Origin of the sequence: Pseudoalteromonas sp. S327 (assembly GCF_005886415.1) — a bacterium.
Taxonomy (GTDB): Bacteria; Pseudomonadota; Gammaproteobacteria; order Enterobacterales; family Alteromonadaceae; genus Pseudoalteromonas; species Pseudoalteromonas atlantica.
This window is the reverse complement of sequence record NZ_PNDP01000005.1, coordinates 1-57,671: the sequence shown is the minus strand read 5'-3', so window position 1 is coordinate 57,671 and position 57,671 is coordinate 1. Positions and strand designations below refer to the sequence as shown.

The window sequence follows — 57,671 nt, the reverse complement described above, 5'->3', positions numbered from 1 at the left end:
ACGTTTCTAATTCAACTAAAATAGAGGTCGCCCGTGCAACTGACAACTCCCAGTTAGAGCGAAACATTTCATTGCGAATACTTTCGTTATCTGTGTAACCTCTTACCCTTATGTAGTTATCTACTGGGGCAATAATATCTTTTACAATTTTTACGACTTGCTTAGCTCGCGCGTGGGCCACAGAGCTACCACTTGAGAACAGCATTCCTGAACTTAGCTCAATAATAAGCCAATCTTGGTTAAGCTCTAAACTGGCTTCTCCATCACGAATTTCATCAATAAGTGCTGAATGTAATTTAGTTAACAAACTATCGAGTGGTTTACCTAAATGTTTTTGTTTTATATTGCTGGTATCACTATGTCCATCTAGCAGCTCTGGGCCAGACTCCTGTTTTTGAATGCTCTCACCGTACAATAACTCTTGCTCAGGGGTAACACGGTCAGTAAGTAGCCCTTCGCCTGTCACGCCCTCACCTTGTTGCGATTGCTGCCTTGCTGACTTGTCAAAAACCTGTTCTAGGGAGTCTGAGAGGATTTGAAAGCTTTCTTCTTTATTTATGGCAATGGCATACATAACCACAAAAAAGGCAAACATAATGGTCATGTAATCAGCATAAGAGACTAACCAACGTTCTGTATGTTGATTTTTTTCAGCTGATTGACGTAAGCGCCGGCGTAACATAAAAGTTACTCTACCACGACATTAGGGCGCTCTGTGCGATAAGCTTCAAGCTTTAATTCTATGTTAATAGGACTTTCGCCAAGGCTTATAGCAATCACCCCTTCGGCCATCATTTCATGGTAAAGCATTTTTTGCTCTACTCGCTGCTTAAGCTTATTGGCCATAGGTAAAAATAATAAGTTAGCTAAACCCACCCCATATATTGTTGCAATAAATGCGGTGGCGACCCCTGCACCTAGCTTTTGAGGGTCGGTAATAAATGACATTGCTTGAATAAGACCAAGTACAGCCCCTAAAATACCTATAGTTGGGCTATATCCGCCCATGGCTTCGTACACTTTACTTGCTTCAAGTAAGCGGTCTCGTTCAAGCATTAAATCTATTTCTAAGGTGTCGCGTAGCTTTTGCTCCGAACACCCATCCACTAGTAAACTAAGCCCTTTTGCTGCATAAGGATCTGGGTGACTAAGTGCCTCTTTTTCAAGCGCTAAGTACCCTTCCTGGCGAGCTTTATGCGACCACGTTTTAATTTGCTCTATGGCTTGCTCAATATTGTACTGGGGTGAAAAAAACACCCAATGGCTCATGCTTAGCGTTTTTTTAAAGGTGCTTGTCGCCGTTTGCAACATAACAGCCCCTAAGGTGCCGCCAAGTACAATAATAAGTGCAGGGCCATTAAATAACGCCGTGACAACGCCACCCTCTAAAGAGTAACCAATCGCTATAGCGCCCAGCGCAATGATTAACCCTAAAACTGAGAGCTTATCCACAACCAGTCTCTCTTTTTAATCTTGCTGCTACGTCGTTTAACGCTAAATGCTCAGAGGCAAGCCCAGCGTTGGCAATGGCTTGAGGCATACCGTATACCACACAGCTTTTTTCATCTTGCGCCCAAATTGTTGCGCCAGATTGCTTAAGCATTCGCGCGCCATCACGTCCATCAGCGCCCATGCCGGTTAAAACAATAGCAAGTACATCTCCTTGGTAGCTTTTGGCAACACTTGCAAAAGTCACATCAACGCTTGGTTTGTAGCTTATACGTTCACTATTATCTTCAAATACACGCAGCGTTTTGTTACCACTTCGCCCCTCTACCATCATTTGCTGTCCACCAGGGGCTAAGTAGGCTGTGCCGGCTTCTAGCCTGTCACCTTGTTGCGCTTCTTTAACGCGTATTTTGCAAAGGCTATTTAAACGTGCCGCAAACGCAGGCGTAAATGCTGCTGGCATGTGCTGAATTAACAAAATAGGGTGTGCAAAGTTAGCAGGTAATTGGGTTAATATGGTTTGTAAAGCAACTGGCCCGCCAGTTGAAGTGCCAATAGCCACTATTTGATAGTGTTTACCGCTGGCACGCGTGGGCATACTGGGTGTAGTTGTTGTCTGCACTGGGGCGGCACGTTGAAAGCTTCTATCAGGTTGTTTAAGCGATGAGCTTGTTGTGGCAAGTTTGCTTGCATGTGCAGCAGTTGTCTTACTTGATGTTAATGGCCTAACAGGGCGTGGAGCACGCCTGCGACCAATTTCCTTCACTTTGGCTTGCAATAACTTGATTGCATCTTCGTTATTTCGTGCAATGTCTTCAAACTTTTTCGGTAAAAAGTCCATAGCTCCGGCATCAAGTGCATCTAAAGTTGCGGTTGCACCGTCGCGAGTTAATGAAGAAAACATAAGTATTGGCGTTGGGTTACTCGCCATAATTTCTTTTACTGCGCTAATACCATCAAGCACAGGCATTTCTACATCCATGGTGATCATATCTGGACGTAACTGCGCTGTTTTTTCTACGGCTTCTCTACCGTTAACAGCAAAACCTATTACTTCAATACCGCTGTCTTGTTCAAGAATTTCGCTTACTCGACGGCGAAAAAAACTGGAATCGTCAACAACTAAAACTTTTACGGCCATTGCGCTCTCTTATTAAATTTATGTGTAGGCATACACAGGTATGCCTACATTTTATCCTGCGTAATGCTTAAGCATATTAGGTACATCCAGAATCAGCGCAATACCACCGTCAGATGTAATTGTTGCACCAGCCATTCCAGGCGTACCTTGTAATAACGCATCAAGAGGCTTAATAACAACTTCTTCTTGGCCAATTAATGAATCAACCACAAAGCCAACTTGCTGAGTACCTATTTGTACAATTACCACATGACCTTGCGCTTTTCGCTGAGAACAATCAGCACCTTTAACTAGCCAATGCTCTAAGTAAAATAGCGGTATCGCTTTTTTACGAACAATAATTGTAAGCTGGCCATCTACCACATTGGTTTTGGTTAAATCTAAGTGGAATATTTCACTCACACCAGCAAGTGGTAACGCAAACGTTTGCTCACCAACAATAACCATCAGCGTAGGTAAAATAGCCAGTGTTAATGGTACTTTTATCTCTAAAATAGTCCCTACGCCCAACTCTGACTGTATACTCACAGAGCCATTAAGCTGCGTAATTTTAGTTTTTACTACATCCATGCCTACGCCACGGCCAGAAATATCAGATATCTCTTCTTTGGTCGAAAAGCCTGGTGCAAATATTAAGTTATACGCTTCTGTATCTGATAAGCGACTTGCCTGATCATGGTCAATAACGCCTTTACTGATCGCTATTTTTTTCAGTTTTTCCGCATCCATACCTGCACCATCATCTTTAATGGTTAACAAAATATGGTCGCCTTCTTGCGAAGCCGATAATGTAACGTTACCGGTTCTAGGCTTACCCGCAGCTTCACGCGCTGCTGGCATTTCAATTCCGTGGTCAACTGAGTTTCGTACTAAATGCACCAACGGATCGGCCAGTGCCTCAACTAAGTTTTTATCTAAATCGGTTTCTTCACCTACAAGCTGTAAATCAATTTCTTTATTTAAGCTACGGGCTAAGTCACGTACTACGCGAGGGAATCGGCCAAACACTTTTTTGATAGGCTGCATTCGCGTTTGCATTACTGCACCTTGAATATCAGCAGTGACCACATCAAGATTTGATATCGCCTTACCCATCGCTTCACTGTCTGTATTGGTCGCTAAACTAACCAACCTATTTCGTACTAATACCAACTCGCCAACCATATTCATTATTTGGTCTAAACGCTTTGTATCAACACGTACTGTGGTTTCAGCAGGTGGAGGCGTAGCTTTTTTAGGTGCAGCGCTACTCGCTGGTTTTTCAGCCACTTTAGGTGTAGGCGCAGCGGCTTTAGCCGCCGGAGCTTGTTTTGCTGCAGGTGCTGGCGTAGGCTTTTCTGGCGTAGGTTTTGCTGGCGTTTGTGCTACAGGTGCAGCCTTAGGTGGCTGCGGTGCAGGTGTGTCAGCTTCTTTTGATTCTGGTGCGGCGCCTTTACCATGCAGTTCATCAAGCAGTGCTTCAAATTCATCATCGCTGATTTCATCATCACCGCTATCATTTGCAACAGCCGCTGGTGGTGCTGTGTGTTTTACTTCTGGCTCACCGCTTGAAGTATCTCCTGCAACCGGACCAAAACTACCTACACCGTGTAATTCATCTAATAAACTGTCAAATTCATCATCGGTAATATCTGAACTTGAATCTGGCTCTGCACTTGCACTTGGTTGCGACACCGGGCTTTGGCCTTTGCCGTGTAACTCATCGAGTAAGCTTTCAAATTCATCTTCTGTAATTTCGTCAATTTGCGTGCTATCTGCTGAAGGGCTTGAACCTGCCACATCAAATAGTTCATCAAATGCAAATGGGTCTTCATCATCTGTTGCGCTAACGGGAGCTGCGGGTTCTTGTTCAACAACTTCGGGGGTTGTTTCAGTAAGCTCGTCATCCGTAGGCGGTTGACTAAGTTTATGAAGAGTTTCTAATAATTGAGGGTCTGCTGGGTCTGGCTGTTCGCGATTTTGAATAGTGGCAAACATTTCATTAATGGTATCTAGTGCTTGTAAAATCACATCCATTAATTCTGAATTAACAGTTCTAACCCCTTGGCGTAAGAGATCAAATACGTTTTCAGCACCATGACAGGCATCAACAAGCTCAGTCATAGCTAAAAAGCCTGCCCCTCCTTTTACGGTATGAAAGCCCCTAAAAATAGCATTTAGTAACTCAGTATCTTCTGGGTTATTTTCTAGCTCAACTAACTGTTCAGATAAAAGCTCTAGGATTTCTCCAGCCTCTACAAGAAAGTCTTGTAAAATATCTTCATCGACTTCAAAGCTCATGCAGTTACTCTCCTCTTAGAAGCCCAAACTTGATAATAGGTCATCGACCTCGTCTTGGTCAGATACAACATCATTTCGCGACTCTTTATCAATAATAGGGCCTTCAGGACCTGCTAATGTTTGTGCGGCAACCAGTTCTTCTGTTTCTTGTTGTTCTTTACTTTCAGCTATGCTGTCATCTTGTGCAGCAAATGCTGTTAAAAGGTGGATTAAACTTTCTTCTACTTCTCTGACTAATTCAATTACACGGCGGATAACCTGGCCGGTTAAATCTTGAAAATCCTGCGCCATTAGTACATTGGTCATTAAAGTTTGCAACTCATCGGTTTTATGATGAGAGCTGTTCATAAACTTGTCGATGCTGTGGCATAAGGTTTTAAACTCGCCCAGCTCTATTTCGCGGTTCATAAGCCTATCCCAAGTAGGCTTAATATGTGCAATTTCATCTGCTAGCTGCTGCGCAATAGGCAGGCTTGCTTCGACCGCATCCATTGTCTTATTAGCTGCATTTTCTGTCATTTCCATGACATAGTTTAAGCGCTTTTTCGCATCCGGAATTGCATCAGTGGTTAAATCGGTTAAACGCGTATCAAGTTCAAAGCTTTTAAGGGCTTCGTGTAATTGGCGTGTTAACTTACCTACTTCAGCAAAAAGCTGCGATTGCTCTTGAGAGGCAGTATCTAAAATTAATTGATCTGCTTTATCTTGCTCACCGTTTTCTAAAAAAACGACGAGCTGACGAGCTTGTTCTAAAGTAATTTGAGGCGCAGCTGGTGCTGACATAAGCCTCTCCTCTCATTAACCTAAGCGTTCAAACACTTTTTCTAATTTAGTTTTCAAAGTACCAGCAGTAAATGGCTTAACAATATAGCCATTAACACCTGCTTGCGCTGCCGCTATTATTTGTTCTTTTTTAGCTTCTGCCGTCACCATTAAAACCGGAATATGTTTTAATTTTTCGTCAGCTCTAATGGCTCTTAGCAAGTCAATACCCTGCATGCCTGGCATGTTCCAATCGGTTACAACAAAGTCAAAAACCTGATTTTGCAACATAGGTAATGCTGTAGAACCATCGTCAGCTTCTTGAACATTCGTGAACCCTAGGTCACGCAACAGATTTTTTATAATACGTCTCATTGTAGAGAAATCATCAACAACAAGAATTTTCATGTTTTTATCCAAAACATCCTCCGGTGAGGTCTTAACCTATAATTTACTTACTACTAGTTTATCCAGTCATTGATTTTTGCTTTGAGCTTAATCATCGCCTGACCATGTATCTGACTTACACGCGATTCACTTACATCGAGTATATGCCCAATTTCTTTTAAATTCATTTCATCGTTGTAATACAAAGAAAGCACCATTGCATCTCGCTCTGGTAAAGACTTTATTGCCTCTAACAATGAATTATTAAACCGTTCATTTTTAACATTATTAAATGGTTTGTCTAGCGCTAAATCTTGACCTGCTGGGCTAATAACATCTTCATCTACCCCTAGGTCTTCTATACCAAGCACTTTACTGGAATTAACATCATTTAAAATATGATGGTATTCTTCTAGCGAAATATCAAGTTTTTCAGCTACTTCAGTATCTTTTGGTTCTCTATTTAAGCTATTTTCTAATTCTGTGATAGTTTCGGCTACTAATCGGCTTTTACGGTGCACCGAACGTGGTGCCCAATCCCCTCTGCGCATTTCATCAAGCATAGCGCCGCGGATACGAATACCAGCAAACGTTTCAAAGCTTGCCCCTTTACTGGCGTCAAAGTTTTTTGAGGCCTCGATAAGGCCAATCATTCCCGATTGGATTAAGTCATCAAGCTGAACGCTAGGAGGAAGACGAGCTATTAAATGGCACGCCACTTTTTTGACAAGCGACGCGTGTTTTTCAACAATCACATTTAGATTTTGTGTTGATTGATATCCCATAGCTCTTTTCACCGATGTTGTCATAATCAGCCGTTTACTAGCTTCTCAATGAAAAACTCTAAATGTCCTGAAGGTTGATTAGGTATAGGCCATTTTACTGCTTTTGTCGCTAATGTTTTAAACGCAACTGCTGCTGGTGAATTAGGGAAAAGATCGACAATTACTTTTTGTTTACGCGTAGATTTACGCATATTTTCATCATATGGAATAGTCGCAACAAGCTCCATAGACACATCTAAAAAGCGGTCTGTTACTTTAGAGAGCTTTGCAAAAAGCTCTTGACCCTCGCGCATACTGCGCACCATGTTTGCAACAATTTTAAATTTATAAACGCCATGCTCGCGGCTAAGTACTTTAATAAGCGCGTAGGCATCAGTAATAGAGGTCGGCTCGTCGCACACCACCACCATGACATCTTGCGCTGCACGAGAAAAACTCAGCACCATGTCAGAAATACCAGCGGCGGTATCTACAATTAAAATATCAAATTCGGTATTAAGCTCACTAAAGGCACGAATTAACCCAGCATGCTCAGATGGGGTTAGCTCCACCATATTTTGCGAGCCTGATGTAGCAGGCACGATTTTAATACCGCCTGGGCCTTCAACTAAAATCTCGTCAAGTTCGCACTCACCTGAAAGGACGTGAGATAAGTTTTTTTCAACACGTAGTCCTAGCATTACATCACAATTAGCTAGGCCTAAATCGGCATCTAATACTAATACACGATTACCCTGCTGCCCTAAAGCAATAGCAGTATTTAAAGAGACGTTGGTTTTACCCACCCCTCCTTTACCGCCAGTGACAGCGATAACTTTTACGCCGTTGTTATTGTTTTGACTCATTTTGCGCAGGCCGCTTGCTTGATCTAATACTGTGTTAATCATACATCCCTACTGTGCTTGGCGCCACCGCTTGGTGCCTTGAATGTTGTGCTTTTGCTCTTTTTAAATACAATTGCTCAGCTTTTTTTACTAGTTTTTCAGCATTTGCAACGCGAATATCTTCTGGTACACGCTGACCATTAGTAAGATACCCTATCGGAAGACGATTTTGAATCGCTATACTAATAATCTCACCTAAACTTAATGATTCATCTAACTTAGTGAAAATACAACCGCTTAGCTGAACCTTTTTAAAATGTCTCACCGTTTCTTGTAGAACATTTATTTGTGCAGTAGCACTTAATACTAAATAACTACGTATATCTACTCTTTGGTTACGCATTAAGGTGTTTAGCTGTTCAGTTAAGCGTAAATCACGTTGACTCATACCCGCTGTATCAATTAATACTAGACGCTTATTACGTAAATGATATAAAACTTCAGCTAATTCATTGGCATCTTTTACTTGTTTAACACCACAACCAATAATACGGCCATACGTAGCAAGCTGCTCATAAGCACCTATTCTGTAGGTATCAGTCGTTATTAGGGCGACTTTATCGGCGCCATATTTTTGTGCCCCTAATGCTGCAAGTTTAGCAACTGTGGTTGTTTTACCTACACCAGTAGGCCCTACAAGTGCGTACACACCACCTTGACGAAGAATTTCATTATTGGTGGTCTGCATTTGATCTTCAACCATTTGTAATAATGCCTTCCAACCTTGCTGGCGCGATACGTCATCAGGAATAAAACACGCCATTTGCTCTGCAACGTCTTTATCTATCCCCATGCCAACTAACCGATCAATCATGCATGCACGTGTTGGGTCGCGACGCGCCATATCTTGCTGCATTAAACCCGATACTTGGTGCTCTAGTAACTGGCGAATTGCGTTCATTTCATCACGCATTGCGCTCATTTGAGCGCTTTCGTTATTATTAGCTTGGCTACGCGGTGCAACCGCCGTATCTAGCTCGTCAAAATCTTGATCTAGGTCATCAAAGCCTAAGCTGTCAGCTTGGGTTTGCATGCGTTTTGGCGCTCCATTTTCGCGTGCAAACATATTTGTAGTACGTGGCTGTGCTGGCTCTTGATAATGCTCAGATGTATCAATACCTGATTGCGAAAACATAGAAGCAAGCTCAGGAGAGCGAGGACGCGGCGACTGACGCTCTAATAACGCTTGTAAGCTATCGGCGACTGCTGCTTGTGGCTCAGGTTGCGCACGCTGCGGCTCTGGCTTTACAAAGTTATGAGCGTTTTGTTGAACATCTCTTTGAGGAGCTGGCGCTGCCTGTGGTTGCGCTGCGGCTTTAGGGGCTGCTTTGTCGTAATCTACTGCGGCAACAATTTCTACACCATTAGCGAGTTTTTTGTTCGACATAATAACGGCATCAACACCTAACTCATCTTTAACTTCTTTCAGTGCGGTGCGCATATCTTTAGCAAAAAAACGTTTAATCTTCATGGTTCAACCCCTGTTAAAATCTTTATTGTTGGCCTACTGAGCTGACAATCTTGATCTGTCTTTCATCTGGTACCTCTTGATAAGACATCACCCTTAAACCCGGTATGGTGTACTTAACAAAACGAGATAACACAGTGCGTAACATTCCTGACGTTAGCAATATTGAAGGTTCTCCGGCCATTTCTTGATTCTGATGCGCTTCGTTTAATGATGTTTGAAGTCGCTCAGCAAGGCTTGGTTCTATTCCGGCACCTTCGTCGCCTGCATTTTGTAATGACTGATGCAACATCTGTTCCAACTCAGGCGCCAAGGTTATGACAGGGATTTCTGATGACATGCCCACAGCGTCTTGTACGATTAAACGGCGCAGCGAAATACGCACTGCAGCTGTTAAAACATCGGCATCTTGGCTACGTGGGCCGTACTCTACAAGGGTTTGAACAATAGAGCGCATATCACGAATAGCCACACCTTCGTTTAATAAATTTTGCAGTACTTTTACAACGGTTGTCAGTGGTAGTACTTCTGGCACTAACCCTTCTACTAAACGTGGATGGCTTTTTGCTAACATATCAAGCAGGTTTTGAACCTCCTCATGCCCTAGCAATAATGCGGCACTGTTAGTTAATAACTGGCTAATGTGGGTGGCGACCACAGTGGCTGAATCAACCACGGTGTAACCTAGTGACTGTGCTTCGTCTTTTTGATCAGGCTTTATCCACACCGCATCTAAGCCAAATGCAGGGTCTTTGGTTTCAACCCCTTTAATAGGGCCAAATACTTGCCCTGGGTTGATGGCCAGTTCATCGCCATGTTTGAGCTCGCCTTCACCACTTGAAACACCCATCATGGTAATACGGTACGCATTAGGGTCTAACTCTAAGTTATCGCGAATATGTACAGGCGGTACTAAAAAGCCAAGCTCCTGAGATAACTTTTTACGCACCCCTTTAATTCGGTTGAGCAGCTCACCACCTTGAGATTGGTCAACAAGCGGAATAAGCCTGTAGCCAACTTCTAAGCCAATAACGTCAATTTGTTGTACATCGTCCCATCCAAGCTCTTTTTGCTCTTGCTTGTTTGCAACGCCAGTACCGGCAACGGCACCACTTTCAGCCTCTTGGGCTGCTAGAGCAGCGGCTTTTAATTTTTGCTGCTGAGTAAAATAAGCTAAGTAGCCAAGTAGTGCGCCTAAACTTAAAAAAGCAATATGAGGCATACCCGGAACCAACCCCATAATGATTAAAATACCTGAGGCGATAAATAATGATTTTTCGTTACCTAATTGGGCTTTAAATTGCTCACCCATGTTATGTGATTCGTTTTGGCGAGTAACAACAATAGCAGTACCAATAGAGAGTAATAATGAAGGAAGCTGCGCCACAAGGCCGTCACCAATGGTAAGTAAAGTATATACTTCCATTGCGCGGCTAAAGCTCAAGTCGTGTTGGATCATGCCCACAAATAAGCCGCCAACAATATTAATAATTAATATCACGATACCGGCAATGGCATCGCCTTTTACAAACTTACTCGCCCCATCCATAGAGCCGTAAAAGTCAGCTTCGCGGGTTACTTCACTGCGGCGCTCACGTGCTTGCTCTGCACTAATAAAGCCAGCGTTTAAGTCGGCATCTATCGCCATTTGTTTACCCGGCATAGCGTCTAGCGTGAAACGAGCCGATACTTCAGAAATACGCCCTGCACCTTTGGTTATTACTACAAAGTTTATAATGATCAAAATTAAAAACACCACTAAACCTACCGCGTAGTTTCCGCCAATAACCACTGAGCCAAACGCTTCAATTACCTTACCAGCCGCATCGCCCCCGTTGTGACCCTCAAGGAGCACCACGCGTGTGCTGGCAACATTTAGGGCTAAACGCATAATTGTAGCGATTAACAGTACCGCCGGAAACATGCCAAATTCGAGAGGTTTCATGGTGTAAACAGTCACCAGTAAAACAACCAAGGCAAGAGCAATATTAAATGAAAATAATATATCAAGAAGAAATGGTGGCAGCGGTAAAATAACCATACCCAGCGCTGCAAGTACTAATAGCGGTGTGCCAACACCTTTGGCATACTCTTTTTTATCTTTGTTAAGTTGTTGTAATACCGCTTTAAAATCCATAACTCTACAATTCAATAAATTGACACTAGCCTGAAATAGCAATAACTATTCCAAGTATAGAGTCAGCAATAGATTCATTGAGTATTGATGCAAAATTTAAAGCAAGTGAGAGACAAGAGCGTATGGGCTTTATGGTTTGAATTTTCAGCCCCGTGTTGATATTTAGGCAAGGCGCCCCTGTAAAGTGTGGTTAGCTCAGCTTACCCTAATCGTATTTAAAATCATCCGGAATAGGCAGTTTAGACTTAAGAGGGATGGGGCGCTTTCCGCGACCTTTTTTAAAGCGTTTAAGCTGAAATACATAGGCTAAAACTTGCGCTACAGCGGTAAATAGCTGATCTGGGATCTGTTGGCCTATTTCAGCAGTATGATAAAGCGCCCGCGTAAGCATAGGGGATTCTACAATCGGTACTTCGTTACCTTTGGCTATTTTACGAATTTGCATAGCCATTTCATCTATCCCTTTGGCAAGTACAATCGGTGCACCTGCTCGCTCAGTATCGTATTTTAGCGCCACAGAATAGTGAGTAGGATTGGTTACAATTACGTCGGCATCGGGGACATCTTGCATCATCCTTCGCTGCGACATTTGCCTTTGTGTTTGCCTAATGCGCGCTTTAATTTGCGGATCACCCTCTGAGTTTTTGTACTCGTCTTTGATCTCCTGCATGGTCATTTTAAGTTGTTTGTTGTGGTTATAACTTTGATAAGGCGCATCTATTGCGGCAATAATCACCAAAGTGCACGACAACCCTAAAAACATCCACGAGAGCATTTCAAGGGCATGAATTATATTACTAGGTGCGCTTTCAATACTTAAATGCAAAATTTCATCAAAAAAAGTTTGAATCAAAAACACCGCAAAAATAGCCACCAGCGCAAACTTTAATATAGACTTTACAAGCTCTATCGCTGCTTGTGGGCCAAACATGCGTTTAAAACCCTTTATTGGCGACATTTTACTGGGCTTAGGTGCTGCAGCTTCCCAACTAAAATTAAAGCCGCCGAGTAAGGTATTTCCTATAAATGCTGCAATAACAATAATTAAAACAAACATCGCCACTGGAAACAGCAGCGCACTGGCCACCTCACTCCACACCGCAAACATTTTAGTGGTGTCGTAGGTTTCACTGCGATTTAAAGACAGCATCCTACCCATAATATTGTATAAGCCTTTGCCTATTTCGGGCCCATATAACAGCAACGAAATTGCAGAAAAAATAAGTACAAACATAGTCCCTAGCTCTTTTGAGCGTGCTATTTGACCTTTCTTTTTAGCATCTTCGAGCTTTTTGGAGGTGGGTTCTTCTGTTTTTTCTTGTCCTGAATCTTCAGCCATTGCCCCTCCTACACCGTACAGCCAACAAGGCTACACATTAGCTCAATCATTTTTAACCACTGAAATTCAAATTGGGTTACAAAATTACCTAAGGTAGCCCAAATAATAATTAAACCGGCAACTAATGTAAACGGAAAACCTATTGAGAAAATGTTTAATTGCGGTGCTGCGCGGGTCATAATACCAAATGAAATATTAATAATGAGCATGGCCGTAAGGGGGGCTAAAGCCAATACCAGTGCAGTGGTAAACATCCAGCTGCCCCACGTTACTATGTCCCAGTAATGATCAACAGCCCACCACTGGCCGTTTATAGGCAACACCGAAAAACTATGCACCACCATTTGAATCATCATTAAATGGCCATTAAAAACAAAAAATAACAAGGTCGCTAAAATTAAGTAAAACTGGCCAACTGCAGGCACACTCGCACCATTTGAAGGGTCTATAACAGAGGCAAAGCCCAAACCGGTTTGCATTGCCAGTATTTGCCCAGCAAGCACAAAGGTATTTAGCATTAGCGTAGAGGCAAACCCTATCGCAACACCTATCAACATTTGCTGAATAACCACCAGCACCATTTCAAAAGAAAATAAATTAGTAAATGTTGCAGGAGGCAGCGCTGGCACCACTAAAAACGTTACCACTACCGCCAATCCCATTTTAATGCGGGTAGGTACGTTTTGTGCGCCTAAGCCCGCCATAATCATGATCATAGAGCTTATGCGAACTAAAGGCAGTAAAAAATCACTTAACCATTGAATAACAAAAGAAAAAGGAAATTCCACAATTAGCCTGCAATTTCAGGAATGAGTAACACTAGGCGGGTAAAAAAGTCCATTAGCTCTTGAGTAAGCCAATGCCCACCTACAATAAGTGCTCCAATGGTAATTAATAAGCGCGGTAAAAAACTTAGGGTTTGTTCATTAATTGAGGTTGCCGCTTGGAACACCGCCACCACTAAACCAACAAGTAAACCAGGTACCACAATAGCTGATACCAGCTTAATAACTAAAAACAGTGCATCGCTAAGAATATCAACAAAAATTTCTGGTTCCATGTTGTACTCCTAATGTTTAAAAGTGCGAATGTAAAACATGGTTTATGTACCTAGTCCAAAGCTTTTAGCTAACGTGCCCATTACTAGGCTCCAGCCATCGACCAGTACAAATAACATTATTTTAAAAGGCAAGGACACTATCATGGGCGAGAGCATCATCATACCCATGGCCATTAATACCGAGGCAACCACTAAATCCACAATTAAAAACGGTATAAAAAACATAAAACCAATAATAAAGGCGGTTTGTAGTTCACTGGTCACAAATGCAGGTATTAACACAATAAGCGGTGTGGCCTCTGGCGAATCAAGCTGCTCATAACCTGCTATTTTGGCAAACGTTTCTAAGTCTTTTAATCGTACCTGCGAGAGCATAAAGGCCTTCATGGGCTCCTTTGCAAGCTCTAATGCTTGTACCGAAGTAACTTGTTCATTTAAATAAGGTTCTATCGCACGCTCGTTAACTTGCTGATAAATAGGCGCCATAATAAAAATACTTAAAAAAAGCGACATCCCTAATAAAACTTGGTTTGAAGGTGTTGATTGTAAACCAATGGCTTGGCGCAAAATAGCCAGTACAACAATAATACGGGTAAACGAAGTCATCATAATTATGGCGGCAGGAATAAAGCTCAGCGCCGTCATAATTGCCAGTACTTGCAAGGTTACAGAGTAATCTTGCGTCCCGTCGGCATTGGTTGTAATGGTTAGAGCGTCTATGCCCTCTGCACTGCTTGCAACAGGTACAAATAACACAGCTAAAATAATCAGCAGCCACTTTATCATAGGGTTAATTCTTTTTATTTTGATTCGTTTGCGGGTTTAGTAGTTTGCTAAATCGCTTAGCAAGTTCTGGCAGTTCTTTTTCACTTAACGGCGTGTCTAATTTATGTAAGTAGTTAATACTGTGCGGGGTGACCCCTAATAAATGCTGTGCATTATCTATTTCAACCACCATTAAGCGCTCTCGTGAGCCAAGCGGTAAGCTTCGTACCACTTTAAATTCTTCGCTATTAGCTAAATTTGGATTAAGTTTTTTAACAAAAAATGCCAGCACTACAATCAGTACTAGCACCGCAACCAACGACAACACCATAGACAAAATGTCGGCCGTAGGTGTTAACGTTTCTGCCTTTGTAAATACTGAGTTTGTTAAAACAGCAAGGGAGCTCATCGTAATTTTTTGATCCGCTCTACCTGGCTAATAACATCCGTTAAACGAATACCAAATTTATCATTCACTACAACCACTTCGCCATGGGCAATGAGCGTACCATTTACTAATACATCCAGTGGTTCTCCGGCTACGCGGTCTAGTTCAACAACAGAGCCTTGGTTTAGCTGCAGTAAGTTACGAATATTTATTTTAGAGCGCCCTACTTCCATAGAAATAGTCACAGGAATATCTAAAATTGTATCGAGTTTACGCTTTTCGTCACCGCTAAGCTCATGTTTAGCATCACTTAGTTCATCAAGCTCTGCTACATGCGCTTCGGCGCTCTCATCACCGCCTTCGGCTTCAGCTAGGGCTGCTGCCCATTCGTCCATTGTGTCTTGATCATCGCTCATACTTTTAACCTTTTAATCAATTACCAGTCTAAGTCTACACCGTCAGAAAGGTGTAAATCATCTTCTAGTTCTGCTAATTCTGCATCTGAATCAATTTTCTTGCCGCCTTTGGTAAATACATGCAGCTCAGATTTAACTGAATCAGGGCGTTTAATTTTTTCACTAATTTGTAGCGCAACGTTATCGCGAGAACGACCCATTTTAGCTCTAAATGTAGGTAACTCCTCAACAAATACCGTAATATGCTCTGGCATTTCTACCGGTATAATATCGCCCGCTTTAAGTTCCATTATTTGTTTAAGAGACAAATCCACCTCAAGAAGTTGAGTCGACATATCCACCTCAACGTCCATAATTTCATCGCGTAAAGCTTTGCTCCAGCGCAAATCGGTGTCTTCTGTATCCGATTGTACACCCGCATCTAATAGCTCTCTAATGGGTTCAAGCATTGAATACGGCAAAGCGATGTGAAAATCGCCACCACCGCCATCTAATTCAATATGAAAAGAGCTAATAACCACAACCTCAGTAGGGCTCACAATGTTAGCCATTGCTGGGTTTACTTCTGAATCGAGGTATTCAAACGACACGTCCATAACCGGTGCCCATGCTTCTTTGTAATCTTCAAAGATAATTTTTAGTAGCATTTGCACGATTCGACGTTCGGTAGGGGTAAATTCGCGGCCTTCAATTTTGGCATGGTAACGCCCGTCACCACCAAAAAAGTTATCTACCAAAATAAACACTAAACGTGCTTCCATGGTGATAAGGCCAGTGCCTTTTAGCGGTCTAAAACGCACCATATTTAAACTTGTTGGTACAAATAAGGTATGAATGTATTCGCCAAATTTAATCATTTGTACGCCATTAATCGACACCTCTGCGGTGCGGCGCATCATGTTAAATAAGCTTATTCGCATATGACGAGCAAACCGCTCGTTAACAATTTCCAGGGTCGGCATGCGACCACGCACGATCCGATCTTGCGAAGAAAAGTCGTACTGTAATGTACTGCCTTCGCCGTCTTCACCTTCGTGTATATCTTCCTCTTCGACTTCATCAACGCCGTGTAAGAGTGCATCAATTTCGTCTTGGGATAATAAATCGCTCACGCTAGCCCCTTATTGCATCACAAAGCCGGTAAACAATACCCGCTCAATTACTTTTGTGCCTTCAACATCATTCAGCGCAGCTTGCACTTTTTCAAGCGCAGTAAAGCGTAATGTTTCTTTGCCTGCACTGGTGCTGAGTTCATCAGCTGTGGTGGTTGAAAACACGCTTAATAAGGTGCCTTCAATCAGTGGGATGTGCTTTTTAGCGGTTTCTTCATTTACATCGCCACGCACAAGTAATTGCACTTTTATTTGTACAATTCTATCTCTGCTTGACCCAGGTACATTAAACACAAAGGGTCTTGGCATAGCAACATACAAGGCACTGCCCATTTCGGCTGAAGAGCCTGAAGGTGTAGCCGAGTCGCTTTGCGCTGCGGTTGTTGTTTCTTCATCTAATGTTTCAACGGGTGCATCATCGCCCGCCATAAAAAAATAGCCTGCACCACCGCCAACAACAAGCAGTACTGCCACTATGATTATGATCAGCTTTTTTTTGCTTTTACCGGTTTCTTCTATTTCTAAACTTGTTTCTTCGGCCATTGTGATTCCTTTTTTAGCAAAGGTACTTGCTTGTTTTAGTTATTATAATAGCAGTACTTAGGCATAGTAATCTATTGATGATGAAGTTTGTTGTCGAGAACTTTGTGGGTTAGCTCCATCTTGCTCATCATTTTTATCCTGCTGTGTATTTTTATTAGCCGTTTGACCTTGTGATTGCCCTTCGCCTTCATCGCTTTGCTCATTACCAGATTGCCCGTAAGAAATCGTACTTTCACCTAAATCAATTCCCTGCTCGGCTAACATTTCACGTAAGCGCGGCATTGATTGTTCAAGTGCTTCTTTAGCTTGCTGGTTTTGCACTACAAAATTTATTTGTGCTTGTTCAGCATCACTTCTGATACGAATTTGCATACTGCCCATTTCTGGCGGATCTAAGCGAATTTCAGCTTCTTTATTGCTAATGCTTAGCATTGAAGATACACGCTCTTGAAGCATTTTAGCTGCATCACTTTTAACAATATTAATAGCCTGCATCATACTTGCATCTATATTTACCTGCTTAACCTGCGCGGTGCTGCTTTGTAATTGCTGGGACTGTATAGCTTGGCTCTCTAAAATAGACTGCTCATAACGAGCGTTGTCGTACTGAGTATTTATTTGTGCCTGCGTGTTATTAATGCCATCGGTTATCAACGTAAACACCTGAGCTACACGCGATAAACCAGTATTTGTTTTAGGCTCTTTAAGTAAGCTTTCCTGCTCGGCCTCTAGGGCGTTTAACTCTTCTGGATTTACACCGTCTTGCTCAATACTAGAGGGTGCTTCAGCATTAATCATGGCTTTATTTTGCGGTGTATTCGCATTCATTGCAGCATTACTGGCTTGCTGCGCATTTAAAGCCGTATTTGCAGAGCTCGACACACTTTGCGCTTTGCTCTCACTAAGCTGCGTATCAAGCATAGTTTGTAAGTTGCTTATTGTTTCATTTACTTTTTTGAGTGTATCACCTGTTGGTTGCTCGTTACTCACATAGCTTTTTAATTGACTAAGTAGCGCCTGCTTTTCATCGCTATTTAAGTTTTTTAACTGAGATTGAACTAGCTCACCGCGCGTGCTTGTCTCTTTTTCGTTTTGTACGACAAACTCTGTCAGTAATTGTTTAACGGAGCTTGCACGATCATCACCTTCACTTGGCGTGGTTTCAGTAAATGAGCTTTTAACGTGCTCGTTTAATTGTGCACGTTGCGCTTCGCTTAATGAGTTGAGTACTTTAGATGTAGTTGATAGCTCTGATTGCGTAGATGAACGAGTCAGGTCTTTGGCTAATTGCTCTATGTCTGCATCGCTTATAGGCAGCGCACTTTCAGCATTTAATACAGTGCCTGGCGCTTTTGAATTCTCAGCACCTTTACCTTCATTATTTACAGAGGCTGCACTGCTATTAGCTTTATTAATTTGTGTTTGCACCGCTTCTGCTATTGGGTTTTTAGCTGCACTACTTGCTAGGCTCTCATTTTTTAAAGAAGGGGCTAAATTTTCTCCAGCGCTTTGCTTAGCTGCTTTAGTTTCAAGCTCGGCGTTTGTAAACGCGCTTTTTTTGCCATTGCTATTATCGTCAGCTAAAAGAGTATCATCGGCTTTAGTCGTTATGGCATCGGCCTCACCAGTTTCACCTAATTGCGAAGCTAAAAAGCTGACACTTTTATCACTCTTTTTTGCACTTAAATCGCTAAAATCATTATCGCTACTGCCGTGTTTTTTTACACTTACGTCAATCACTTGCGAGGAGTTTATTTGTGCTAAAACGCTATCGCCAGATAATAACGTATCTTGCGTGTCATCACTTGATGAAGCTGTCGGTTTTTTGCTATTGGCTAGCTGCTTATCATCTGTTGGCAATAAAGAGCCTGCTTGGCTAGGAGCCTCAGAATTAGCAGGCAATACAAAGGGGTTGTCTGCATCTTGTAGCTGGCTTAAAAAAGCATCACCAGATTCGTTACCTGCAGGTAAGTTATTGTCTTTAAATGCTAAAAAAGAGTCTTTTTCAGCTGTTGCCAACATTGAAATATCGTTTATTGCCATAATTCACCTACACAGCACTGCGGCAAGTTGCCACCGCACTTTGCCAAAATTAATTACCACCTACCAATAAAGCAATAAACGCGCCAGAGTTATAAACTTTTACGGCGCTGAAAAAATTGATTAGCAGAAAACTCGTCCAGCATTTTTTGCTCACTCTTTGCCATTAGCGCCGCCGCTTTTAGGTTTTGTTTTTCAATTAATTTTGCCACAGCTTTTGCTTTTACCTGCTGCTTTAACCACAAAGCTTTACGCTGTGTTACAACTTGCTTTGCGGTATTGACCGTACTGGCTTGCTGGCGAATCGCTTCTTCAATTTTTGCTATAAAGGCATGGTACTGACCAAAGCCCGCGCTTGATAATCCGGACTTTCCTTTCACATGTAATTGCTGAGAGTATTCTAATCTAAAGTTATTTAACCCTTGCAGCTTTTGTTGGTTAGCTTGTAAATTTTGATTGGCTTGTAAGTAGCTCATGCGCAGATTTTCTTCTTTGTCGTTTTCGAGCTTAAGCAGTAAATCGAGCTTATTTTTTGCCATTATGCTTGTCCTAGTAATTGAGCTAGGCCGTGTAAACCATCGTCGTAACTTATTACATCGCGCATACCTTGCTGTAAAAACGCATTTACGCGCGGCATCATATTTATAGCTTGATCAAGCATTTGGTCAGCCCCTTTTTGATACGCACCTAAGGTGATCATATCTTTATTTTGCTGATACATTGAATACACTTGTTTTAATACGCGGGCCTGCTGCATATGAGGCTCAGATACCACTTGCGGCATAACACGAGAAATTGATTTTTCGATATCTATCGCGGGGTAATGACCGCTATCGGCTAAGTCACGCGAAAGTACAATATGCCCATCTAAAATAGCACGTGCAGCATCGGCTATTGGGTCTTGCATATCATCGCCCTCACTAAGCACTGTAAAAAACGCAGTGATAGACCCTTGCCCTTCGCCGCCATTACCCGCTCGCTCCACCAGCGCCGGTAATTTAGCAAATACAGAAGGCGGATACCCTTTTGTTGCAGGAGGTTCCCCAACCGCTAGCGCTATTTCGCGTTGCGCCATGGCGTAACGGGTTACTGAATCAAGCAATAACAATACGTTTAAACCTTGATCACGAAAGTACTCAGCAATGGTCACCGCACTTTCACAGCCTTTTAAGCGCATAAGGGGCGATGCATCAGCAGGAGCAGCTACCACAACAGAGCGTTTGCGCCCTTCTACACCGAGTATCTCTTCAATAAATTCTTTTACCTCACGGCCACGCTCACCCACTAGGCCAACCACAATAACATCGGCTTCACTGCCGCGGGTCATCATACCTAAGAGTACTGACTTACCAACACCAGAGCCTGCAAACAAACCCATACGCTGGCCTTGCCCTACAGTAATAACTGAGTTTATAGCCCGTACACCTACGTCCATAGGTTGGCTAATTGGTCTTCTAGCGAGGGGGTTTATGGGGTTTTGTGCAAACTTTAAATAGTGTTCGGCGTTAATTTTTCCCAGGCCGTCAAGCGGGCGGCCTAAGCCATCCACAACGCGGCCCAGTAGGCTCATACCAACGGGCAAGCCGGTATCATTTACTTGTGGAATAACACGCGCACCGGGTAACACACCGGAAATGTGGTCATTAGGCATTAAGTAAAGGGTTTGCTCACTAAAGCCCACTACCTCAGCATCTACAAACCCTGACATAGTTTCTATTTTGCATTGGCTGCCTACAGGCGCACGTAGCCCTTTCGCCTCAAGGGTTAAACCGACTACTCGGGTTAAAATACCTGCTACAGCAGGTTTAAACGCTGCAATATGTTGTTGGTATTGATTTAAGCGTTCGCTTAGAGGTGCACGTTGAGCTGCCATAACACGCCACAAAAAAGATTAGATACCGCTATTATGCAAAAAGCTATCCAACGTTTCTTTGACACGGGTTTTTAGGGTCATATCTAAAGACGATTGTGGCGTTTTAACTTCGCAACCGCCGCGCTCGAGTGTGGGTTCTGCAATTAGCTGCCAATTATTATCTGCAATAGTTTGCTCACCATAGCTTTGCTTTACCAGTTCTAGATCATCTGGGTTTAAATGCACACGAACTTTTTCTTGCTCAGTATTTAATGCATCTATGCTTTTTTTAAGCGTATGTAAAATAACATCGGGCGATGTTTTAATTTCTTGATAGGTTATAGCTTCTGCCAGCATAACCGCTAATTGCACTAAGTGCTTTTCTGCCAGTTCGTCCACTTTATCAAGCGGAGCGCTGAGGTTGTCAATTATGCTACGCAAGCTGGTTAACTGCTCTTCTATTAACGGCTTAACGTCTTCTTGGCCTTGTGTTTTACCAAGCTCTACGCCTTCTTTATAGCCTGCTTCTTTGCCCTCACCAACCCCTTTTTCAAAGCCATCTATGTAGCCTTGTTCGTGCCCTTGCTTTAAGCCTTCCTCATAAGCATCTTGCCTAATGCGCTCAAGCTCAGCCATAGTTAACGAAGGCAGTTCAGGCTCTTGCGGCTGAGTGTCTTCTACTGCTTCTTCTTCAACTTCTTTTTTATACAAATCAGAAAGTGGTGTGCCAAAAGCCGTTGAACGATTGCCAAAACTGCGCTCATCAGGAGCAACATCAGGTATTGGCCAGTTTTTTAAAAGCTCATCAGCTTCATCTGCATGTAAAGGGCGACCTTTTAATTTAGACATAGCTTATAGGAACTCCTCTCCACCGCCGCCGCCTAACTGAATTTCACCCGAGTCAGATAGACGCCTTGCTGTTGAAAGCACTTCTTTTTGGGCAGCTTCTACTTCACTTATTCTAACCGGTGCCATTGCTTCTAAGTCATCGGCAAGCATTTCGGCAGCACGTTTAGACATATTACCCAAAATTTTATCTTTAAGCGCTTCGTCAGTCCCTTTAATTGCTTTCATTAGTACGTCTTGCTGTACTTCACGCAATATGGCTTGAATGCCGCGGTCATCCACATCCATAAGGTTTTCAAACACAAACATAAGATCTTGAATTTGCTGAGACATTTCTTCATCGTGTTCACGAATAGAGTCCATCAACTGCCCTTCTACATTTGTATCTAGGTAGTTCATTATATCTGCCGCGGCTTTTAAGCCACCCATTTTAGCGGCTTGTGCGCCTGCTTGGCCGGCAAATTGTTTTTCCATAATCTCGTTAAGTTCTTGCAATGCTGCAGGTTGCACTTCTTCAAGGTTCGCAATACGCATAGTTAAATCTAGGCGCACTTTTTCAGGAAATTGCGCTAGGATTTCTGCAGATTGCTCAGGCTCTAAATACGATAAAACAATAGTTTGAATTTGCGGGTGCTCATTACGAATAATATTGGCAACTTGCTTTGAGTCCATCCATTTAAGTGAATCTAAGCCTTTAGCGCCCGAGCCCATTACAATTTGGTCTATTAAACTTGCTGCTTTATCTTCACCTAATGCGGCGGTTAGCGCCTTTTTAATAAAGTCTTCTGACTGGAAGCCAATTGTACTAAAGCTTTGTATTTGTTCTATAAATAAATTGTGAACTGCGCTTATTTTAGATTGTGACAAGTCATCTAGCGCAGCCATTGCCATACCCACTTTTTGCACTTGCTTAGGCTCTAAGTGTTTAAGTATTTGCGCTGCATCTTCTTCAGATAAGCTCAATAAAAGAATTGCGGCTTTATCTACGCCATCTAACTTGTCAACATCAAACGCTGGCGGGAGTTGTTTTTGTTCTTGATCAGTCATCTTCTGTTAACCACGCTTTCACTACTTGTGATGAGAGTTCAGGTTCGTTCGCTACAAGTGCTCTTACCGCTTTAAGCAAATCTTCGTCGCCATGTAAATCTGGCAGCTGTAGTGTACCATCGCTTGAGAAGCCTACAGAAGCAGAATCAAAGTCTTTATTTAGCATATCTAGCGTGCTATCGCCAATATCCACCCCAGAGCTTAATGCATCTTCATCGTACTCTTCGAGCGTATCATCTGGGTATATTAAGCGTTTAAGCATAGGCTTAACAACTGCCATAATAAGCACAATAATAACCAGCGCACCCAGTACTAAGCGGACGATTTTCATAAACCAGTCCTGCTCCCACAGCGGTACTTCTAAGTCTAAATCAACTGCTTCGCGTACAAATGGCACGGTTACCACCTCTAATGCATCGCCGCGTTGCATATCAAAACCTACCCCACCTTGTAATAGGCGACGTATATTTGACAAAGCCTCTACCGAGCGCGGCGCCATGGTTGTTTCGCCGTTTTCACCTACTTTTGGCACATAATCAACGGCAACCGAGACGCTAATTCTGCGAATAACCCCTGTTTGTTGGCGCTTATGCGAAATGGTGGTGTCTAGCTCAAAGTTACGTGTAGCCTCTTTATGCACTCGGCTTGGGTTCGTTGCCGTACCAGCATTGCCTTGACCTGCCACTTCTGGAATAGTTGAATTCATAGGTGGCTGATTAGTCAGTGCCCCAGGAATTCCTACCGCTAAGCCACCAATGTTGTTCTCTTCAAATGTGGTTTCGCTTCTTACTGCTGGTAAGTCTGGGTTGTAGCGCTTTTGTGTTTCTTCTACTGAGCTAAAGTCCATGTTTAAATCAACTTGCGCCGTGTAGTTACCCAAGCCGACTACAGGAATAAGAATACTGTCTATTTTTTCTAAATACTCTTGCTCACGCTTTCTTTCAATGTCGTACTCTTTACGAGAGCGTGCTGCTAATGAGTCTTGTGAGCCTGAATTAAGTAAGCGGCCATTTTGATCTGTTACCGTAACACGTGAAGGCTCAAGCCCTTGTACTGCAGAGGCAATCATATCAACCACTGAGTCAATCTCTTCGCCATCAAGCATTCTGCCGCGCTTAAGAGTCAATACCACTGTGGCTGATGGCTTTTTCTCTCTGCGTGCAAATACGTTTTCTTTTGGAATGGCTAATAAAACTTTAGCGCGTGTTACGTTGTTTAATTCTTCTATGGTGCGGGCAAGTTGTTGTTCGCGGCCGTGTTTTAAGCGTTCACGCTCTAATCGTTGGCTAACACCAAAGCCCATATCTTGCATTATGATGTCGGTGCCTGAAGTAGGACCTTGCTCTAGGCCTTCACGGGCCATCAGCAATTTAATGTTTTGATACTCGCTTTCATCAACCGAAATTACGTTGCCGTCTAGTTCGTAGTCAATTTTTTGTGCATCTAAAAAATCAAGGGTTTGGATCAGCTCTTCTGTTGGCATTTTACCCAGCGGACGCATGTCTGGCTGACGTGCCCAAATAATCACAAATATGGCAATAGCTAAACAAATAGCCAGCGCAATAATAAGGGTAACTTGGCGAAGCACATCAACACCATTTAAGGCGCTTAAGTAGCCCGACTTTTGTTCTTGTTGCTCGTTATCTTCGCTTTGGTCAATACCGCCGCCAGCAAGAGCAAGATCTGTTGATTGATTAGATTGCGCCACAATAATTCTCCACTACCTACTTAAACAGGCATGTTCATAATTTCTTGGTATGACTCAACAAGTTTATTTCTTACTTGTACTGTAGCCTCAAATGCCACTGACGATTTTTGTGAGGCAATCATTGCCTCAGCAAGCGATACACTTCTATCACCCATTTCAACAGCCACTACTTTTTGTTTGGCATCTTGTTGTAAGCCATTAACCGTGTTTAATGCATCACTTAGTAAGTCACCAAATTGAGCAGACGATGTTGGCTGAGCTTGAGTAGGTAGCTTATTGATTTGATTTGTATGGCCTGCTTCTAAAGCCATTGATTGCATTTCTTGAAATAGCGCGCTGTTTTGAATTTTCATAATTTTCTCTGGCAAATGCAGTTAACGTTCATAAAGGGAATAAAGCACAAAGTGTGCCATAAAAATAAACCTTTAATTACATGAGGTTAACTATTATTTTTGAGAGTCAGAGATTTGACAACCCTAAACTAAGCGTGGTTAGTTTAGGGTTATATAGAAGAAAGGGATAAAGTTATGCGGGCAGCGAAATACCTAAATCGCGCATTTGCGCTAGTTTATAACGTAAAGTACGCGGACTGATCCCAAGTGTTTGGGCAACATCTTTACGTTTGCCTTGGCAGCGCGCTAGGGTCTCTAATATTATTTTATGCTCTTTATCTTTTAGCTCATCTTTATAGCTGCCAGTATCAACACTAGGCAGAGAGCTACTCGCCTCTGCAGGCGTTATTTTGTCATCATAATACGCGCCACTGGGAGTGTTCGCTTGTTCAGGCGCTATCTCCTGTTTAGGCGTACTGTTAATTGGCGCTTGCATTAAGTTTTCAATAAAAATAGCCTGTTCGCCAATTACATTGCCCGTTCGCAAAATAAGCGCACGTTGAATTACGTTATCAAGCTCGCGTACATTACCTGGCCATGCATGGCTTAGTAATTTTTGCTCAGCGGCACTATCAAGTGTTGCTAGCGGCTCTTTACTTTTAACTAAATGGCGCTCTATTAAATGCTTAGCCAATACTATTATATCCCCTGGGCGCTCACAGAGCGGTCGCCACATTAGGGGGAATACATTTAAGCGATAATATAAGTCTTCTCTAAATTGGTTATCTGCAACGGCTTCTTTTAGGTCGCGGTTACTGGTTGCGAGTACTCTTACGTCGAGTGAAATTGTTTTTCGGGCACCTAAACGCTCAACTTCACGCTCTTGCAATACCCGTAATAGCTTAGCTTGCAGCCCCAAGTCCATTTCGGTTATTTCATCAAGTAATATGGTGCCGCCTTGGGCTTGTTCAAACTTACCTGGGCATGCTTGTATTGCACCGGTAAACGCGCCTTTTTCGTAGCCAAATAAAGTGGCTTCAAGCATGTTTTCGGGAATAGCCGCACAGTTTATTGCCACAAAAGGCGCATCGCATCGGTTTGATTTATCGTGAATGTATCGCGCTAACACTTCTTTACCAGAGCCACTAGGGCCTAGCACCATAACACTTGCATCTGAGCGCGCCACTTTGCTCGCCAGTTCTAAAAGCGCAATACTGCTAGGGTCAGCAACAATTGGGCCGTCAGTGTCTTTTGGCTTTTCGGGTAAATACCGACTAACCATATTTAAAAGCACCTCAGGGGCAAATGGTTTAGCCATATAATCAATTGCGCCTAAGCGCATTGCCTCTACTGCATCATCAATCGTTGCATAGGCAGTCATCATTAATACGGGGAGATCTGGGTAGTTAAGCTTAATGCTTCTAAGTAAATCTAGGCCGCTCATTGCGCCCATTTGCACGTCGCTGACCACTAATGAAAACTCAGATTTTTTTAATTGGATCATGGCTTGCTCAGCACTATCGGCTGCAACACAGGCAATACCCGACATTTCTAACGTGTCTATGAGTGCTTCTCTTAAACCTGCATCATCTTCAACCACTAGTATTGTATTACTCATGCTGTTTTCTCCTGCGTTGAGGCCGTGCATATGGGCAGCAATAAACTAAAACATGCACCACCATTGGCATTATTAACCACTTCAACACGTCCTTGATGCGCATTAGCCACAGAGCTTACAACAGCAAGCCCAAGCCCTGTACCTTGGCTTTTTGTGGTATAAAACGGTTCAAAAATTTTCTCTATTTGGCTCAACTCTACACCAGGGCCGTTATCGCATACGCTAATACGCACGGTATCGGGTTCGCTGCTATCGCGCTGCGCTTTTAATGTCACCTGGGCTTGGCTGCCAATAATTTGAATACTATTGTGAATAAGGTTTTGAATAGCACTGGCCAGCGCGGTTTTATTACCGGTAATTTCTATGTCTGGCTCTGGTAGCTCAACAACAAGTGAGCTGTTATTTAAGGCCACCATTGCATCGGCACCTAGTTTTACCTCGTTTAAAAGCTGCTGCATAGAAACCTGTTCAACCACTTGTTGCTCGCCGCTTTTAGCAAAAAGCAGCATATCGTTAACTTGGGTTTCTAAATCTTTTAAACGTGACATTAACTTAGTTTGAAAGTTTTCCCGTGATGACTCTGGTAGCTTTTTAGAGCCCAAATTGGCCGCGTATAACATAGCCGCCGAAAGCGGTGTACGCACTTGGTGCGCAAGCGATGCCACCATTTTACCAAGCGCACTCAAACGCTGCATATGGGCTACGCGCTTTTGCAAACGGCGCGTTTCTGTTAAATCTGTCATTAATATTAATTGTCCAGGCTCTGGCGCTAGCGCAGTAATATCAAGCTTTATAAGTCGCCCATCTTTGAGCGACACTTCATGTCCATCATCTTGGTGGGGACGAAAAGAGCGCTGAATAATGTTAAACCACTTCTCTCCTTCGAGCGGCTCGCCCAACATATCAATCGCGATTTGATTGGCTTTTGCAATAAGCCCTTTGCCATCAAGCACAACAACACCCGCAGGCATAGTATCAACTAAGTGCGACAGCCAACTTGCTTGCTGTCTTAAATCACTTAATTCACCAATGTACTCTTCTTGAAGTAAACATGGGTTATACTGTTTTGCAGTAATAAACTGTGGTTTAAGTACACTCGCAAGGGCCATAATCAAATCTCTTAATGATGTAGATATATGGCTAAATGCACAATTTATACCAATATTATTTTATATATTTTTCATTTAGTTACCTTACAATATCGCGTAACAAAAAAATGACGCACACTAAAAGGAATAATAATGAGTGAGCAAAATAAATGCCGTTGTGCTTGGCTCGACGCCACAAAGCCTGATTATGTGAAATACCATGATGAAGAATGGGGAGTCCCCCTTTATGACGACACGAAATTATTTGAATTTATTACCCTCGAGTCGGCGCAAGCGGGCTTAAGTTGGTACACCATTTTAAAAAAGCGCGCAGGCTATAAAAAAGCATTTGCTAATTTTAATGTGCAAAAAGTGGCTAACTTTACAGCCGATGATATAGAACGGCTAATGCAAGATGAGAGCATAGTGCGGAACCGCTTAAAAATTGCTGCCACCGTTAATAATGCTCAACGGTTAATTGAGATTCAAAAAGAATTTGGCAGCTTTAGTAATTACCAATGGGGATTTGTTGGCAATAAACCAATTATTAGTGATTTAAATAGTGTTGAAGACACCCCTGCAATTACCGAGGAATCAAAAGCGTTTGCAAAGGATCTAAAAAAACGAGGTTTTAAATTTTTGGGCCCTACAACGGTATACGCACATATGCAGGCCTGTGGCATGGTTAACGATCATAGTAATGATTGTTTTAGAAGAGCCGAGATTATTAAAAATTATTAGCTGTAAGCTGTAAGCTGTAAGCAAGAAATTAAAAGAGCCAAACTCGGTAATTTGTAGTGGTTCGGCACTTGCTAAGTTTGGCTAATCTCGCGATAGATTGTACTTTTTCATTTTTTCGACAAGCGTTGTACGCCTTACACCTAATATTTCTGCGGCGCGCGCAACAACGTAATCAAAACGCTCTAACGCTTGGGTAATTAAGCTTATTTCAAGCTCTGCTAAATAATCTTTAAGCTCTATACCCTCTTCGGGTAATACGCCAGATCCCGGTTGGCTAAATTCAGGCTCTGGTTCATTATCATAATCGCTAAAACCTGAGCTAAAAATATCGTTAAAGGCATCTTTTTCAAGTAGCTCTTCAGGGTACTCTGGCTCGTATGCGTCTACCTCGATGTAGCGATATTTATTGGGTAAATCGGGTACATCCACTACTTTTTCAGGGAACATAATCACCATGCGCTCCACTAAATTAGCAAGCTCCCGAATATTACCAGGCCAAGCATGCTCTTTTAGGCTCTCTACCGCGCGCTCTGTAAATTTAGCCGACGTACCACTTTGCTCATTAACACGGCGCATTAACTCTTTAAGTAATAAAGGTATGTCGTCAGCACGTTCATTAAGTGACGGGTTTTCAATAGGAAACACGTTTAAACGGTAATATAAATCTTCCCTAAAGCTGCCCTTTTCAATCATTTCCTCAAGGTTGCGATGAGTAGCGGCAATCACCCGTACATCTGCTTGAATAGCTTTTGTGCCACCTACACGCTCGTAGCTGCGCTCTTGTAATACACGCAATAACTTTACTTGCATTTGCAGCGGCATATCGCCAATTTCATCTAAAAATAGCGTACCGCCTTGAGCCAACTCAAAGCGCCCTTTACGTGCAGAAATAGCGCCGGTAAACGCCCCTTTTTCGTGACCGAATAACTCGCTTTCGAGCAACTCTCCAGGAATGGCGCCACAGTTTACTGGTACAAACGGCCCAGTATTGCGTTTAGATAATAAATGGACGTTACGCGCAACCACCTCTTTACCTGTACCCGACTCGCCTAAAATAAGCACGTTTGCATCGGTTTTAGCCACTTGCTCAATTAAAAAGCGTACGTTTTTAACCGCATCGGTTTCGCCAACTAAACCATCAAATGTTTTGTGTGTTTTATGCTGCTTGTGACTACCAGGCAACATACGTTGGTACTGTTGGCAGTCGTGTAATAACTGTGTGGTTACTTCGTGATTAAACGGCTCACAAATTAAGCCCACCACATTAGCAATACTTAATAAGGGCTTGAGTGTTTCACCAATCAGTAAAAAAGGCAGGGTTGGAAAACGCTTAATTAAGCTTTCATGATCTAAGCCTTGCAATGCACCTAAAATAACAATGCATTCTTGTTGTTGATACTTACTAGATACTTGCTCAAAATCACTTTCGTCAAGTAACTGCACAGCTTCCCCAATAAAGGTAAGTGATGCATGTAATCCTATTGCACGGTTATTATTATTATCTAAAATCAAGATCATAGTTAGCGAGCCATAATTTCACTAATTCATTTTATTAGCTAAATTGTAAGCGAGATCTGTATGGATGCAAGTAATAGCGGCGGTTTTTTGACATAAACGCCAAAAAATAGACATCGTTATAAAACAATAATACTTAATAATTAAAACTTAAGTACTGTTTTGTTGTTTAATACTTAAAGCTAATGCTATGTCTTGTTTTTTACTTAGTGTATAAATCTACGTAGGTCAAAAATATAAACTATAATTAACTTAAGTTGAAAGCAACAATGCCGATAACTAAATAAATGCAATATGCTTGGCATTAATATTGCTTTTGTTACGTACAGACGATTTCACATATTTATTTAGGATTTCCCCATGGCTCATGTTTCATTAAAAAAATATTCTCAAGTGCGTGCCAGCAACATCGCTGAAATGGCGCCCTATGAGCAAATTAACCTTATTTTTAGTAACATAATTGGCCGTTTGGCCGCTACTAAAGGTTTTATTGAGCGCAAAGAAATAGAAAAAAAAGGCGAAAACCTTTCAGCATGTATTTTACTACTAGGTGCACTTCAAGATGCGCTTAACTTAGAAGTAGAGCAAGATCCTAGCATTTCTGATAATTTATTGGCGCTATACGCATACTGCCAGCGCAGGTTAACTCAAGCTAATATAAATAATGATATTGAAGCAGTTGTTGAAGTTTCAAGCATCATTAAAGAAATAAAAGAAGGCTGGGATAGTATTCCTGTCGATCAGCGTATTCCTGCGGTATAAACTAATGGCTTTAGAGCAAATAGGCAAAGCTGAGTACATTGACCAATTACTCAGCCAAATTGAAGTATTAGTGCAAAGCAATAACGCTGATGAAGCTCCCCCTATTATGGATACTTTAAATAGTGAGCTTAAGCGCTGGTGCGAAAGTGAGAACCCGCCTACCGCTGAGCAACTTGTGGCTGTGCAGACCAATATCAACAACATTACCAAACAGGCAAATGCTGTAAAAAATGAATCTTCTAAAGCCATAATTAAGCAAAAAAAAACAGGTAAAGCAATTTCGGCTTATAAATCGGTATAGCTACTTCTAGCAGTTTTAAAACTTACTAAGCATCTTAAAGGCAATATTTAGACATAAAAAAACCGTTTTAAACGGTTTTTTTTGCTCATAATTAATATGAAAAATTAAGAATTATTACTCACCACACCAGGCATATTTTCAAGCTGCGCTTGCACGTAACTACTTGTCGAATTGAGGCTCGCTACCAATAAATCCATGGCGTTGTATTGAGCGTATAGCCTGTCAGATAACGATTCCATTTTATTTGTTAGGCTTTCACGTTGGCTATCAATATCATCTAGTTGATTCGTTTTACTGTCGATACGGTTTTGGATAATGCCGTCAGCGTCAGTATAAAAACTCATTAACTCATCAAACGATTGGGCAAAGCCGCCCTCGTCATCGTCACTGCCTACAAAAAACTGCTGCACTAAGTCGACATCTTCATCAATTTTTTCATTTAAAGTCTCGGTATTGAGCGTCAATACCCCATAACGATCGGCTTCAACACCTAATTGCGAAAGTGATAATGAGTTGCCATTGCCTAAATCTACAGAGTCGGTAATCTGCTCTCGCAATTTAGACATTACACCGCGTAGTAACGAGTCACCGGCCATTACACCCGCGCCATCTTCGCTTGAAGCGCCTAAGTTGTTACTCAGCTCCAAAAGTTCATTGTAGCTTTCAATAAAACTAGCTAAACCAGCTTCAATGTTACTATTATTCTCTGTAATTGTAATATTGCTTACATCATCATCTTCAGCGTGTGCTTTTTTTGCCGTTATCGTGATGCCATCTATTACATCGGTAAAGGTATTTGAAGAACTACTAACTGTGAGCGAGCCATCGATAGTAATTGATGCATCGGTTGCAGCAATAATTTCAGAGGCGTTTTGAACACCAGCAGAATCAAAGGCTAAACGAGATAATCCATTAGTGTCGGTGTTATTACCATCAATATCGGTTACCTCGACTTTAATCTCGTTCTCAAGTCCGCTATTTTTAGCTGCTAGCACTAAATGCTGACCGGTATCATCTGTTATTATTGTTGCGTTTATGCTGTCGTTATCGCTGCTGTCGTTAATTGCATCTCTTATTTCACTTAAAGTAGCGGAATCTGATACTTCAATATCAAAACTATTCTCGCCTGAGCTGAATGTCATAGTACCTTCACCCACAGCGGCATCAGCGTCAAATGCTTCTGATAGTATTTTATGCTCTGTAGCAAGGTTATTAACCTCTACAGAGTAACCACCTGGCTGGGCGTCTTCATCAGCACTTAACTGCACGAAAGTATCACTTCCTGATGTACTACGTTTTTGATAGTTATCAGCGTCACCTAGCGCTTCCATTGCTGTTTGCACTTGCTGTAGCGCAGACTTTAAAGCACCTACAGCTGAAATATCAGTAGTTAGTGTACTTTCTTGAGTGTTTAAACGAGCCTCAGCTGGAGCCTGCTCAGCATTAACTAACGCATCAACTATATCTGATACCGCTAAACCAGAGCCTAAACCATTAAACGAAATAGACATACTTCACCTCTTTAAACCCAAAAAACTTAACTAATAATATATCAACAGCACGGCGGCTACACCGTTTGGTCGATTAAAATACCTGCAGACTCAGAAAGCTTTGACACTAAGCTTAATACTTCTTCCGAAGGGTATTGCTTAATTACATCACCACTTGTTTTATCAAGTATCTTAATTACATCACGCCCAGAGTCTTCATCAACTTGAAATTGCAGAGTACGGTTCATCTCCCCCATAAACGCCTGCAATTGCTGCGCCACTTTTTCAAGCTGCTCACGTTCAAGCTGTTGGTTTTTCGGACTATTGTTCTCCGAGCTTTGTTGTGTATATTGATTATTTAGCTGGTTTTGTGAGCCTTGTTCATCCGTTTTATTTACGTCATCAACAGCGCGCTGAGTCAATGTTGATCCACTCTGCCCTACTTGTTTATCTTCACCAGTTAAAGATGTTGATGCTATCGTAACTTCTGCGTTTGAAGTAATGGTGTTCATAACGCCTCCTAGAGCTGCCGAACTTGTATAATTATTAGACTAACAATAGCTTAATTTATACCCTTAAACCACAAAAGGAGGTAGCTAAAGCCACCTCCTTGTTTTAAAACTAATACCGACTTTATGTACTAGCTAGCTATTCATTAAGCTATAACGTTTACCTTATTAACCTAATAAGCTAAGTGCTGTTTGTGGTAACTGATTCGCTTGAGATAAGATTGACGTACCTGCTTGTTGCAAGATTTGGTTTTTAGTCATCTCTGCTGTTTCAGTTGCAAAGTCTGTATCTTGAATACGGCTACGTGATGCCGATACGTTTTCTTCTATGTTAGCAAGATTACTTATAGTGTGGTCAAAACGGTTTTGAACCGCACCTAAACTAGCTCTTTGTGAGTCAATATTTGCAATTGCATTATCGATAATTGCTATTGCGTCTTGTGACCCCTGTTGATCAGTAATATCTATAGAATCTACACTTTTGAGAGAGCTTACCGCTGTAGTATTGACTGGCGCAATTGTAGTATCAGTCGTTTGAGCTGTAAAAACCTCAGACGAGTTTAACTGTAATGAACCTGAAACATGAACATCATCACCTGCTGCAATAGCCACAGGTGTAGTTGCATCTACTCCGTCATAAGACTTACCTGTAACCGTCATCCCAACAGTGCTAGTGGTTCCATCACTTTCTGCTAATGCAGAAAGAACAATATCTTCACCCGTGTCGTTGCCAATTGTTAGTTCTCCGTTTTCAATTTTTGCAGTTACACCGTGTTCATCAGTTTTCGCGTTGATAGCTTCAGCCATAGCTTGCTTATCACCAGCAACTGTGCCTGTTGATACAAATGAAACTTTTATTTCATCCCCTGAAGCTAAGTCTTTACCGTTTAGTTCAAAACTTATAATCTCATCTGCATCGCCAGCTGTTGTAATATCAACCTTTGCTTCTGAACGAGCCTGAGCAGTAACCCCGGTAGAGCTTGTGTAGCTATTTACAGCACTTGCTGCATCCGCCGCACTAGCACCTGGCGCAATCGCAACCGTGGCAGATTCTCGGCCATCAATAACTAAATTACCACCTGCAACTTGGCTCGCTGTACCTGCAAATGCTTCTGCAAAACCTGCTGTATCACCTTGTAAGTTAATTTGGTTAGTGCCTATCTTATTCGCTGCAACACTCGATAATGAAACATTAATATTCTCGTTAGCGTTAGCACCAATTTGAAAAGACTTAGAACCAAAGCTGCCATCTAGTAATTGCTGACCACCGAATGATGTTGTTTCTGCAATACGTGTAAGCTCTGTTTGGAGCGCACTTACTTCTTTTTGTAGTGACTCACGGTCTTCTGTTGAGTTTGAGCCGTTAGCAGATTGTAGCGCTAGCTCACGCATACGTTGTAAAATGCTTGTAGACTCGCTCATTGCACCTTCAGCGGTTTGTGCCATTGAGATACCGTCGTTAGCGTTACGTTGTGCTACTGCTAAACCATTTACTTGTGATGTTAAACGGTTTGAAATTTGTAGGCCTGCCGCATCATCTTTTGCGCTGTTGATACGCATACCTGATGACAAGCGCTCCATTGATGTTGCAAGGTCAGAACCCGATTGAGATAGGTTACGTTGAGCGTTTAGTGAAGATACATTTGTATTTACTGAAATCATAATAAAACTCCTGATTACTTTCGTAATGTGACTGTTTAGATTTAACCAAGAGCTGTCACAATTGTATGTTCAAGCTCTGTACTGGTTAAGTTAACGGCAGGAGAAAATTTATCTTTAGCGTTATTTTGATTTATTTTTAAAGTTATTAATAAAATAAATATAAGCAACTAATTTTAAAGGAAATAATAAATTCACTTGCCCCTAAAAAAGTTTTTAATTCACGTACAGCGTGCTATTTATGGACAAAAAACAAAAAAGCACACCTATCAAGATGTGCTTTTTTATAAGTTTTATTAATAGCGTTTATTACTAACCACCTAATAAGCTAATCGCAGCCTGTGGTACTTGGTTTGCCTGTGAAAGGATTGATGTACCTGCCTGCTGTAGTATTTGGTTTTTAGTCATCTCTGCTGTTTCCGTAGCAAAATCGGTGTCTTGAATACGGCTACGCGATGCGGTTACATTTTCTTCAATGTTTGCAAGGTTGTTAATTGTAAAGCTAAAGCGGTTTTGCACAGCACCTAATCCCGCACGCTGCTCATCAATATTGGCTATTGCATTATCAATGATTGAAAGCGCATCTTGGGAGCCTTTTTGAGTAGTCACATCAATATCAGCTGCATTTTCTAATGTGCTCGTGACCTTAGTATTTACTTCATCAACAAAAACCGTACCAGTTGTAGCAAAAGTTTCTGATGAATTTAACTGGATCGAGCCAGCAATCCTAGCAGAGTCCGGGCCTCCTGTAACTAGTGTTTGGGCGTCACCGGCCGCACCTTCGTTATAGCCTTGCGGTGTAATAGTAATATCTGAACCTGTGTCACCCACAAACCCTACAATCTCTATACTCTTACCATTATTGTTTGAGAATGAAAGCTCTCCATTCTCTATTGTAGCGGTAACTCCATGTTCATCAGTTGCCTTATTAACAGCCTCAGCCATTGCTTGTTCATCACCAGCAACAGTACCCGTTGCAACAAATGACACTTTTTCACCATTTAATTCAAAACTTACTGAACTACCTTCTGCACTTAATGTTGCACCCATTTCGATAACAGCTTCGGTTCTAGCCTGTGCTGTTACACCTGTAGCACCACTTACCTGATTTATAGTTGCAGCAGCTTCTTCTGCTGTTGAGCCATCGACTATATTGACCGTCGAATCTACCCTACCTGAAATTGTAAAACTACCGTAAACAGTCGCACTATCAGCAAGAGCACCAGTTCCAATTTCAGAAACCTGACCAAAGCCATCACTACCGGAAGCTGCTTGTAAATTCACTTGGTTTGAGCCAATTTTTTCAGCAGCAACGCTTGAGAGTGATACATTAATTGTTTCGTTAGCATTAGCGCCTACTTGGAAAGCTTTACTACCATAGCTGCCATCTAATAACTGTTGACCACCAAATGAGGTGGTTTCTGCAATACGGGTTAGCTCAACCTGAAGTGCTGATACTTCTTTTTGCAGTGCTTCTCTATCTTCTGCTGAGTTTGAACCATTAGCCGCTTGCAGCGCAAGTTCACGCATTCGCTGAAGTATGTTGGTCGACTCACTCATTGCGCCTTCAGCGGTTTGCGCCATTGAAATGCCATCGTTGGCGTTACGTTGAGCAACTGATAAACCATTTATTTGAGAGGTTAAGCGGTTTGAAATTTGTAAGCCCGCCGCATCATCTTTTGCGCTATTAATACGCATACCTGATGATAAACGCTCCATTGACGTTGCTAGGCCTTCGCCAGATTTAGTTAAGTTACGTTGTGCGTTCAGTGACGACACATTAGTATTTACTGTTAATGCCATTTTACCATCTCCTAGGTTTAAACAGAGTGTGGTTCAACACGTTTTAACAGGAACCACTATTCGATAATTTCTAATCATTAGAAAAGCATTTACTGTGCCAACTTTTAAATAAATATAACCACATGTTTTAAAAGTATTTTCTATTAAAATATTAAACGTTAATAATAAGTTATCTGGTTAGCAGGAGTGACGACAATTTATTGCCGCTATTTTGAGGGAGGTTTTTGCCGCTTTGTATTAACTAAAGCGGCAAGGTATTTCTGCTTATAATCTGTTTATAAGTAATCAAATAAAGAAAGGTTTGTTAAACGGCCAAACGTGGCTTGTGACGCTTGCAGTGCGGTTTCTTGTTTAGTGAGTTCACTAATGGCTTCTGCCATGTCTACCTCTACTAAATCAGAAAGGTTACTTTTGTTTTGAATGTCTTGCGCAAGATTTGAGTCACTCACGCTATCAACCGCATTCATCCGCCCGCCTAAGCTCGCTTGCGTATACACAACTTGCTCACTTGCATTTTGAAGCTGTACTACACCATCGGCTAATACTTGCTGAAAATCATCGTTTTCAAGTGTGCCATCATTTAACCCCGTAATGAGCGATTGTAATGTATTGAGCACGTTTTCTTTGTGCGGCTTTTCGAGGGTAAAATCAAGCTGGCCTGGTGCTGCGCCTTCAAATTCGATTTTCATGCCTGCAAAATCGATTGGCTCATCCGTTACCTCACCTACTTGTGCGGGGCTCAGCGACACACCGTCGCGCAAAATTTCATAAGTATCAGGGTCGTTGGCGGTAGCTCCTGGTGTTATTACCACATTATACGTGTTCGCTGTTGCCGCTGCGGTTGGATCAGCATTGTAGTTATCTTGGTGGAAACGGTCGAACTCTGTTTGGCCATCTACATAAACCGTCCCTGCAGTAATATTATTTGCAGGCGTAGTTACCGGGATCGCAGCTTGATTATCAGTAACATCTAACCTTGCATCACTTTTTTCAAACGTATCAAAACCGTTATCGCTTGATTTAATACTTACCCCTTCAGCAATGGTTATAACATGCTGGCCTTGATCCCCATTATAGGTGTACTCACCTGTTGTAGAGTCAAACTGGTATGGTTGCGTGCTGTCTTGGTAGCCTGAAAAAATAAACTTACCGTCTTCTGAGCGGGTATTCATTAAATTGACGAGTGTTTTTTGTATTTCACTCAGCTCAGCCGCGATAGACTCTAAATCATCTTGAGTATAAGCACCATTGCCCGCTTGAATAGCTAGCTCTTGGGCTTGCTGAATATTAGTATTTATACTTTGTAAGATGGTTTCTTCAGTTTCTAGGCGGCCAGTTAATTGGTCAATATTTTTAGCATGCTGCTCATTTGTTTGTATTTTATTTGAGTAAAGCATCCCTTGCGAAATAGCAGCAGGTGCTTCTGAGGTAGTTAAATACTTCTGCCCTGTCGTTACTTGCTCTTGTGCATTAGCAACACTTTGTTGGCTATCGAGTATTTTATTAATGTTGTTTTGGTACATTAAGTTATTTGATAAACGCATAATTACCTCGCTGCACTTAATAAGGTGTCAAAAATTTCTTGAGCTGCAGCCAACACTTGAGCTGATGCTGAATATGATTGCTGAAAACGCAGTAAATTGGCAGCCTCTTCATCTAGGTTTACACCTGAGAGCGACTCATACCACGCTTCTGATTGCTCTGCTAACGCATCAAATGCGCTGGCACTGGTAATGGCTTGGCCGGTTACTACGCCAATATCACTCACTAACCCTGAATAGGCTTGATTAAACGTTTCGTGATTGTCGGCAGTGGCTGTTGTCACTACATTTTTACGCACTAATTCGCCATTTTGTAAATCAGCGAGCTTTAAACCATTACGGTTATCATCAAAACCGCCTTCGTTAAATTCAAGGGTAAAGGTGTCTCCAGTGGCTGGCGTGCCTTCTATGTCAAAATCAAAGCCATAGTTGCTATAAGGTACGCCAGCCTGAGCCAGCACACCTTCTGCTGGAGGCGTTATAGTAAAGGTTGTGGTGCCATTTGCATCTGTAATTTGATATTCGTTTGCAGTGCCTGTTTTAACTAACGTGATATCGCCATTGGCTAAACCAGGGGTAGTGTTAAAGCCACCCGAGGTAACACTTGTTACTTCTCCGGCTGAAATAGTCGCTGTACCTACATTATCTATACTGTTAGCTGTACGAATAGGCGATGCCAGTGCTAAGTCTTCACCGCGGCTTGTCGCAAGGGAAATACTGGTTGCCGCCTCTGAGTTAAGTTTGATTTGAAACTGATCACCTGTATTACCAGTACCGGCTACATCAATTTGTAAACCAAACGACTCCCCACTCGTAATATCATCTGAGTCGATAACACCTGATGGCGGTATAATCGCTAAAGAGGCGCTGCCTATCGGCTCCCCTTTATTATCTATAGGCTGAATGCTCACTTCATTTGCATTAGCGGTATAAGTAACAATAAAGTCGCTGGCAGGCAGTTCACTGCCTTTACCAGCCTCAAGCGTGGCAGTTAAGCTGGCGCCGCCGGTATTAGCTTGGTATGCATAAGCACCCACGGTAGGTATATTAAATATATCACCGCCTAGCTCGCCGTTAGCATCCATACCCAATTTATTTTGCTCGTTGAACGCATCTGCAATGGCCAATCCCATTTGGCCAATTTGGTTTTGTGCAGGCACGAGTATGTCGTCTCTAAAAGCCAACAAGCCGCCAATTTTGCCTTTTAATTTAGTTGCATCTATTTCTAGCGGCACAGCTTTGCCGCCATTAACGTCAAGCGTCAATTCTTTAAAATTAGGATCGGGGTCGCCCGACAGTGAAAACAAGTTAAATGTACCGTTTTCCATAACTAAAGATTCACCGCTGCCCATAAAGACGAGTTTTTCGCCATTAGGGCCATCAAGTGTTTCTATATCAACAAGCTCTGATAATTCACGAATCGCTAAGTCGCGCTGGTTATAAATAGAGCTTGCGCTTGATGCGTTATTTGTGCCATTTACGACTGCAATTTCTTGGTTTAACGTATTTATATTTTGGATGAGTGAGTTGGCTTCTTCAGAAAAAATCTCAAGCTGCTCATTCACTATACCTTGTTGCTCAAGCACGATACCCGAAAGCCTATCCATTTGATCAACTAAGCTTTGCGCATCGGTCATTACTAATGAGCGAGCAACCGACGAAGAGGGCTGGTTTAGCGCCTCTTGCACGTTATTAAATAATGAATTTATGCCCGTTGATAAGTTATTAGACTCTTCTGAAAAAATAGTATCAACACGGTTGGCTTCTGTTACAAATTGATCAAAAAACGATTTATTTGACGTGTCGCGGTTTAACTGCGACTGGGCAAACTCGTTCAATAACCTGTATGTTTCGCCGCGACCTACTTGGTTATCAACCATCGTGGTAAATTCAGTGCGCTCACGTACGTAGCCTTCTGTATTTACATTGGTGATGTTTTTACTGGTCGTTTGCAACAGCTCAGAGCTTGAACGCACCCCAGCACTGGCAATATTTAATAAACTAAACGACATATTACTTCACTCCTTGGGTAAACGCGCTTGTTGCAATATTTTTAAGCTCACTGCTATTTAGCACTTTTTTTATTTTACTCGCGTAATTAGGATCGGTTGCATAGCCTGCTTTTTGTAGCGAATCTAAAAATTCGGTTGGCTGCGCTGTTTTTTGTAATGCTTCTTCGTAGCGTGGGTTTTGCGTTAAAAAATCGACAAAGTCGTTCACGCTTTCTTTTATAGAATCGTAAGCTCTAAAACTTGCTTGCTTTTTAACAGGGGTACCTTGCTCAAATTCAAGCGTTACTTTACTTGCTTTATCGCCTTCCCAGCTTTTATCTGATTTAATATTGAACAGGTTATTTGAGCTATTCCCGTCGCTTTTATTAATAATATGCTTACCCCAACCCGTCTCAAGTGCCGCTTGGGCCACCATTACTGCAGGGTTTAAACCAATTTTTTCTGCCGCTGTTTTAGCATGCTCCCACACTGCACTAACAAACTCTTCAGCATTATTAAACGACGACTGCTGTGTAGGCTGTGTTGTGGTTTTAGTTTGTGTTGCCGCACTGCTGACTACTAAGTCATCTTTATTTGCTTGCTTTACACTGTGCCCCTTTTCGTGCGGCAGTTCAGAGCCTGCGCGTTTATCACTCATAAAGTCGTTAGTAGTTCTTAATACTGAGCCAGGCATAAAGTTCTCAGCATCTGGTGAGAGCTGCTGAACAATTAAATCAGCCAAACCTAAAGACCCATTTGATGAAAGCTCAGAAGAGAGCTGCTGATCGTGCATTTCTTCAAAAAACTTTACGCCGCTAGAGTTAAACGGACTGTCTTCATCTTCAAATGCTTCGTTGGCTTTACGCATCCCTTTTAGAAGCATTTGGGTAAAAATAGCTTCAAATTGTGCCGCTGCTTTTTTTAGCGCCGCTTTAGAGGCATCAGTAGATGCATCACCGCTGTTTAAAGCGTCTTGACGTAAAGTATTAAGATTACTTAAATCAAAAAAGTTTTGCTTATCGAGGTGATTTGTTTCCATCAGCTTTTTGACACAAAAATGAATAATGCTTTAAGAAATGCAAAAATTGAGCCAAAGAAAGGTAAACAGTAAAAAGCTTAAGTACCTTTTGAGTACTTAAGCTTTATTTGGAAGGGTAAACATTCTTAAAAATAATTAAATAACAACAAGCTGCCCGTTAATTGCACCCGCTTCTTTAAGCGCTTCTAAAATAGCCATTAGGTCTCCAGGTGCTGCGCCTACTTCATTTATAGCACGCACTAAGTCATCTAAGCTAACGCCGGGGTTAAATACAAACGCACGAGAATCATCTTGATTAACGTCAATAATACTTTGCTGTGTAACAACGGTTTCGCCTTCTGCTAATGGATTAGGCTGCGTTACATTTTGCTGTTCAGCAATTGTGACTGTTAGGCCGCCATGGGTTATTGCCGCAGGCTGTAGCTTCACATTTTTGCCAATGACAATCGTTCCCGTACGTGAATTAACAATAATTTTGGCTGAAGTGTCAGCAGGCTTAAACTCTAGGTTTTCAAGCGTTGATAAATAAGACACTCGTTGCGATGCATCACGTGGCGCAATAACGCGTACTGAGGCAGCGTCAATAGCTTGTGCACTATTAGGGCCTACCAAGTTGTTAATTGTTGCTTCTAAACGTTTTGCCGTTGTAAAGTCTGGGCGGTTTAAGTTAAAAGTAATGTAGTCGCCTTGCATAAAAGGGCTTTTAACTTCGCGTTCAACAGTGGCTCCGTTAGGTACGCGGCCAACTGTCGGGGTGTTAATGACCACTTTACTGCCATCAAGCCCTTGTGCTCCTAAACCACCCACAATTAGGCTACCTTGTGCTATGGCGTATACGTTTCCATCCACCCCTTTTAAAAAAGTTTGGAGCAAGGTGCCGCCACGTAAACTGCCTGCACTGCCAATAGAAGATACCGTAATATCAATTGTTTGACCCGGCTTTCTAAACGGCGGAAGCTCAGCATGGACTGCCACTGCTGCTACGTTTTTAATTTTAGGGCTTTGTGTTGAAGGCAGCGTAATACCAAAACTGTTTAGCATGCCTCTAAAACTTTGTTGCGTGTAAGAGTTTTGCTCTCCAGTACCAGGTAGCCCCACCACTAAACCATAGCCAACCAATTGGTTAGCACGTACGCCTTCAACCATAGAGACATCTTTTATACGCTCGGCGCTGGCAGAAAATTGCCAGCCTAGCAGTATGATCAAAATAAACGCTTTAATGCTATTCATACTACTATCCTCTAAAACGGAAATAACGAGCTACTAAAGAAACGTGTTAACCACCCTGGGCTTTGCGCTTCTTGTGTTTGTCCTTTACCTGAATATTGAATTCGGGCATTAGCTATTCTATTCGACTCAACCGTGTTATCGGCGCTTACATCTTGCGGACGTACAAGCCCTTCGAGCCTAATAAACTCTTCGCCGGTGTTAAGTGTTAGCCATTTTTCACCACGAATAACTAAGTTACCATTGGGTAAAACACGCATAACATTCACCGAGATGTCGCCCACTAAACTGTTTGACTGATTTGATTTAGAGTCACCGGTAAATGATGAATCACTACCAATGCCAAACTGAATACTGTCGCCACCTATATTTACTGGTAAACCACCTAACCCAATAACGGGGTCTAGGCTGGCTTCGGTTTCTTTATCGGTTTCGGTTTTAGCGGCTTTTGTAGCTTGTGTTGACTCTTCAAGCTTAACGGTAATTATATCGCCGGTTCTAAGTGCTTTTTTGTCTGAATACAAATCATTAAATGTATTGGTGTTAAACAACGAACCCGTTGCAACAACAGGCTCTGCTACAGGCTCTGGGTACATGGGTGCGTAGTAGGGGTCATCTTGAACCACTTCACTATTTTGCGTAGAAACACAGCCACTTAAAAATAAGGTGCCTGCTGCAAATAAAATAACATTACGCATAACTATCCCCTTGTGCACGGTTATAACTGTTGATTGATGTAGCTCATCATTTCGTCAACGGCCGAGATTACTTTTGAGTTCATTTCGTAAACACGTTGAGTTTCGATAAGGTTAACCAATTCTTCCGTTACATTAACGTTTGATGTCTCAAGCGAGCCTTGAATAATAGTACCTAAGCCTTCTACACCTGGATTACCTTGAACAGGCGCACCACTAACAGCGGTTTCGGTGTAAAGGTTTTGACCAATTGGCTCAAGACCCGATGGATTAATAAAGTCACTAATTGTTAGCTGGCCAATTACCACGTTATCGGCTTGCCCTGCAACGCGTACAGATACTTCACCATCTTGAGAAACTGTAATTGATTGCGCATCATCGGGTACATTCATTTCGGGCTGAACAACAAAACCTGCACCTGAGGTAACAATGCGGCCGTCTTCATCGGTAGTAAATTGCCCATTACGCGAATACGCAATATTGCCATCGGGTTGCAGCACTTCAAAAAAGCCTTCGCCTGAAATCATCCAATCGAGTGAGTTTTCGGTGGTGAGCATATTACCTTGCGTAAACTCTTTTTGGTTAGCAACCACTTTTGCACCAGCGCCTAGCATTAGGCCAGATGGCAGCTCGGTATCTTGTGATGAGCGCCCGCCAGGTTGGTTGATGTTTTGATACAATAAATCTTCAAAAATAGCGCGGCTTTTTTTGTAACCTACGGTACTGGCATTCGCCAAGTTATTTGAAATAACTGATATATCAGTTTGTTGAGCGTCTAGCCCTGTTTTACTTATCCACAATGCAGGATTCATAAGTATGCCCTCATTTTAAAGTTAAACTATGCGCATCAACTGATCTTGACGTTCGTCAATCTCTTCAGCTGTTTTCATTAGTTTTACTTGTAACTCAAATTGACGTTGGTGGTTGATCATATCGACCATTTCGTGAACTGGATTAACGTTAGACATTTCCAGTGCACCACTTAACACTTTTACATTTTCAGAGGTATCGACGGTTTGCCCTGGTACAGGTCTAAATAAACCATCGTTGCCTTTTTCAAGCTCTCTGCTGTTTCCTTCAACAACGCGCAGCGTGTCTACTTCTTCTAAAAAATTTGCAGGCGCCCCTTGAGGGCGAACCTGTATGGCGCCATCTTCACTAAAACTTATTTTTTCAATAGGAACCGGTAAAATTACGGGGCCACCTTCGCCAATAACTTGACGGCCATGACTTGTTACCAACATACCTTGTGCAGTAATGTTTAGCGTGCCTACTTTTGTATAGGCTTCGTTTCCTGAGTCATCTTGAACCGCAAGCCAGGCGTTATCGCTCATGGCAATATCTAAATCTCGCCCTGTTTCGATTATGCCGCCAGAGGTCATGTTAGAACCTGGTCGCTCTTGCATTGAAAACACTCGGGTAGGCAAGCCCTCGCCAAATGCTTGCATAGAGCGCGCTTGCGCAAAGTCAGCTTTAAAACCCGTGGTGTTTGCGTTTGCCAAATTATTGGCTTTAAGTGCAAGCCCTTGTAGGCTTTGCTTAGCGCCAGAGGCTGCAATGTAGACCATTTTGTCCATAACATCGACTCACATAAAAAATCTCTGAGTTGATAAATGCAAAATAGATGCCAGGTTAAATTTGACGCAATATAAGGAAGGTATTGAACGGTTCAGCTAGACTAGTTTTAGCGACATAGCTACAAAAAAGGCTGCAAAAATGCAGCCTTAAAATCTTAACCAAAAATAAGGTTAACTTATCGAATCTGCAAAATACTTTGCTGAATTGTTGAGTTAACTTCAAGCGCTCTTGAGTTCGCTTGGTAGTTACGTTGAGCGGTAATCAAATCAACTAATTCGTTTGTTAAGTTGGTATTAGATTGCTCAAGCGCGGATGAATTAATACTACCAAAAGTACCCGAGCCTGCTTCACCGGCCACTGGCTCACCAGAGTCTATACTTTGCTTCCAGCTGGTATCGCCTACTTGCGAAAGGCCTTGAGAGTTTGGAAAGCGAACCATAGCAACTTGGCCTAAATAGGTTGAGTCGCCATTGCTGTATGAGGCAACAATTTTACCGTCTGTGCCAATATCAATACCCGCTAAACGACCCACTGTAGAACCATCTTGGTCAAGTGCTTTTACTTCAAAGCCACTTGAGTACTGAGTTGGAATACGGCCAGCTGTGTTGTTTTCATCACGCCAGTTTAGCTCAATCCCTGTACTTGGGAATGTTGCGCCGTTATCAAGCATTGACGATAAACCAGTACCTGCACCTGCCGGTAAATTAATTTCATCAAACGTGGTGGTGTTAGTATTTGCTACACCATCTGTTGTGGCGGGTAAACCGCTAGAATCAAAACCAAGTGTGGTAATAGGTGTATATGGTGTAGTTGTTTGCTCTGCACCAGATGTACCGTTTACCACTTTACCATCAAGCGTAGCGTATACTTCCCAGCTATTGTCTGTACCACCTGCAGCTGCATCTTCTTCTTTTACAAAAAAGTATTGCAGAATATGTGGTTCACCTAATGAGTCGTAAACAGTAGTAGACGTCGACGAATTATAGGTACCGTTCGATGTCGGATCAAAATCGAGGCCTGTTGCATCAGCTGTTGCATCTAAGTTGAACGATAAAAATACGTTTTCGGTTGCGCGAGGCGAACCTGATGAGTCAGGAATTTGAATTGGGTTAGTTGTACTTAGACTTACCGATGTGGTGTCCCCACTTGATGCATCAACCGGAAAAGCTTGTAAGTAATTACCTTTGGCGTCAACCATAAAGTTATCTTGGTTAAGCTTAAATGCACCTGCACGAGTATAGGTTAAATCTTGCGACGAAATATCGTCGGTCATTGCAAAATACCCTTCGCCGGTAATCGCTAAGTCTAACGAGTTGTTAGTAAATTGCAGTGACCCTTGGTGGAATTGCTGTGCAACCATGGTTGTTTGCACACCATCACCGTTTTTAGTTTTACCTGCACTAAAAACAGATGCAGCGTATACATCGGCAAATTCAGCACGCGATTCTTTAAAACCGGTGGTGTTTACGTTAGCAATATTATTTGCTGTTACGTCTAAGTCTTTTTGAGCGGCAGCTAGGCCTGTAAGTGCGATATTAAAGCTCATAATTCACCTCTAACTTTTAATCTAATAGCCTGCTAGCAGGCGAAATACTTTTTAATTGGTTATGCGATCTCTGCGACATCAGTCAACCTAACCGCACCCTCTTTAGTGTTAATAATAATGCCACTAGAGCCATTGATATTAACGCTTTCAATGTTTTTGAATGTTGCCACCGGTAAGCTTGAAAACTCGCCGTTGGTACTGCCCTCTGCAGTAATGGTGTATTCACCCTCTGGTAGGCGCTCACCGGATTCATTATTACCATCCCAGCTAAAGCGCACTGCACCCGCTGCTTGCGAACCCATATCGATAGTTCTAACCAGTTGCCCAGAAGCATCTGTGACTTTAATTGTTAAATTATCAACGGCTTCTTCAGCAACCGCAGACCCTTTTGCCTCTCCGCTTTCGCCAAGCTCAAGCGTATTAGATTCTAAAAGCGCTTGCTTACCAACCAGCGTTGATGCTTGTAAGGCAGAGTTTGAGGTCATTGACGAGGCAAGTGACTCAAAATTTGTGTTTAAATCTGCGATGCCTTGCGCCATGGTAAAATTAGTCATTTGCGCAATCATCTGATCGTTATCAGCCGGATTACTCGGATCTTGATACGATAGCTGCTGAGTTAGCAACGAGAAAAAATCTTCCTGCGTTAATGCATCGCTCTCTTCAGTGGTCGTCGCTACTTGGGTCTCTTGCCAAGTTATAGAGTCCAAAAAAGATGAACTAGTACTAATATCGTTACTCATAACCTACCCTCGGTTATCGCTGCCCAAGTAACAGCGTTTTGCTTAACATTTGCTTAGCTGCATCGGCAACTTGCACGTTTGTTTGATAAGAGCGAGAAGCAGAGATCATATTTGCCATCTCCTCAACAACATTAACGTTGGGTTTATAGATATAGCCATTTTCATCCGCACTTGGGTGATTAGGGTTATATTCAATTTGTAGTGGTTTGTTACTCTCAACAATTCCCAGCACTTTAACACCAACAGCGGAGCCCTGAGGGTTGCTGGCTGAGGCAGACGCTTTTGTCAGCTCGGCAGCAAATACAGGTTGGCGTGCTCGGTAAGTTTTGTCTTGGGATGAACTAATTGTATTAGCATTCGAAATATTACTCGCGGTGGTATTTAAGCGAACATTTTGCGCACTCATACCACTGCCTGAAATATCAAAAACGTTATATAAACTCATAATTATTATCCTTGACTACCGAGCGCTTTATTCAGGCCCTTAAATTTACTACTTAAAAATTGCAGGCTTGCCTGATACTCCATCGCATTCTGTGTATACAAGTTTCGTTCCACCTGTATATCAACTGAGTTACCATCGCCTGTATCTCCTTGATTTGGATTGCGAAATAATTCAGAACCACCTGCACTTCGAGTACCGCCAGCAATGTGTTTTTCATTGGTAGTAACCATGCTATTGCCGCTTTGCTGAGTTGACCTTGCCGCTTTTAATGCTGAGGCAAAGTCGATATCTTTTGCTTTATAGCCAGGCGTATCAGCATTCGCTATATTTGTGGCAAGTACTTCTGCCCGCTGTGAGCGGATCAACATTGCATGCGGATGCACACCTAATGCTTTATCAAAACTGATAGCCATAACGTTCTCCAAAAAATTGACTTGCTTAAGTTAAAGCAATTTATAAGCCAGTAGTTTTTAGTTACGTTATTTTTTTATAGAGGGTTGTTATTAAATAAAAAAACGACGCTAAGAACGTCGTTTTTTAATAACAAAGTGATAGGATTATTTTTTTTGGTAGATGATTCCAGGGTTACAACGAACCATATCAAACTCGTTACTTAAGCCCGTCATCGACTCCGACGCACCTAAAAATAAATACCCTTTTGGGTTTAGTGCTTGGGCAAACTGACCAATTATTTTTGCTTTAACCTCTGGTGAAAAATATATAAGGACATTGCGGCAAAAAATAATATCAAACTTCCCCATTAAGGCGTAAGAATCAAGCAAGTTTAAATGTCTAAAGCTCACCTGTTTTCTAACTGAGTCGATAACTTTTGCCATGCCGTTGCCGCTATCCATAAAGTACTTTTTACGGCGCTCTGCTGATAGGCCTCGCGCTAATGCCAACGCATCATATTCAGCGTTTTTACACATATCGAGCATTGTGTTAGAAATATCTGTACCAATAATTTGAGCCCCCATACGCAACACGCCCGGTTGCTTGGCCTGAAACTCAGCAACTGACATGGCAATAGAGTATGGTTCTTGGCCTGAAGAGCTGGCCGCTGACCAAATTTTTAATGGTCGGCGGGCGTCTTTAAACTCTGGAAACAATTTATTTTTTAAAAGCTCAAATGGGTATTGATCCCTAAACCACAAGGTTTCGTTAGTGGTCATGGCATCAACTACAGCGGCTCTAAGTTGCCGCTCATGAGGGCCAAGCGTTTTACTCACTAATTGTGATAAAGATTCAACATTAAAACGAGCCATAAGCGGCGCAAGCCTACTTTTTACTAAATACTGCTTGTTTTCGCCTAGCACAATACCACATTGCTGCTCTAAAAATGAGCGAAACTGATCGTAGTCACTTTGCTGCAAATCTTTATTATTCAAATTAATAACACCTATTGTTGTTTAGTCGCAATGAACCCATTTTTTAACTGCTGTTGCCAATTCATCAGGGTTAAATTTTGCTATAAAATCATCCGCGCCTACTTTTTCGATCATCGCCTGATTAAACACCCCACTCAAAGAAGTGTGTAAAATAACATGTAGAGGCGCTAATTTTGGATCTGCTTTAATTTCTGCTGTTAATGTATAGCCGTCCATTTCAGGCATTTCAACATCAGAGATAAGTAAACCTACACGCTCAGTAATATCATTTTTACAATCAAGCTCGGCTATTTCTTTAAGCCTAACTAAAGCCTCTTTACCATTTTTTGCAAGCTCAGTTTGCACGCCAAGTGGCTCAAGTGCTCTTTTTACTTGGTTACGTGCAACAGCTGAATCGTCGGCAATAAATACAATGCGCTCGCCTAAGTCTTTTTGTATTGCACTATCGGCAGCAAGGTCGGCACTAACCTCGGTATTTACTGGACAAATTTCGTTTAAGATTTTTTCTACATCGAGAATTTCGACCAATTCGTTTTCAATCTCGGTAACGGCAGTTAAATAAGAGTAACGCCCTGCTCCTGACGGAGGTGGCATTATTTTTTCCCAGTTCATGTTAACAATTCGCTCAACGCCGCCAACTAAAAAGCCCTGCACTGAACGATTGTATTCTGCAATTATAATGAAGCTGTCTTTTACATTTTCAATAGGGCGGCCGCCTACGGCCATTGATAAGTCGATAACTGAAATAGTTTGACCACGAATATGCGCCACACCCCGAATGTATGCATTTGATTTAGGCATACTCGTTAAAGGAGGACATTGCAGTACTTCTCTTACTTTAAATACATTGATCCCAAAACGCTGACGCCCTCTGAGCTTAAATAATAGTAATTCTAGGCGGTTCTGCCCAACCAACTGGGTGCGTTGGTTTACTGAGTCTAAAATGCCTGCCATTCAAATCTCCTAAAGAAAACAAATAATGCGGAACGATAATTGCTTTCTGTTTATAAAGCTACATAACATCGCGGGAGCGTCTACTTTTTGACGCAAAATATTTATACCCTGTTTGAAACCATAAGCATAGTCGAAACATTATGAGTTTGTTAAAAAAAGTCAGAAGATACAGTGTTTTTTATTTTCTTGCTAGCCTCTGCTTAGCAACACCTTTGCATGCAAAAGTGTTTACTAAAGATTTATTACAAGAAATAGCAATTTCTCATATTGCAGAGCAAGTTACCGTGCCACTTGAAAAAAATGTGGAGATTACCGCGCTTGCTCTCGATAGCCGCATTCCTGATAGAGTATGCGAAAACGAGCCAGAATTAGTCGTGCCAAATGAGCCGCCATTTACACGCCAGGTGACTGTACAAATAAAATGTAACGATGCGCAAAGCTGGACTCAATATGTCCATGTAAGAATAGTTAAAATGGCGCCCGTTGTGGTTGCCACGGCAAATCTAGCCCGTGGTGAAGTTATTACTAAGTCTCATTTAAGCGTACAAATGAAGCCTTCGCAGTTTGTTAGGGTACAATATTTAGATGACCCTTTAATGCTTATTGGCAGCCGCAGTAAGCGAAATATAAGAAGCGGTATGCCGGTTTTGCTTAACCAAATTTGTATGGTTTGCAAAGGCGACGCTGTTAATATTTATGCGAGTATTAAAGGACTTAGAATAAAAACCACGGGGATAGCACTCGAAGATGGCACCCTTGGTGAGCAAGTACAGATAAAGAATAAAAAATCCGGTAAAATTTTGAATGCACGCGTAGATGGTGTAGAGTCTGTGCAAGTAAATATTTAATTTCGATTTATACTAAAGTATCTTATGTATATGCCGATAACTTGGCATAAGTTGGGTAATATACAGGTTTATTATTATGGTTAATCAAGTTAATGGCAGTAATCAACAAGCTAATGCGCTTACAAACGCTAAACAGCAACAAGTTGATATTAAAAAAGATAACGCTGCAAGTACACAAACAACACAGACTCCTTCGCCTAAAGCGGCGAGCGATTCAGTGAGCCTGACGCCACAAGCACAGCAGTTAAAAACCCTGCAAGATAAAGCACAGCAATCATCTGGCTTTGATAGTGAAAAGGTCGCTGAACTTAAAAAAGCGATTACCGAAGGTAAATACCAAATTGATGCTGAAAAGCTGACTAAAAACTTAGCTGATTTTGAGTTTAACGTATATGGCTGATCACAATAGTTTAATTAGCGTTAAATTAAATGAACAAGTTAAATGCTTGGATTCATTATATGCGTTATTAAACGAAGAGCTTAGTATTATTGCCTCTCGCAGAGGTGAAGGTTTAAAAGAACTTGCCCAACAAAAAATGTCTTTTTTAACAAAGCTTACGCAGCTCGATAAAGAATTGAATAAACTTTTTGCTGCAAATGATGAAAATGCCCCTGAAGTGACTGAACGAGTAGCGCAAGTTAAAGCGCAGTTAGCGCAGTGCCAAAAACAAAATAAAGTAAACTCACATGCTGCCCGCCAAGCACACTTAAGTGTAAAACAATTAAAAGATATTTTAATTGGCGCCCCAACCAGTATGACTTACGACCAAGGCGGTAGTGTAGTTAATACCGACAGCAAGCTGGTTCGTAACCTAAAAGCTTAACTGCTTTTATCTATCCTAATTTATTAAAAAAGCCCTTATTGAAGTCTCAGTAAGGGCTTTTTTAGTTTTACTACTTAGCACAAAATAATAACCACACTTTTGATTAAGTGAGTTTTAGTAACCCACTTCAGTTATTTAACTGAAGTGGGTTACTGATTTAAATATCTGTTTGGTTATTACCATTTTCAATTAAGTGTTTAATCATTTCCTCTGATTGATTTTGAACATCAACCGCTGGCGCTGCCTCATCAACACTTCCTCCACTTTGTGCAGGGCTATAAGCAATTGCAGAGCCTTCATCCTCAACCAGTGTATTTAGCGCTATAAGCTGCTCTGCATCTTCATCAATGATTACGTCATTAATATTAAGCGGCTCCGCCGAACTCACTTGCACTGTTTGCTTAGGTGTTGATAGGCCACTTAAGTTACCTAAATCAATCGTGTCAATGCTTAATACGGTGCTGCCTGAAATTTCATTAGGTTTTGTATCACCTAATGCTGAATCTTCGCTAAATGATTCTGCAATACTATCGCCTAATCCGAATGTACTTTCAGCTGTACTCAAATTATTTTCAGCTGAAACTAACTCGGAGTTATATCCTTGGTCAATAACATTATTGTATAAATTTTTAACTAAGTAGTTACCGGCTTCATCAATGGTGATAAAACGATAGTCGCTCCAAGAACCTAAATCGAGTACAGACAATAAGTAACTCCACTCACCATTAGCATCCGATTGAACCTCTGTAGAACTTTCTAATACATTAAGATTAATATTTAGCACATCAAGACCAAGCAAGTTATTCCCTACGACGTATACACTACTACCCTCTTCTACAGTGCCTATGGCAGTCAGACCTAAGCCTAACAATCCATGATAGTAACTAACCTGAAAACTTATTGGCGTAGTATCAACAACCAATCCAGATAAATCACCACTTGAAGTAACATTTCCAGATTCATCAGTAGCGGTAGCCGTTACAGTGTATGCTCCATCGAATAAAGCATTGTCTGGTGATACGCTCCATACACCTGTCTCACCCGCTGTTGTATCCTTGGTTACAACAGTACCGCTTTCATCTATAAAGCTTATGGTAATATCTTCATTTGCTCCTGCGGTACCGGTGATCTTAGGTGTGCTATCGCCTGTTAATTCTAAACCAGAGTTAATTACTATGCCTGAATCAACTATGCTGCTTATTGATTGCTCGCCGGTATTACCTGCATTATCAAGTACGTTTACATCAACACTGTAATTCCCTTCACTAAGAGGCTGCAAAGCTGTAACACTCCACGACCCATCTGGGTTTACTGTTGTTGAAACATTGTGTGTTTCACCTAGTGCGTCAGTAAACATCACCATAACTGCAGCTCCAGCAAAACTTCCGGTTACCGAGCCTGTAATAGTCGGTGTGGTATCTTGGCCTACTGCAATAGGGTCTATAAATACAATAGGTGCTGTGTAATCAGTACTTGAAACCATGGTATCGCTTGATGAGTTTCCTGCAGCATCACTCACTGTTGCAGTAGCACTAAAACCGCCTTCACTAAGCGGCGTAACAGCTGTGACTGACCAAGTTCCGTTACCTGCCACTTGCGCAGTTAATGTTTGCGAATCACTATTAGCATCAGTAAGTACTACGCTTATGGTTGTACCTGCCGGAGCATCACTTGTACCTGAGATGGTTGGCAGTGAGTTATTCGTAACTGCAAGTTCATTAATTTCAATTGTAGGCGGAGTTAAGTCAACTATGCCATTAAGACTTGTGGAGCTTGTAAGGTTTAAGTTTTCGACTGTTGCATCAACCGTAAATGCACCTTCAGCTAATGGAGTGGTCGGTATTAATGTCCATACACCAGCAATAGCTTGAATGTTATAGGTTGTTGCATTACCACTGCTATCTGTAATAACAACTTCTACATTACCGTTTATTACATCGGTAGTACCACTAATAGTAGGGGTTGTATCGCTTGTATCTATTATTGGGTTAATTAATAGACTCGGTAAAGTGGTGCTCACAACGCCCGTTTGCGTCACCGTTGCTATATTGCCTGCGTTATCAATACTAATAGCCTCGACGGTTAAATCGCCCTCAGCAAGTAAAGGTGCAACAACAAGCCACGTGCCATCTCCTAATACTGTTGTAGTAACTTCATAAAGTGTGTTTGCAGAGTCGGTAATATTAACCGTGATTAAGCTACCGGTTTCTTCGTCACTGGTGCCAGTAATAGTAGGCGTTAATGTATTAAGTACACCAAAGGCGTCTATTTCTAACGATGGCGGTATGGTATCAATCGTCACTTGCTCAGTAGCAGACTGGCCTACATTACCCGCAGCATCAGTAATACTAGCGAATACACTATATATACCATCAGGTAGGCTAGTGGTTACTAATGACCACGTGCCATCGCTACCAACAAGGGCATCAAATACTGTTGCGTTGCCGTTACTATCTATCACAGTTACATCAATGTCTGTGCCTTGAGCTTCTTCAGAAGTACCAGAAATAGTTAGAATGTCAGTATTGCTGATGCTCAACGGTAAAATATCTACCACAGGCACTAACGTATCAACAACAAACTCGAGCGTTTGTGTTACTACATTGCCGGCATCATCAGTGATACTCACGTTGGCAACATGCTGCCCTTCAGTCAGCGCATCAACCTCCAGTGAAAATAGCCCTGCTGCATTCACTGTTGTTGTTAGTACTGAACCTCCGTCCAGCTGTATCTCTACCACTCCATTAATTAAATCACTGGTCCCTTGAATAATTGGAGTAGAATCTGACGTTGTACCAATCACTTGCAAATTAAGCGTTGGCGAGATGGTATCTACTACACTGCTTAGCAGCTGTGTAGCTGTGATCCCGACTTCACTTAATACATTTACAGTTACAGTAAACACGCCCTCAGCAAGTGATTGAGGAACCTGTACAATCCATGAATTATCTGCCTGCACTATAGCAACCAAATCTTGTGCTATGTTATCGCTATCTACCACTCTAACTAGCACTTCGGTGCCTGGGGCTTGGTCGGTCGTACCGCTAATTACTGGTAAATCACCCTCGCCAGCTACAAAGTCAACCACCGCATTAAGTAACGGCGTTGAAGCATCTACATCTGCCGTCGTTATAGTGGTGGTGTTACCCGCTTCATCAGTTGCGGAGGCTTCAACAACTGATAAGCCAATAATATTAACCGCTAGGCCTAATAACTCCCAATCACCATTGGCATCGGTGGTTACATCGTAAGTTAAGTTAGCCAAATCACCTGCTAGTTCTAAATTAACGGTGACTGTTTTACCTTCACCTAAATCGGAAGTACCAGATAAAGATACTAGCTGTCCTAATACGAACGAAGGCACAATAGTAAGCTCTGGCCCTACTGTATCTACTTCGCCACCTGTTTTACTATCAACAGAGGTATTTCCTGCGCTATCAGTAATCGTTGCCGAAACACTGTAAACCCCCTCTGCTAATACGTTGTCTGCAGCGGCTTGCCAGTCTCCATTAGCATCCGTTTGTACGGTAATTTGATGCGATGCGCCAGCTGAGTCAGTAAACGTAACGAAAACGTTTGTATTTGGCTCGTTTGATGTGCCACTAATTAATGGCGTGCTGTCTTGGGTAAGTATTAATGAACTTTGATCAATACTAATTTCTGGCGCAATTGTATCAATATTTGCGTTAGTGATATTGCTGCCTGTATTTCCGGCATTATCAGTAATAAATACTTCTACTGAATATGACCCTTGCGAAAGACTATTGCTTGCTTCTACTGACCAAGTTCCACCGGCTTGCACCGTTGTATTGACTGTATGCGCATTACCTTGGAAGTCGGTAAATACCACAGCAACCACATCTCCTACGGCTGCACCTGTTACACTGCCAGAAACGCTAGGTGTTAAATCTGTACTACCTACAATATCGTTAATGCTAACCACTGGTGCGGTTATATCAACCACACCGGTAGTGCTAGTATTTACAGGGTTGCCCGCGGTATCACTTGTTGATGCAGTAACAGTATACGTGCCTTCGCTAAGCGATAAAGGAGCTGCAACTGACCATGTGCCATTTGCACCTACTGTGGCATTAACTGTTTGCTCTGCGCCTAAGCTATCTGTAATCAAAATAGCGACTATCGCGCCTTGTGGGGCTGTACTTGTACCTGAAATTGTAGGCGTTGTATCATTACTCGTTAGTAGCGGTGTAATATTCAATTCTGGGCCTGTTAAATCTATCAGCCCTGTATCTGTTGCACTGCTGGTTAAGCCACCTTCAGTCACACTGGCTGAAACAGTAAACGTGCCCTCAGGAAGGATATTTGTCGCATCTACACTCCATGTATTATCAGTTACAGTTGTTGTAACAGTGTGCGAGACATTATTAACATCGGTAATAGTAACCGTAACTAACGTACCATTTGCAGCACTACTTGACCCAGAAAGCGTAGGTGTTTGATCGTTTGTATCAACAATGGTGTTTATATTAATGGTAGGTGCATTAGTATTAAGCGTAGCAGTAGCATTTGCTTCACTACTGTTACCAGCTGTATCAGTAATGCTTGCTGAAACTGTCACTTGTCCATCAGTTAATTGCGTGGTTACATCAACACTCCAGGCCCCGCCTGCCCCCACAGTCGTTGTGTAGGTATCAATGCTATCACCATCAGTAATTGTGACATTAATTGTAGTACCTTCAACCTCATTAGATGTACCTGAAATAGTAGGCGTGCTGCTATTAATTGTACCTAATGCGTCAATGGTAATGGTTGGTGCTTGAGTATCAACAAGCCCTGTTCCAGTCGCTGAACCTGTATTATTAGCATCGTCGGTAATACTAACAACAACACTGTAATTTCCTTCAGGTAAATTAGGCGCTGTTGTTTGCCAATTACCATTTGCATCAACCGTAGCAGCTAACGTATGCGTATCACCATTACTATCTGTAATAACAATATCTACATTTGTGCCAGTAGGTTCACCAGATGTACCACTAATAACTGGCGTATCTGTGTTAAATACGGTTATGTCGTCCAATGCGACTATTGGTATCTGAGTATCAATTGTTAAGTCGATTGTTGTGTTAGTGATATTATTGGCGTCGTCAGCAACATTAATTTGCGCCGTATAGTTACCATCGGTAAGTGCAGTTGGTACCTCTACCTGCCAATTTCCATCAGCATCGACTACCGCAAAAAAGGTTTGGCCATCAATGCTAATTATTACATCAGCACCTATGGCATCACTGGTGCCTGATAGGGTTGGCGTTGTATCTGCTGTAGTGTCGATAGGATTAACGCTAAGAGTAGGTGCTATGCTGTCTATTTCACCTTGTGCTTGCTCAGTGGTTAAATTACCAACATCGTCTCTTACCTCTGCGGTAACAGTGTACTGCCCTTGTGCTAACTCGGTTGGCACTTCAACAGACCAACTTCCATTAGCTTGAACTATGGCCGTAAACTGCTGGCTTTGACCTGCACTATCTACAACGGTTAGTTCTACCTCGGTTCCTTGAACCATATCAGTAACACCAGAAATCACAGGCGTTGCATCATTCGATAATGCATCTACAGTAACAGTAAGCGCAGGTGCTTCATTATCAAAATTAAGTGAGTTGACGCTCGCAACATTGCCGGCTGCATCACTTGCAGTTGCAGTAACATACGCAAGACTAAGCAGAGGTACTGTTATGTTGGCAAGTCCCCATGTGCCATCAGCATTCGTGGTAGCAGTGTACGTTGCGCCCACTAAACCACCGACTAAATACTCGGTAATTGTGATCACTGACCCTTCTGGTAAATCAGAATCCCCAGAAAGAGAGACTAAATTGCCTAGGGCAAACGAAGGAATGATCTCTAAAGTCGGTGGAGTTACATCCACTTCGCCGCTGTCTGTCCCTGTGCCCGTGTTGCCCGCTGCATCCGTGATGCTCGCGCTCACACTGTAGTTTCCTTCGGCTAAATCAGTCGCTGGGGTGGCACTCCAATTACCATTCGCATCAGTTTGTACATCAATAGTTTGTACGGCATTGGCTGCATCGGTAAAGGTTACCGTGACGGTGCTGTTTGGTGCATCACTGGTGCCCGTAACTGTTGGTGTGCTGTCGTTGGTGAGCGCTGGTGCATCCACACTCACACTTGGCGCGGTGGTATCAATGTTACCGCTGCCGGTGATATCAGTGCTGTTACCTGCATCATCACTAATGCTGGCCTCAATACTGTACGGTCCTTCTGCAAGTGCCGTCGGTACTTCCACTGAGAAGTTGCCGCTCGCATCCACGGTGGTGGTAAAGGTTTGCTGGGTCCCTAAATCATCGATAACCGTAAAGGTGATCACGGTGCCTTCAACCGCATCACTGGTGCCGCTTAGGGTCGGTGTAACATAGTTACTTGAACCTGGGCTGGTTAAATCAAGCGTTGGCGCAATGGTATCAACCTCCCCTGCACCTGTGGCGGTCGCTGTGTTACCCGCTGCATCGCTTACGCTTGCACTTACGGTAAAGTTGCCCTCAGCAAGGGCTGTTGTAACCGGAACTGACCATGTACCACTTGCGCCCACTGTGGCGGTAATGGTTTGCGCTACACCGGCATTGTCTGTCACAACAATTGTCACTTCCCTGCCTTGTGG

General features: G+C 42.2%; 52 protein-coding genes (1 of these 52 running past the window's edge). 6 read left to right on the top strand and 46 right to left on the bottom strand.

What is annotated here, in order from left to right; genetic code table 11:
* The 27 genes from CWB60_RS02995 to CWB60_RS02865 form a co-directional block, all read right to left on the bottom strand.
* Positions 1–682, bottom strand: the 5' portion of a protein-coding gene (locus CWB60_RS02995; RefSeq protein WP_054983007.1) for a flagellar motor protein MotB. The gene continues 284 nt to the left of window position 1, outside the view; only the first 682 of its 966 coding nucleotides appear in the window; its start codon is at positions 680–682; its stop codon lies off the left edge, out of view.
* Between the two features lie 5 nt (positions 683–687).
* Positions 688–1,452, bottom strand: a complete 765-nt coding sequence (locus tag CWB60_RS02990) for a flagellar motor protein (protein ID WP_029773814.1) — start codon at positions 1,450–1,452, stop codon at positions 688–690.
* On the bottom strand, positions 1,445–2,590 hold the full coding sequence (locus CWB60_RS02985; protein ID WP_138578897.1) for a protein-glutamate methylesterase/protein-glutamine glutaminase: 1,146 nt from the start codon (positions 2,588–2,590) through the stop codon (positions 1,445–1,447). The genes CWB60_RS02990 and CWB60_RS02985 overlap by 8 nt, the downstream gene beginning before the upstream one ends.
* 51 nt (positions 2,591–2,641) lie before the next feature.
* Positions 2,642–4,870, bottom strand: a complete 2,229-nt coding sequence (locus CWB60_RS02980; protein WP_138578895.1) for a chemotaxis protein CheA — start codon at positions 4,868–4,870, stop codon at positions 2,642–2,644.
* A 15-nt stretch (positions 4,871–4,885) separates the two neighbouring features.
* On the bottom strand, positions 4,886–5,653 hold the full coding sequence (locus tag CWB60_RS02975; protein WP_004588309.1) for a protein phosphatase CheZ: 768 nt from the start codon (positions 5,651–5,653) through the stop codon (positions 4,886–4,888).
* A 15-nt stretch (positions 5,654–5,668) separates the two neighbouring features.
* A complete protein-coding gene (gene cheY / locus CWB60_RS02970) occupies positions 5,669–6,052 on the bottom strand; it encodes a chemotaxis response regulator CheY (RefSeq protein WP_004588308.1) in 384 nt (127 codons plus the stop codon).
* A 41-nt stretch (positions 6,053–6,093) separates the two neighbouring features.
* Entirely contained in the window at positions 6,094–6,804 is a 711-nt protein-coding gene (locus CWB60_RS02965; RefSeq protein ID WP_024032309.1) for an RNA polymerase sigma factor FliA, read from the bottom strand.
* A gap of 26 nt (positions 6,805–6,830) precedes the next feature.
* Complete coding sequence (locus CWB60_RS02960) at positions 6,831–7,691, bottom strand: MinD/ParA family ATP-binding protein (RefSeq protein WP_138578893.1); 861 nt, start codon at positions 7,689–7,691, stop codon at positions 6,831–6,833.
* Positions 7,684–9,159: a flagellar biosynthesis GTPase FlhF gene (gene flhF, locus CWB60_RS02955; RefSeq protein WP_138578891.1), complete on the bottom strand. Its 1,476-nt coding sequence runs from the start codon at positions 9,157–9,159 to the stop codon at positions 7,684–7,686. The genes CWB60_RS02960 and flhF overlap by 8 nt, the downstream gene beginning before the upstream one ends.
* 22 nt (positions 9,160–9,181) lie before the next feature.
* Entirely contained in the window at positions 9,182–11,293 is a 2,112-nt protein-coding gene (gene flhA, locus CWB60_RS02950; protein WP_024032312.1) for a flagellar biosynthesis protein FlhA, read from the bottom strand.
* Between the two features lie 205 nt (positions 11,294–11,498).
* On the bottom strand, positions 11,499–12,632 hold the full coding sequence (flhB, locus tag CWB60_RS02945; RefSeq protein ID WP_029773808.1) for a flagellar biosynthesis protein FlhB: 1,134 nt from the start codon (positions 12,630–12,632) through the stop codon (positions 11,499–11,501).
* An 8-nt stretch (positions 12,633–12,640) separates the two neighbouring features.
* Entirely contained in the window at positions 12,641–13,420 is a 780-nt protein-coding gene (gene fliR / locus CWB60_RS02940) for a flagellar biosynthetic protein FliR (protein ID WP_029773807.1), read from the bottom strand.
* Between the two features lie 2 nt (positions 13,421–13,422).
* The gene (gene fliQ / locus CWB60_RS02935) at positions 13,423–13,692 is read right to left on the bottom strand and encodes a flagellar biosynthesis protein FliQ (RefSeq protein ID WP_004588301.1); all 270 of its coding nucleotides are present in this window, start codon (positions 13,690–13,692) and stop codon (positions 13,423–13,425) included.
* A gap of 42 nt (positions 13,693–13,734) precedes the next feature.
* Positions 13,735–14,478, bottom strand: coding sequence for a flagellar type III secretion system pore protein FliP (gene fliP, locus CWB60_RS02930; RefSeq protein WP_029773806.1), 744 nt, complete (start codon positions 14,476–14,478; stop codon positions 13,735–13,737).
* Positions 14,479–14,482: 4 nt separating this feature from the next.
* Entirely contained in the window at positions 14,483–14,866 is a 384-nt protein-coding gene (gene fliO, locus CWB60_RS02925; RefSeq protein ID WP_029773805.1) for a flagellar biosynthetic protein FliO, read from the bottom strand.
* Complete coding sequence (fliN, locus tag CWB60_RS02920; protein ID WP_004588298.1) at positions 14,863–15,261, bottom strand: flagellar motor switch protein FliN; 399 nt, start codon at positions 15,259–15,261, stop codon at positions 14,863–14,865. The genes fliO and fliN overlap by 4 nt, the downstream gene beginning before the upstream one ends.
* Positions 15,262–15,281: 20 nt before the next feature.
* Positions 15,282–16,373: a flagellar motor switch protein FliM gene (gene fliM, locus CWB60_RS02915; protein ID WP_004588297.1), complete on the bottom strand. Its 1,092-nt coding sequence runs from the start codon at positions 16,371–16,373 to the stop codon at positions 15,282–15,284.
* 9 nt (positions 16,374–16,382) lie between these two features.
* Positions 16,383–16,916, bottom strand: a complete 534-nt coding sequence (gene fliL, locus CWB60_RS02910) for a flagellar basal body-associated protein FliL (protein WP_004588296.1) — start codon at positions 16,914–16,916, stop codon at positions 16,383–16,385.
* 57 nt (positions 16,917–16,973) lie between these two features.
* The gene (locus CWB60_RS02905) at positions 16,974–18,959 is read right to left on the bottom strand and encodes a flagellar hook-length control protein FliK (protein ID WP_138578889.1); all 1,986 of its coding nucleotides are present in this window, start codon (positions 18,957–18,959) and stop codon (positions 16,974–16,976) included.
* An 89-nt stretch (positions 18,960–19,048) separates the two neighbouring features.
* The gene (fliJ, locus tag CWB60_RS02900) at positions 19,049–19,495 is read right to left on the bottom strand and encodes a flagellar export protein FliJ (protein WP_004588294.1); all 447 of its coding nucleotides are present in this window, start codon (positions 19,493–19,495) and stop codon (positions 19,049–19,051) included.
* Positions 19,495–20,829 (bottom strand): flagellar protein export ATPase FliI, encoded by a 1,335-nt coding sequence (gene fliI / locus CWB60_RS02895; protein WP_054982998.1) that lies wholly within the window; start codon positions 20,827–20,829, stop codon positions 19,495–19,497. The genes fliJ and fliI overlap by 1 nt, the downstream gene beginning before the upstream one ends.
* Positions 20,830–20,847: 18 nt before the next feature.
* On the bottom strand, positions 20,848–21,657 hold the full coding sequence (gene fliH / locus CWB60_RS02890) for a flagellar assembly protein FliH (RefSeq protein WP_064386715.1): 810 nt from the start codon (positions 21,655–21,657) through the stop codon (positions 20,848–20,850).
* A gap of 3 nt (positions 21,658–21,660) precedes the next feature.
* Positions 21,661–22,701, bottom strand: a complete 1,041-nt coding sequence (gene fliG, locus CWB60_RS02885; protein WP_004588291.1) for a flagellar motor switch protein FliG — start codon at positions 22,699–22,701, stop codon at positions 21,661–21,663.
* On the bottom strand, positions 22,694–24,409 hold the full coding sequence (gene fliF, locus CWB60_RS02880) for a flagellar basal-body MS-ring/collar protein FliF (protein ID WP_004588290.1): 1,716 nt from the start codon (positions 24,407–24,409) through the stop codon (positions 22,694–22,696). Before fliF ends, fliG begins: the two co-directional genes overlap by 8 nt.
* A 20-nt stretch (positions 24,410–24,429) precedes the next feature.
* Positions 24,430–24,762 (bottom strand): flagellar hook-basal body complex protein FliE, encoded by a 333-nt coding sequence (fliE, locus tag CWB60_RS02875; protein WP_004588289.1) that lies wholly within the window; start codon positions 24,760–24,762, stop codon positions 24,430–24,432.
* A 172-nt stretch (positions 24,763–24,934) separates the two neighbouring features.
* A complete protein-coding gene (locus CWB60_RS02870) occupies positions 24,935–26,359 on the bottom strand; it encodes a sigma-54-dependent transcriptional regulator (protein ID WP_024032323.1) in 1,425 nt (474 codons plus the stop codon).
* Entirely contained in the window at positions 26,356–27,468 is a 1,113-nt protein-coding gene (locus CWB60_RS02865) for a sensor histidine kinase (protein WP_138578888.1), read from the bottom strand. The genes CWB60_RS02870 and CWB60_RS02865 overlap by 4 nt, the downstream gene beginning before the upstream one ends.
* A 132-nt stretch (positions 27,469–27,600) precedes the next feature.
* Between CWB60_RS02865 and CWB60_RS02860 the strand changes: the two genes are divergently transcribed.
* Positions 27,601–28,188 (top strand): DNA-3-methyladenine glycosylase I, encoded by a 588-nt coding sequence (locus tag CWB60_RS02860; protein ID WP_138578886.1) that lies wholly within the window; start codon positions 27,601–27,603, stop codon positions 28,186–28,188.
* Positions 28,189–28,269: 81 nt separating this feature from the next.
* Here the strand turns inward: CWB60_RS02860 and CWB60_RS02855 are convergent, their stop codons facing one another.
* Positions 28,270–29,706 (bottom strand): sigma-54 dependent transcriptional regulator, encoded by a 1,437-nt coding sequence (locus tag CWB60_RS02855; RefSeq protein WP_138578884.1) that lies wholly within the window; start codon positions 29,704–29,706, stop codon positions 28,270–28,272.
* Positions 29,707–30,063: 357 nt separating this feature from the next.
* Between CWB60_RS02855 and fliS the strand changes: the two genes are divergently transcribed.
* Both fliS and CWB60_RS02845 read left to right on the top strand, forming a co-directional pair.
* Positions 30,064–30,465 carry a flagellar export chaperone FliS gene (gene fliS, locus CWB60_RS02850; protein WP_004588284.1) on the top strand — a complete coding sequence of 134 codons (402 nt, stop codon included), beginning with the start codon at positions 30,064–30,066 and terminating at the stop codon, positions 30,463–30,465.
* Between the two features lie 4 nt (positions 30,466–30,469).
* Positions 30,470–30,766, top strand: a complete 297-nt coding sequence (locus CWB60_RS02845) for a hypothetical protein (protein WP_138578882.1) — start codon at positions 30,470–30,472, stop codon at positions 30,764–30,766.
* Positions 30,767–30,870: 104 nt separating this feature from the next.
* On the opposite strand, the gene fliD is transcribed toward CWB60_RS02845, so the two are convergent.
* From fliD to CWB60_RS02760, 17 genes are all read right to left on the bottom strand, one after another.
* On the bottom strand, positions 30,871–32,277 hold the full coding sequence (fliD, locus tag CWB60_RS02840) for a flagellar filament capping protein FliD (protein ID WP_138578880.1): 1,407 nt from the start codon (positions 32,275–32,277) through the stop codon (positions 30,871–30,873).
* Positions 32,278–32,333: 56 nt separating this feature from the next.
* A complete protein-coding gene (locus CWB60_RS02835) occupies positions 32,334–32,768 on the bottom strand; it encodes a flagellar protein FlaG (RefSeq protein ID WP_138578878.1) in 435 nt (144 codons plus the stop codon).
* Between the two features lie 165 nt (positions 32,769–32,933).
* Complete coding sequence (locus CWB60_RS21065) at positions 32,934–34,430, bottom strand: flagellin (protein ID WP_138578876.1); 1,497 nt, start codon at positions 34,428–34,430, stop codon at positions 32,934–32,936.
* 306 nt (positions 34,431–34,736) lie between these two features.
* A complete protein-coding gene (locus CWB60_RS21060) occupies positions 34,737–36,227 on the bottom strand; it encodes a flagellin (RefSeq protein ID WP_138578874.1) in 1,491 nt (496 codons plus the stop codon).
* A gap of 275 nt (positions 36,228–36,502) precedes the next feature.
* Positions 36,503–37,771, bottom strand: coding sequence for a flagellar hook-associated protein FlgL (flgL, locus tag CWB60_RS02820; RefSeq protein WP_138578872.1), 1,269 nt, complete (start codon positions 37,769–37,771; stop codon positions 36,503–36,505).
* Between the two features lie 2 nt (positions 37,772–37,773).
* Positions 37,774–39,780: a flagellar hook-associated protein FlgK gene (gene flgK / locus CWB60_RS02815; protein WP_138578870.1), complete on the bottom strand. Its 2,007-nt coding sequence runs from the start codon at positions 39,778–39,780 to the stop codon at positions 37,774–37,776.
* 1 nt (position 39,781) lies between these two features.
* Positions 39,782–40,798 carry a flagellar assembly peptidoglycan hydrolase FlgJ gene (flgJ, locus tag CWB60_RS02810; RefSeq protein ID WP_138578868.1) on the bottom strand — a complete coding sequence of 339 codons (1,017 nt, stop codon included), beginning with the start codon at positions 40,796–40,798 and terminating at the stop codon, positions 39,782–39,784.
* Between the two features lie 135 nt (positions 40,799–40,933).
* Positions 40,934–42,028: a flagellar basal body P-ring protein FlgI gene (locus CWB60_RS02805; protein ID WP_004588022.1), complete on the bottom strand. Its 1,095-nt coding sequence runs from the start codon at positions 42,026–42,028 to the stop codon at positions 40,934–40,936.
* 11 nt (positions 42,029–42,039) lie between these two features.
* A complete protein-coding gene (gene flgH, locus CWB60_RS02800; protein WP_004588021.1) occupies positions 42,040–42,723 on the bottom strand; it encodes a flagellar basal body L-ring protein FlgH in 684 nt (227 codons plus the stop codon).
* 20 nt (positions 42,724–42,743) lie between these two features.
* Positions 42,744–43,532 carry a flagellar basal-body rod protein FlgG gene (gene flgG, locus CWB60_RS02795; RefSeq protein WP_004588020.1) on the bottom strand — a complete coding sequence of 263 codons (789 nt, stop codon included), beginning with the start codon at positions 43,530–43,532 and terminating at the stop codon, positions 42,744–42,746.
* A 21-nt stretch (positions 43,533–43,553) separates the two neighbouring features.
* Positions 43,554–44,297, bottom strand: a complete 744-nt coding sequence (locus CWB60_RS02790) for a flagellar basal body rod protein FlgF (RefSeq protein ID WP_138578866.1) — start codon at positions 44,295–44,297, stop codon at positions 43,554–43,556.
* Positions 44,298–44,473: 176 nt separating this feature from the next.
* Positions 44,474–45,844: a flagellar hook protein FlgE gene (flgE, locus tag CWB60_RS02785; protein WP_138578864.1), complete on the bottom strand. Its 1,371-nt coding sequence runs from the start codon at positions 45,842–45,844 to the stop codon at positions 44,474–44,476.
* A 59-nt stretch (positions 45,845–45,903) separates the two neighbouring features.
* The gene (locus CWB60_RS02780; protein ID WP_138578862.1) at positions 45,904–46,584 is read right to left on the bottom strand and encodes a flagellar hook assembly protein FlgD; all 681 of its coding nucleotides are present in this window, start codon (positions 46,582–46,584) and stop codon (positions 45,904–45,906) included.
* Positions 46,585–46,597: 13 nt separating this feature from the next.
* Positions 46,598–47,029, bottom strand: coding sequence for a flagellar basal body rod protein FlgC (gene flgC, locus CWB60_RS02775; RefSeq protein ID WP_004588016.1), 432 nt, complete (start codon positions 47,027–47,029; stop codon positions 46,598–46,600).
* Positions 47,030–47,034: 5 nt separating this feature from the next.
* Positions 47,035–47,442 carry a flagellar basal body rod protein FlgB gene (flgB, locus tag CWB60_RS02770; RefSeq protein ID WP_138578860.1) on the bottom strand — a complete coding sequence of 136 codons (408 nt, stop codon included), beginning with the start codon at positions 47,440–47,442 and terminating at the stop codon, positions 47,035–47,037.
* Between the two features lie 144 nt (positions 47,443–47,586).
* The gene (locus CWB60_RS02765; RefSeq protein WP_126007880.1) at positions 47,587–48,417 is read right to left on the bottom strand and encodes a CheR family methyltransferase; all 831 of its coding nucleotides are present in this window, start codon (positions 48,415–48,417) and stop codon (positions 47,587–47,589) included.
* A gap of 21 nt (positions 48,418–48,438) precedes the next feature.
* The gene (locus CWB60_RS02760; protein WP_004588013.1) at positions 48,439–49,371 is read right to left on the bottom strand and encodes a chemotaxis protein CheV; all 933 of its coding nucleotides are present in this window, start codon (positions 49,369–49,371) and stop codon (positions 48,439–48,441) included.
* A 140-nt stretch (positions 49,372–49,511) separates the two neighbouring features.
* On the opposite strand from CWB60_RS02760, the gene flgA reads away from it, so the two are divergent.
* The 3 genes from flgA (at position 49,512) to flgN (ending at position 51,043) form a co-directional block, all read left to right on the top strand.
* Positions 49,512–50,219 carry a flagellar basal body P-ring formation chaperone FlgA gene (gene flgA, locus CWB60_RS02755; protein ID WP_138578858.1) on the top strand — a complete coding sequence of 236 codons (708 nt, stop codon included), beginning with the start codon at positions 49,512–49,514 and terminating at the stop codon, positions 50,217–50,219.
* Positions 50,220–50,295: 76 nt separating this feature from the next.
* The gene (gene flgM, locus CWB60_RS02750) at positions 50,296–50,619 is read left to right on the top strand and encodes a flagellar biosynthesis anti-sigma factor FlgM (RefSeq protein WP_004588011.1); all 324 of its coding nucleotides are present in this window, start codon (positions 50,296–50,298) and stop codon (positions 50,617–50,619) included.
* Positions 50,612–51,043 carry a flagellar protein FlgN gene (flgN, locus tag CWB60_RS02745; protein WP_054982970.1) on the top strand — a complete coding sequence of 144 codons (432 nt, stop codon included), beginning with the start codon at positions 50,612–50,614 and terminating at the stop codon, positions 51,041–51,043. The genes flgM and flgN overlap by 8 nt, the downstream gene beginning before the upstream one ends.
* Before the next feature lie 157 nt (positions 51,044–51,200).
* Here the strand turns inward: flgN and CWB60_RS02740 are convergent, their stop codons facing one another.
* Positions 51,201–57,656: an Ig-like domain-containing protein gene (locus CWB60_RS02740; protein WP_138628003.1), complete on the bottom strand. Its 6,456-nt coding sequence runs from the start codon at positions 57,654–57,656 to the stop codon at positions 51,201–51,203.
* Positions 57,657–57,671: the final 15 nt, after the last annotated feature.

Bases quoted from the DNA above. Each gene is read 5' to 3' on its own strand.
- CWB60_RS02985 (WP_138578897.1), bottom strand. From the start codon at position 2,590: ATGGCCGTAAAAGTTTTAGTTGTTGACGATTCCAGTTTTTTTCGCCGT.
- CWB60_RS02980 (WP_138578895.1), bottom strand. From the start codon at position 4,870: ATGAGCTTTGAAGTCGATGAAGATATTTTACAAGACTTTCTTGTAGAG.
- CWB60_RS02975 (WP_004588309.1), bottom strand. From the start codon at position 5,653: ATGTCAGCACCAGCTGCGCCTCAAATTACTTTAGAACAAGCTCGTCAG.
- CWB60_RS02965 (WP_024032309.1), bottom strand. From the start codon at position 6,804: ATGGGATATCAATCAACACAAAATCTAAATGTGATTGTTGAAAAACAC.
- CWB60_RS02960 (WP_138578893.1), bottom strand. From the start codon at position 7,691: ATGATTAACACAGTATTAGATCAAGCAAGCGGCCTGCGCAAAATGAGT.
- flhF (WP_138578891.1), bottom strand. From the start codon at position 9,159: ATGAAGATTAAACGTTTTTTTGCTAAAGATATGCGCACCGCACTGAAA.
- flhA (WP_024032312.1), bottom strand. From the start codon at position 11,293: ATGGATTTTAAAGCGGTATTACAACAACTTAACAAAGATAAAAAAGAG.
- flhB (WP_029773808.1), bottom strand. From the start codon at position 12,632: ATGGCTGAAGATTCAGGACAAGAAAAAACAGAAGAACCCACCTCCAAA.
- fliQ (WP_004588301.1), bottom strand. From the start codon at position 13,692: ATGGAACCAGAAATTTTTGTTGATATTCTTAGCGATGCACTGTTTTTA.
- fliP (WP_029773806.1), bottom strand. From the start codon at position 14,478: ATGATAAAGTGGCTGCTGATTATTTTAGCTGTGTTATTTGTACCTGTT.
- fliO (WP_029773805.1), bottom strand. From the start codon at position 14,866: ATGAGCTCCCTTGCTGTTTTAACAAACTCAGTATTTACAAAGGCAGAA.
- fliN (WP_004588298.1), bottom strand. From the start codon at position 15,261: ATGAGCGATGATCAAGACACAATGGACGAATGGGCAGCAGCCCTAGCT.
- fliL (WP_004588296.1), bottom strand. From the start codon at position 16,916: ATGGCCGAAGAAACAAGTTTAGAAATAGAAGAAACCGGTAAAAGCAAA.
- CWB60_RS02905 (WP_138578889.1), bottom strand. From the start codon at position 18,959: ATGGCAATAAACGATATTTCAATGTTGGCAACAGCTGAAAAAGACTCT.
- fliJ (WP_004588294.1), bottom strand. From the start codon at position 19,495: ATGGCAAAAAATAAGCTCGATTTACTGCTTAAGCTCGAAAACGACAAA.
- fliI (WP_054982998.1), bottom strand. From the start codon at position 20,829: ATGGCAGCTCAACGTGCACCTCTAAGCGAACGCTTAAATCAATACCAA.
- fliH (WP_064386715.1), bottom strand. From the start codon at position 21,657: ATGTCTAAATTAAAAGGTCGCCCTTTACATGCAGATGAAGCTGATGAG.
- fliG (WP_004588291.1), bottom strand. From the start codon at position 22,701: ATGACTGATCAAGAACAAAAACAACTCCCGCCAGCGTTTGATGTTGAC.
- fliE (WP_004588289.1), bottom strand. From the start codon at position 24,762: ATGAAAATTCAAAACAGCGCGCTATTTCAAGAAATGCAATCAATGGCT.
- CWB60_RS02870 (WP_024032323.1), bottom strand. From the start codon at position 26,359: ATGAGTAATACAATACTAGTGGTTGAAGATGATGCAGGTTTAAGAGAA.
- CWB60_RS02865 (WP_138578888.1), bottom strand. From the start codon at position 27,468: ATGGCCCTTGCGAGTGTACTTAAACCACAGTTTATTACTGCAAAACAG.
- CWB60_RS02860 (WP_138578886.1), top strand. From the start codon at position 27,601: ATGAGTGAGCAAAATAAATGCCGTTGTGCTTGGCTCGACGCCACAAAG.
- CWB60_RS02855 (WP_138578884.1), bottom strand. From the start codon at position 29,706: ATGATCTTGATTTTAGATAATAATAATAACCGTGCAATAGGATTACAT.
- fliS (WP_004588284.1), top strand. From the start codon at position 30,064: ATGGCTCATGTTTCATTAAAAAAATATTCTCAAGTGCGTGCCAGCAAC.
- CWB60_RS02845 (WP_138578882.1), top strand. From the start codon at position 30,470: ATGGCTTTAGAGCAAATAGGCAAAGCTGAGTACATTGACCAATTACTC.
- fliD (WP_138578880.1), bottom strand. From the start codon at position 32,277: ATGTCTATTTCGTTTAATGGTTTAGGCTCTGGTTTAGCGGTATCAGAT.
- CWB60_RS02835 (WP_138578878.1), bottom strand. From the start codon at position 32,768: ATGAACACCATTACTTCAAACGCAGAAGTTACGATAGCATCAACATCT.
- CWB60_RS21060 (WP_138578874.1), bottom strand. From the start codon at position 36,227: ATGGCATTAACAGTAAATACTAATGTGTCGTCACTGAACGCACAACGT.
- flgL (WP_138578872.1), bottom strand. From the start codon at position 37,771: ATGCGTTTATCAAATAACTTAATGTACCAAAACAACATTAATAAAATA.
- flgK (WP_138578870.1), bottom strand. From the start codon at position 39,780: ATGTCGTTTAGTTTATTAAATATTGCCAGTGCTGGGGTGCGTTCAAGC.
- flgJ (WP_138578868.1), bottom strand. From the start codon at position 40,798: ATGGAAACAAATCACCTCGATAAGCAAAACTTTTTTGATTTAAGTAAT.
- CWB60_RS02805 (WP_004588022.1), bottom strand. From the start codon at position 42,028: ATGAATAGCATTAAAGCGTTTATTTTGATCATACTGCTAGGCTGGCAA.
- flgH (WP_004588021.1), bottom strand. From the start codon at position 42,723: ATGCGTAATGTTATTTTATTTGCAGCAGGCACCTTATTTTTAAGTGGC.
- flgG (WP_004588020.1), bottom strand. From the start codon at position 43,532: ATGAATCCTGCATTGTGGATAAGTAAAACAGGGCTAGACGCTCAACAA.
- CWB60_RS02790 (WP_138578866.1), bottom strand. From the start codon at position 44,297: ATGGACAAAATGGTCTACATTGCAGCCTCTGGCGCTAAGCAAAGCCTA.
- flgE (WP_138578864.1), bottom strand. From the start codon at position 45,844: ATGAGCTTTAATATCGCACTTACAGGCCTAGCTGCCGCTCAAAAAGAC.
- CWB60_RS02780 (WP_138578862.1), bottom strand. From the start codon at position 46,584: ATGAGTAACGATATTAGTACTAGTTCATCTTTTTTGGACTCTATAACT.
- flgC (WP_004588016.1), bottom strand. From the start codon at position 47,029: ATGAGTTTATATAACGTTTTTGATATTTCAGGCAGTGGTATGAGTGCG.
- flgB (WP_138578860.1), bottom strand. From the start codon at position 47,442: ATGGCTATCAGTTTTGATAAAGCATTAGGTGTGCATCCGCATGCAATG.
- CWB60_RS02760 (WP_004588013.1), bottom strand. From the start codon at position 49,371: ATGGCAGGCATTTTAGACTCAGTAAACCAACGCACCCAGTTGGTTGGG.
- flgA (WP_138578858.1), top strand. From the start codon at position 49,512: ATGAGTTTGTTAAAAAAAGTCAGAAGATACAGTGTTTTTTATTTTCTT.
- flgM (WP_004588011.1), top strand. From the start codon at position 50,296: ATGGTTAATCAAGTTAATGGCAGTAATCAACAAGCTAATGCGCTTACA.
- flgN (WP_054982970.1), top strand. From the start codon at position 50,612: ATGGCTGATCACAATAGTTTAATTAGCGTTAAATTAAATGAACAAGTT.